Origin of the sequence: Chroococcidiopsis sp. CCALA 051, assembly GCF_003015105.1 — a bacterium.
Lineage (GTDB): Bacteria > Cyanobacteriota > Cyanobacteriia > Cyanobacteriales > Chroococcidiopsidaceae > Chroococcidiopsis > Chroococcidiopsis thermalis.
The window spans coordinates 1-54,823 of the sequence record NZ_PYCI01000032.1 but is presented as its reverse complement, the minus strand read 5'-3'; the positions used below and the strand labels follow the sequence as shown (position 1 = coordinate 54,823).

Annotated in this window: 56 protein-coding genes and 1 pseudogene; 37 read left to right on the top strand and 20 right to left on the bottom strand. The window is 45.1% G+C overall.

Going from position 1 to position 54,823, the window contains the following annotated elements:
- Both C7Y66_RS10335 and C7Y66_RS32875 read right to left on the bottom strand, forming a co-directional pair.
- Positions 1 to 297, bottom strand: a pseudogene (locus C7Y66_RS10335) (WD40 repeat domain-containing protein); the annotation flags it as partial.
- Positions 298 to 391: 94 nt separating this feature from the next.
- A complete protein-coding gene (locus tag C7Y66_RS32875; RefSeq protein ID WP_255409958.1) occupies positions 392 to 514 on the bottom strand; it encodes a hypothetical protein in 123 nt (40 codons plus the stop codon).
- 507 nt (positions 515 to 1,021) lie between these two features.
- On the opposite strand from C7Y66_RS32875, the gene C7Y66_RS10330 reads away from it, so the two are divergent.
- On the top strand, positions 1,022 to 3,145 hold the full coding sequence (locus tag C7Y66_RS10330) for a serine/threonine-protein kinase (protein ID WP_106545510.1): 2,124 nt from the start codon (positions 1,022 to 1,024) through the stop codon (positions 3,143 to 3,145).
- 40 nt (positions 3,146 to 3,185) lie between these two features.
- On the opposite strand, the gene yidD is transcribed toward C7Y66_RS10330, so the two are convergent.
- On the bottom strand, positions 3,186 to 3,431 hold the full coding sequence (gene yidD / locus C7Y66_RS10325) for a membrane protein insertion efficiency factor YidD (protein WP_106545513.1): 246 nt from the start codon (positions 3,429 to 3,431) through the stop codon (positions 3,186 to 3,188).
- Positions 3,432 to 3,617: 186 nt separating this feature from the next.
- On the opposite strand from yidD, the gene C7Y66_RS10320 reads away from it, so the two are divergent.
- On the top strand, positions 3,618 to 4,349 hold the full coding sequence (locus C7Y66_RS10320) for a diacylglycerol/polyprenol kinase family protein (RefSeq protein ID WP_199197353.1): 732 nt from the start codon (positions 3,618 to 3,620) through the stop codon (positions 4,347 to 4,349).
- Here C7Y66_RS10320 and C7Y66_RS10315 read toward each other — a convergent pair.
- Positions 4,339 to 5,535, bottom strand: a complete 1,197-nt coding sequence (locus tag C7Y66_RS10315) for an NAD(P)/FAD-dependent oxidoreductase (RefSeq protein WP_106545509.1) — start codon at positions 5,533 to 5,535, stop codon at positions 4,339 to 4,341. The two genes, C7Y66_RS10320 and C7Y66_RS10315, sit on opposite strands and share 11 nt — an antisense overlap.
- 181 nt (positions 5,536 to 5,716) lie before the next feature.
- Between C7Y66_RS10315 and C7Y66_RS10310 the strand changes: the two genes are divergently transcribed.
- The 5 genes from C7Y66_RS10310 (at position 5,717) to C7Y66_RS10290 (ending at position 9,389) form a co-directional block, all read left to right on the top strand.
- Entirely contained in the window at positions 5,717 to 6,292 is a 576-nt protein-coding gene (locus C7Y66_RS10310; RefSeq protein ID WP_106545508.1) for a helix-turn-helix domain-containing protein, read from the top strand.
- Between the two features lie 91 nt (positions 6,293 to 6,383).
- A complete protein-coding gene (locus C7Y66_RS10305) occupies positions 6,384 to 6,671 on the top strand; it encodes a lipopolysaccharide biosynthesis protein (protein ID WP_233222613.1) in 288 nt (95 codons plus the stop codon).
- Positions 6,672 to 6,879: 208 nt separating this feature from the next.
- Complete coding sequence (locus C7Y66_RS10300) at positions 6,880 to 7,671, top strand: SDR family NAD(P)-dependent oxidoreductase (protein ID WP_106545507.1); 792 nt, start codon at positions 6,880 to 6,882, stop codon at positions 7,669 to 7,671.
- On the top strand, positions 7,668 to 8,519 hold the full coding sequence (locus C7Y66_RS10295) for a DMT family transporter (protein WP_106545506.1): 852 nt from the start codon (positions 7,668 to 7,670) through the stop codon (positions 8,517 to 8,519). The genes C7Y66_RS10300 and C7Y66_RS10295 overlap by 4 nt, the downstream gene beginning before the upstream one ends.
- A 273-nt stretch (positions 8,520 to 8,792) precedes the next feature.
- The gene (locus C7Y66_RS10290) at positions 8,793 to 9,389 is read left to right on the top strand and encodes an FHA domain-containing protein (RefSeq protein ID WP_106545505.1); all 597 of its coding nucleotides are present in this window, start codon (positions 8,793 to 8,795) and stop codon (positions 9,387 to 9,389) included.
- A gap of 64 nt (positions 9,390 to 9,453) precedes the next feature.
- Here C7Y66_RS10290 and C7Y66_RS10285 read toward each other — a convergent pair whose 3' ends face one another.
- Positions 9,454 to 12,297 carry a polysaccharide biosynthesis protein gene (locus tag C7Y66_RS10285; RefSeq protein WP_106545504.1) on the bottom strand — a complete coding sequence of 948 codons (2,844 nt, stop codon included), beginning with the start codon at positions 12,295 to 12,297 and terminating at the stop codon, positions 9,454 to 9,456.
- A 1,128-nt stretch (positions 12,298 to 13,425) separates the two neighbouring features.
- On the opposite strand from C7Y66_RS10285, the gene C7Y66_RS10280 reads away from it, so the two are divergent.
- Positions 13,426 to 14,391 carry a ribonuclease Z gene (locus C7Y66_RS10280; protein WP_106545503.1) on the top strand — a complete coding sequence of 322 codons (966 nt, stop codon included), beginning with the start codon at positions 13,426 to 13,428 and terminating at the stop codon, positions 14,389 to 14,391.
- A gap of 31 nt (positions 14,392 to 14,422) precedes the next feature.
- Here the strand turns inward: C7Y66_RS10280 and C7Y66_RS10275 are convergent, their stop codons facing one another.
- Together C7Y66_RS10275 and cobU are read right to left on the bottom strand one after the other, a co-directional pair.
- Positions 14,423 to 14,848, bottom strand: a complete 426-nt coding sequence (locus C7Y66_RS10275; protein ID WP_106545502.1) for a hypothetical protein — start codon at positions 14,846 to 14,848, stop codon at positions 14,423 to 14,425.
- Positions 14,849 to 14,980: 132 nt separating this feature from the next.
- A complete protein-coding gene (cobU, locus tag C7Y66_RS10270) occupies positions 14,981 to 15,559 on the bottom strand; it encodes a bifunctional adenosylcobinamide kinase/adenosylcobinamide-phosphate guanylyltransferase (protein ID WP_106218812.1) in 579 nt (192 codons plus the stop codon).
- Between the two features lie 114 nt (positions 15,560 to 15,673).
- Here cobU and C7Y66_RS10265 point away from each other — a divergent pair, with 114 nt between their 5' ends.
- The 9 genes from C7Y66_RS10265 to C7Y66_RS10225 all read left to right on the top strand — a co-directional run bounded on the left by C7Y66_RS10265 (position 15,674) and on the right by C7Y66_RS10225 (position 21,047).
- Positions 15,674 to 16,297 carry a hypothetical protein gene (locus C7Y66_RS10265; protein WP_106545501.1) on the top strand — a complete coding sequence of 208 codons (624 nt, stop codon included), beginning with the start codon at positions 15,674 to 15,676 and terminating at the stop codon, positions 16,295 to 16,297.
- A gap of 34 nt (positions 16,298 to 16,331) precedes the next feature.
- Positions 16,332 to 16,973 (top strand): Uma2 family endonuclease, encoded by a 642-nt coding sequence (locus C7Y66_RS10260; RefSeq protein ID WP_106545500.1) that lies wholly within the window; start codon positions 16,332 to 16,334, stop codon positions 16,971 to 16,973.
- A 255-nt stretch (positions 16,974 to 17,228) separates the two neighbouring features.
- Complete coding sequence (locus C7Y66_RS10255; RefSeq protein WP_106545499.1) at positions 17,229 to 18,200, top strand: sodium-dependent bicarbonate transport family permease; 972 nt, start codon at positions 17,229 to 17,231, stop codon at positions 18,198 to 18,200.
- A 4-nt stretch (positions 18,201 to 18,204) separates the two neighbouring features.
- Positions 18,205 to 18,501, top strand: a complete 297-nt coding sequence (locus C7Y66_RS10250; RefSeq protein WP_015157004.1) for a nitrogen regulatory protein P-II family — start codon at positions 18,205 to 18,207, stop codon at positions 18,499 to 18,501.
- A 103-nt stretch (positions 18,502 to 18,604) separates the two neighbouring features.
- On the top strand, positions 18,605 to 19,348 hold the full coding sequence (locus C7Y66_RS10245; RefSeq protein WP_106545498.1) for a carbonic anhydrase: 744 nt from the start codon (positions 18,605 to 18,607) through the stop codon (positions 19,346 to 19,348).
- Positions 19,349 to 19,494: 146 nt separating this feature from the next.
- On the top strand, positions 19,495 to 19,785 hold the full coding sequence (locus C7Y66_RS10240) for a GNAT family N-acetyltransferase (RefSeq protein WP_199197352.1): 291 nt from the start codon (positions 19,495 to 19,497) through the stop codon (positions 19,783 to 19,785).
- A gap of 436 nt (positions 19,786 to 20,221) precedes the next feature.
- Positions 20,222 to 20,362, top strand: a complete 141-nt coding sequence (locus tag C7Y66_RS31745) for a hypothetical protein (protein ID WP_199197351.1) — start codon at positions 20,222 to 20,224, stop codon at positions 20,360 to 20,362.
- 171 nt (positions 20,363 to 20,533) lie between these two features.
- Entirely contained in the window at positions 20,534 to 20,809 is a 276-nt protein-coding gene (locus tag C7Y66_RS10230) for a BrnT family toxin (protein WP_106545497.1), read from the top strand.
- A complete protein-coding gene (locus tag C7Y66_RS10225; protein ID WP_106545496.1) occupies positions 20,772 to 21,047 on the top strand; it encodes a BrnA antitoxin family protein in 276 nt (91 codons plus the stop codon). Before C7Y66_RS10230 ends, C7Y66_RS10225 begins: the two co-directional genes overlap by 38 nt.
- Before the next feature lie 96 nt (positions 21,048 to 21,143).
- Here C7Y66_RS10225 and C7Y66_RS31740 read toward each other — a convergent pair whose 3' ends face one another.
- The 4 genes from C7Y66_RS31740 to C7Y66_RS10210 form a co-directional block, all read right to left on the bottom strand.
- Positions 21,144 to 21,320, bottom strand: a complete 177-nt coding sequence (locus tag C7Y66_RS31740; RefSeq protein WP_199197350.1) for a hypothetical protein — start codon at positions 21,318 to 21,320, stop codon at positions 21,144 to 21,146.
- 67 nt (positions 21,321 to 21,387) lie between these two features.
- Positions 21,388 to 22,518 carry a CO2 hydration protein gene (locus C7Y66_RS10220; protein ID WP_106545495.1) on the bottom strand — a complete coding sequence of 377 codons (1,131 nt, stop codon included), beginning with the start codon at positions 22,516 to 22,518 and terminating at the stop codon, positions 21,388 to 21,390.
- A gap of 169 nt (positions 22,519 to 22,687) precedes the next feature.
- On the bottom strand, positions 22,688 to 24,184 hold the full coding sequence (locus C7Y66_RS10215) for an NADH-quinone oxidoreductase subunit M (protein WP_106545494.1): 1,497 nt from the start codon (positions 24,182 to 24,184) through the stop codon (positions 22,688 to 22,690).
- Between the two features lie 145 nt (positions 24,185 to 24,329).
- A complete protein-coding gene (locus C7Y66_RS10210; protein ID WP_106545493.1) occupies positions 24,330 to 26,177 on the bottom strand; it encodes an NAD(P)H-quinone oxidoreductase subunit F in 1,848 nt (615 codons plus the stop codon).
- A 668-nt stretch (positions 26,178 to 26,845) separates the two neighbouring features.
- Between C7Y66_RS10210 and C7Y66_RS10205 the strand changes: the two genes are divergently transcribed.
- From C7Y66_RS10205 to C7Y66_RS10160, 10 genes are all read left to right on the top strand, one after another.
- Positions 26,846 to 27,154 (top strand): carbon dioxide-concentrating mechanism protein CcmK, encoded by a 309-nt coding sequence (locus tag C7Y66_RS10205; RefSeq protein WP_106545492.1) that lies wholly within the window; start codon positions 26,846 to 26,848, stop codon positions 27,152 to 27,154.
- Between the two features lie 74 nt (positions 27,155 to 27,228).
- Entirely contained in the window at positions 27,229 to 27,570 is a 342-nt protein-coding gene (locus C7Y66_RS10200) for a carbon dioxide-concentrating mechanism protein CcmK (protein WP_015153091.1), read from the top strand.
- 6 nt (positions 27,571 to 27,576) lie between these two features.
- Positions 27,577 to 27,891, top strand: coding sequence for a EutN/CcmL family microcompartment protein (locus tag C7Y66_RS10195; RefSeq protein WP_015153090.1), 315 nt, complete (start codon positions 27,577 to 27,579; stop codon positions 27,889 to 27,891).
- A gap of 55 nt (positions 27,892 to 27,946) precedes the next feature.
- Positions 27,947 to 29,647 carry a ribulose bisphosphate carboxylase small subunit gene (locus C7Y66_RS10190; protein ID WP_106545491.1) on the top strand — a complete coding sequence of 567 codons (1,701 nt, stop codon included), beginning with the start codon at positions 27,947 to 27,949 and terminating at the stop codon, positions 29,645 to 29,647.
- Between the two features lie 234 nt (positions 29,648 to 29,881).
- Positions 29,882 to 30,517: a transferase gene (locus tag C7Y66_RS10185; RefSeq protein WP_106545490.1), complete on the top strand. Its 636-nt coding sequence runs from the start codon at positions 29,882 to 29,884 to the stop codon at positions 30,515 to 30,517.
- 180 nt (positions 30,518 to 30,697) lie between these two features.
- Positions 30,698 to 31,486: a carbon dioxide-concentrating mechanism protein gene (locus C7Y66_RS33360; RefSeq protein ID WP_106545489.1), complete on the top strand. Its 789-nt coding sequence runs from the start codon at positions 30,698 to 30,700 to the stop codon at positions 31,484 to 31,486.
- A 279-nt stretch (positions 31,487 to 31,765) separates the two neighbouring features.
- Complete coding sequence (locus C7Y66_RS10175; RefSeq protein ID WP_015153086.1) at positions 31,766 to 32,686, top strand: LysR family transcriptional regulator; 921 nt, start codon at positions 31,766 to 31,768, stop codon at positions 32,684 to 32,686.
- A gap of 263 nt (positions 32,687 to 32,949) precedes the next feature.
- Positions 32,950 to 33,414 (top strand): NADAR family protein, encoded by a 465-nt coding sequence (locus tag C7Y66_RS10170; RefSeq protein WP_106545488.1) that lies wholly within the window; start codon positions 32,950 to 32,952, stop codon positions 33,412 to 33,414.
- 490 nt (positions 33,415 to 33,904) lie between these two features.
- Positions 33,905 to 34,672 carry a hypothetical protein gene (locus tag C7Y66_RS10165; RefSeq protein ID WP_106545487.1) on the top strand — a complete coding sequence of 256 codons (768 nt, stop codon included), beginning with the start codon at positions 33,905 to 33,907 and terminating at the stop codon, positions 34,670 to 34,672.
- 175 nt (positions 34,673 to 34,847) lie between these two features.
- Positions 34,848 to 35,075, top strand: a complete 228-nt coding sequence (locus tag C7Y66_RS10160; protein WP_015153083.1) for a photosystem II protein, Psb35-related — start codon at positions 34,848 to 34,850, stop codon at positions 35,073 to 35,075.
- 49 nt (positions 35,076 to 35,124) lie between these two features.
- Here the strand turns inward: C7Y66_RS10160 and C7Y66_RS10155 are convergent, their stop codons facing one another.
- Positions 35,125 to 36,714 (bottom strand): glycoside hydrolase family 57 protein, encoded by a 1,590-nt coding sequence (locus C7Y66_RS10155; protein WP_015153082.1) that lies wholly within the window; start codon positions 36,712 to 36,714, stop codon positions 35,125 to 35,127.
- A gap of 260 nt (positions 36,715 to 36,974) precedes the next feature.
- Between C7Y66_RS10155 and C7Y66_RS10150 the strand changes: the two genes are divergently transcribed.
- A complete protein-coding gene (locus C7Y66_RS10150) occupies positions 36,975 to 38,171 on the top strand; it encodes a hypothetical protein (RefSeq protein WP_106545486.1) in 1,197 nt (398 codons plus the stop codon).
- A gap of 139 nt (positions 38,172 to 38,310) precedes the next feature.
- Here C7Y66_RS10150 and C7Y66_RS10145 read toward each other — a convergent pair whose 3' ends face one another.
- Positions 38,311 to 39,219, bottom strand: coding sequence for a phytanoyl-CoA dioxygenase family protein (locus tag C7Y66_RS10145; RefSeq protein ID WP_106545485.1), 909 nt, complete (start codon positions 39,217 to 39,219; stop codon positions 38,311 to 38,313).
- A gap of 759 nt (positions 39,220 to 39,978) precedes the next feature.
- Between C7Y66_RS10145 and cynS the strand changes: the two genes are divergently transcribed.
- Positions 39,979 to 40,416, top strand: coding sequence for a cyanase (gene cynS / locus C7Y66_RS10140; protein ID WP_015153079.1), 438 nt, complete (start codon positions 39,979 to 39,981; stop codon positions 40,414 to 40,416).
- A gap of 27 nt (positions 40,417 to 40,443) precedes the next feature.
- Here cynS and C7Y66_RS10135 read toward each other — a convergent pair whose 3' ends face one another.
- The 3 genes from C7Y66_RS10135 to C7Y66_RS10125 all read right to left on the bottom strand — a co-directional run bounded on the left by C7Y66_RS10135 (position 40,444) and on the right by C7Y66_RS10125 (position 43,886).
- Positions 40,444 to 41,712, bottom strand: coding sequence for an FAD-dependent hydroxylase (locus C7Y66_RS10135; RefSeq protein ID WP_106545484.1), 1,269 nt, complete (start codon positions 41,710 to 41,712; stop codon positions 40,444 to 40,446).
- 149 nt (positions 41,713 to 41,861) lie between these two features.
- On the bottom strand, positions 41,862 to 42,707 hold the full coding sequence (locus C7Y66_RS10130; protein ID WP_015153077.1) for a hypothetical protein: 846 nt from the start codon (positions 42,705 to 42,707) through the stop codon (positions 41,862 to 41,864).
- 414 nt (positions 42,708 to 43,121) lie between these two features.
- Positions 43,122 to 43,886 (bottom strand): YebC/PmpR family DNA-binding transcriptional regulator, encoded by a 765-nt coding sequence (locus C7Y66_RS10125; RefSeq protein ID WP_106545483.1) that lies wholly within the window; start codon positions 43,884 to 43,886, stop codon positions 43,122 to 43,124.
- A gap of 547 nt (positions 43,887 to 44,433) precedes the next feature.
- Between C7Y66_RS10125 and C7Y66_RS10120 the strand changes: the two genes are divergently transcribed.
- On the top strand, positions 44,434 to 45,762 hold the full coding sequence (locus C7Y66_RS10120; RefSeq protein ID WP_106545482.1) for a lipopolysaccharide biosynthesis protein: 1,329 nt from the start codon (positions 44,434 to 44,436) through the stop codon (positions 45,760 to 45,762).
- Positions 45,763 to 45,783: 21 nt separating this feature from the next.
- Here the strand turns inward: C7Y66_RS10120 and C7Y66_RS10115 are convergent, their stop codons facing one another.
- The gene (locus C7Y66_RS10115; protein ID WP_106545481.1) at positions 45,784 to 47,607 is read right to left on the bottom strand and encodes an EAL domain-containing response regulator; all 1,824 of its coding nucleotides are present in this window, start codon (positions 47,605 to 47,607) and stop codon (positions 45,784 to 45,786) included.
- Between the two features lie 248 nt (positions 47,608 to 47,855).
- Here C7Y66_RS10115 and C7Y66_RS10110 point away from each other — a divergent pair, with 248 nt between their 5' ends.
- The 6 genes from C7Y66_RS10110 (at position 47,856) to C7Y66_RS10080 (ending at position 51,501) form a co-directional block, all read left to right on the top strand.
- The gene (locus C7Y66_RS10110; protein WP_015153073.1) at positions 47,856 to 48,233 is read left to right on the top strand and encodes a YggT family protein; all 378 of its coding nucleotides are present in this window, start codon (positions 47,856 to 47,858) and stop codon (positions 48,231 to 48,233) included.
- Between the two features lie 289 nt (positions 48,234 to 48,522).
- Positions 48,523 to 48,987, top strand: a complete 465-nt coding sequence (locus C7Y66_RS10100) for a CBS domain-containing protein (RefSeq protein WP_015153072.1) — start codon at positions 48,523 to 48,525, stop codon at positions 48,985 to 48,987.
- A gap of 231 nt (positions 48,988 to 49,218) precedes the next feature.
- Positions 49,219 to 49,878 carry a phycobilisome degradation protein NblB gene (gene nblB, locus C7Y66_RS10095; RefSeq protein WP_015153071.1) on the top strand — a complete coding sequence of 220 codons (660 nt, stop codon included), beginning with the start codon at positions 49,219 to 49,221 and terminating at the stop codon, positions 49,876 to 49,878.
- Positions 49,879 to 50,004: 126 nt separating this feature from the next.
- The gene (locus C7Y66_RS10090; RefSeq protein WP_041462359.1) at positions 50,005 to 50,427 is read left to right on the top strand and encodes a hypothetical protein; all 423 of its coding nucleotides are present in this window, start codon (positions 50,005 to 50,007) and stop codon (positions 50,425 to 50,427) included.
- 163 nt (positions 50,428 to 50,590) lie between these two features.
- Positions 50,591 to 50,956: a ferredoxin thioredoxin reductase catalytic beta subunit gene (locus tag C7Y66_RS10085; protein WP_015153070.1), complete on the top strand. Its 366-nt coding sequence runs from the start codon at positions 50,591 to 50,593 to the stop codon at positions 50,954 to 50,956.
- Positions 50,957 to 51,081: 125 nt separating this feature from the next.
- Entirely contained in the window at positions 51,082 to 51,501 is a 420-nt protein-coding gene (locus C7Y66_RS10080) for a DUF309 domain-containing protein (protein WP_106545480.1), read from the top strand.
- Positions 51,502 to 51,521: 20 nt separating this feature from the next.
- Here the strand turns inward: C7Y66_RS10080 and C7Y66_RS10075 are convergent, their stop codons facing one another.
- Both C7Y66_RS10075 and bchI read right to left on the bottom strand, forming a co-directional pair.
- A complete protein-coding gene (locus tag C7Y66_RS10075) occupies positions 51,522 to 51,818 on the bottom strand; it encodes a hypothetical protein (protein ID WP_015153068.1) in 297 nt (98 codons plus the stop codon).
- A gap of 139 nt (positions 51,819 to 51,957) precedes the next feature.
- Entirely contained in the window at positions 51,958 to 53,082 is a 1,125-nt protein-coding gene (gene bchI, locus C7Y66_RS10070; protein WP_015153067.1) for a magnesium chelatase ATPase subunit I, read from the bottom strand.
- A gap of 702 nt (positions 53,083 to 53,784) precedes the next feature.
- On the opposite strand from bchI, the gene C7Y66_RS10065 reads away from it, so the two are divergent.
- The gene (locus C7Y66_RS10065; protein WP_106545479.1) at positions 53,785 to 53,958 is read left to right on the top strand and encodes a DUF4278 domain-containing protein; all 174 of its coding nucleotides are present in this window, start codon (positions 53,785 to 53,787) and stop codon (positions 53,956 to 53,958) included.
- 201 nt (positions 53,959 to 54,159) lie between these two features.
- Here the strand turns inward: C7Y66_RS10065 and pgeF are convergent.
- Positions 54,160 to 54,823 (bottom strand): peptidoglycan editing factor PgeF (pgeF, locus tag C7Y66_RS10060; protein WP_233222611.1); only part of this gene is annotated, 664 nt, incomplete at its 5' end.

Here is a 54,823-nt window from a genome sequence, read left to right as displayed (position 1 = left end):
ATCCCCGCCGCTAATTGTATCGACTTGAAATTTTCCCTGCCATAGACGAGTTAGGAGTAATGGTAGTTGGTAATTGGTAATTGGTAATGGGTAATGGGTAATGGGTAATGGGTAATTTGATAGTTGGTAGTTGACAGTTCTTGCTCCTCTGCCCCTCTGCCCCTCTGCTCCTCTGCTCTCTTTCCCCTGCTCCCAGCTCGTCCCTGCTCCCTCGCTGATAACTGATAACTGATAACTGATAACTGATAACTGACACGCGATCGCAATCGCAATTGAAACTAAAGACTGAGGTGGCATAGATGAGGCTGGAGTGATACTGGCTGTATTATTGCTAACCTAGAAATAGTTTTTGGACTAATGGCTCTCTTGTTTGAGTAAAAATCTCTAGAGGCTAGACAAAGTGGACGGACTGAACTACCTTTTTACTAGGAATAGAGTTACTAGGGATAAATTTACCAAGAATCGGCGCGATCGCTCGTACCTGCCAAGTTGAAATAAATTTGGTGGCGAGCAAATTTTGAATTCCTGGCGATCTTTGAATGAATTTTTCACATCATACAGTCAGGTCATTATTAACAGTTTTCTTGAGGATTTTGCTGTCAAAAAGCCAAGTACTAACTAGTGCAAGCAAGCAAGAGGGAGGAAAGCAGAACCTTTACAGGATAGAATGATGATGTTTTCTCCACTGCATATTCTGGTTTACTACACTGCGGTAGAAAAGCTGCTATTACCAATTTTGAGGGCGTTGTAGGAACTTTATTTTTGGAGTTGAGATTTTGAATTTTAGCTTTGTTTTCAGGAACTCACGTACTTGAAATAACATCTTTGTGAGAAAGCAGGAAATTTATTAAACTTTTAGTAATTAAATTTTGGCTACTGCTCGTTCTCAGCAAGCTCTGAGGACTTACACTATTTGAGATCGCTCAAAATTAATTTAAAAAATACGTAATTATTACTGTAGGAGTAAGTGGATAGTTTGTAAATATTGTAACATTATCTTAATTTTCTGGGAATTCAGGTGATGAGAGGCAAGTTGCTAGGCGGGCGTTACCAAGTTGTAGAAGTTTTAGCCAATGGTGGTTTTGGTCAAACATACGTAGCCCAAGACATGCATCGACCAGGAAATCCTCGATGTGTCGTTAAGCACCTCCAGCCTGCTAGCGTCAACTCTAAATTTTTGCACAATGCCAGGCGGTTGTTTCAAACAGAAGCAGAAATTTTAGAGCAACTCGGCAATCACGACCAGATTCCTCGGTTACTAGCTTATTTTGAAGAACATCAAGAGTTTTACCTCGTTCAAGAGTTCATTCAAGGACATACTCTTACCAAAGAATTACTTCCAGGCGATCGCTGGGACGAAAGTAAAGTCTACCAACTGCTACAAGAAGTCCTAGAAATATTGGTTTTCGTCCACGCTCACGCAGCAATTCATCGCGATATTAAACCTGACAATCTGATCCGGCGAATTGCAGATGGCAAGTTAGTCTTAGTAGATTTTGGTTCAGTCAAACAGGTTTGGACGCAGGTGTTTACGCGAACCGGGCAACAGGAAAATAGCCCGCCAGCCACGATCGCGATCGGGACTCCTGGTTACATGCCCACAGAACAAGGTCAAGGTAGACCTCAACCCAACAGCGATATTTATGCCCTCGGCACGATCGCCATTCAAGCTCTGACAGGGATGAATCCTTCCCAGTTAGCAGAACAGTCAGACACTGGCGAAATTGAGTGGCGACAACATGCCAAAGTCAGCGAGGGACTGGGGGCAGTCATTGCCAAAATGGTGCGCTACAACAGCAAAAATCGCTATCAAACAGCGGTAGCTGCTTTGGTTGCCCTGCGCCAACTCGCCAATTTTCCCACATTACTGCAACCAGTTATAGGAATTCAACCGCCACCTGCATCTCGCTTCAACCAGTCGAACGTCGAGAAATATCTGACTCTGGTTGGCACACCTAAAGGCATAGAGCGTGAGGTGAAAACCGATCTCCCTGAAAATCATGCCGAGACTCATACTGTGACGATGGCAGGACTCGACACGACCCCAACTACCGAGGTTGCCACCCAAGCACTACCAATTCTAGAACGGATACCCGACCCACCCGCTGTAGCATTAGTAAACCCCGATCGGTCAACTCCTGCTAAAGCCTCCAGATCGAGACAGCGCTATCCCCTCCGCGTGGGAGCAGCACTCACAGCTGTCTTAGCAAGCGTAGCAGCGATATACGTAACGAATTGGCATCCAGTCGCAGATCCAGAGCAAACTCTGGAGCAGATGAACGCGCTCAAAACTGCGAGAAAATACCAAGAGTGCATCGATCTAGCATCGACTCACAGTAGTACCAACGCCAAACTTCAAGCCGGACTTCAACAGTGTCGCCTCGCCCAGGCACAGCAGCTAGCTGCCACCGATCTATCGGCTGCGATCGCCCTAAGCAGTCAAATTCCCAGCACCGATCCGCTTTATCCCTTAGCTAAGCCTTCGATCGCGCAGTGGACGAACCGTTTATTAGAAAAAGCGAAAACCGATTACGAAGCAGGAAACTTACCACAGGCGATCGCCTTAGTTAAAGCAATTCCCATCACTAACCCCGTCTATCAAACAGCCCAAACTGCAATTGCCCAATGGCAGCGAGACTGGCAAAACAACCGCGCCGCTTGGGAGGCAGCAAAAAGCGCCGCCGCTGTGGGTAAGTGGCAAGATGTCCTCCAAGCTACCAGAAAAGTTACTATTCATCCCTACTGGCAACAGCAGATCGCTCCTCTTGCCCAACAAGCAGCCATTAAAATTGCTTTAGCGTCCAATACCGCTATCCCACCGCAACAGTCTAGAGCGGCAACAAAACCGCCCCAATCGCGAACGCAGCCCGTTGTAACTCCATCTAGACCCAAAACTGTTACCGATCGCCCCCGCAGCCGCCCCAACCGCTCTAGAACCGCGATCGCCGCTCCTACCTCCCGTCCTCAATCGAGGATAAGACAAACGACTGTGAGACGAACGACTCTAAGGCGATCGCAACCCATCTCTAGACGAGTCAAACCCGCGATCGCCAGACGCACCAACCGCCCAATCCGCAGACGCGCCCGCTTTCCAGTCGGAAACACCAGAAGTTTATACAACTGGCAAACAAAAACCGTGCCTTAATCAAGTCGTAAGTCGTAAGTGACTGATAATTGGTCACTGGTCACTGGTCACTGGTCACTGATAACTGCTCCCTCCTTTCTGGTACAGGATCGTAGCCGCCTGGATGCCAGGGATGACAGCGTAAGATGCGTCGCACTGCCAATAGTCCACCCCGCCAAGCGCCAAAACGTTCGATCGCTTCTAGGGCGTAAGTAGAACAGGTAGGATGAAACCGACACGATGGCAGCAATAAAGGAGAAATTAACATTCGATAGCCCCGAATTAACCAAATTAATCCGATCTTCAACATCGATAATTTCCTCCAATGTTATTGGTCATTGGTCATTTGTAACCAGCAAGCAGTTATCAGCGATCGGTGACCAGTGACCAGCGATCGGTCAATTGCGACTTCTGACTTCTGACTTCTGACTTTTGACTTCTGACTTCTCCTTGTGTATCCCAAATCTACTACATTTGATATGTAGTAGCTTTTATGACTGTTTTGATTGAGTCGTTGATGGCTGATTTTCCGGTACTAGCTCGAATTCCTACTCTCTGGCTACAGATAGCGGTGGTAGGAGTTTGGCTGGGAATTGTCCTGGCGATCGCAGGTGTAGTTAGCCGTTTTACAAATAGCGATCCCGAAATTGTGCGGAAAATCGTTCACATTGGGACTGGCAATGTCATTTTATTCGCTTGGTTATTAAATATTCCCGCCTGGATAGGGATTGGAGCATCAGTTTTGGCAGGTGCAACTACTTTACTTTCCTATCGTCTGCCAATTCTACCCGGGATTAACAGCATCGGACGCAAAAGCTTAGGAACGTTCTTTTACGCCGTGAGTATTGGCATTCTAGTTGCTTGGTTTTGGGCAGTACAAAAACCTTACTTTGCTGCCTTGGGTATCCTAATCATGACTTGGGGTGATGGACTTGCAGCTATAATCGGACAGCGTTACGGCAAGCATATCTACACGGTTGGGGGTGTGAAAAAAAGCTGGGAAGGCTCCCTAACTATGGCTGTAGTTAGCTGCATTGTCAGTAGCGCGATCCTCATAGCCGTACAAGGTAATACTTGGTCAGCTTGGCTCGTGGCTTTTGTAGTTGCTTTGGTAGCTACAGGTCTAGAAGCCTTTTCTTGGTACGGCATTGATAACTTATCTGTACCCATAGCTAGCGCCGGATTGGGATTTCTTTTAACTCAGTTGTTGTTCCCTATTCCCTAGCCTCTAGTCCCTGCAAAAATGGACGGGTAATCCAATTGATGCCTACCTTAATTTGATGATCTAGAGTTGGCAGTCGATATAAATAAGCAAGACGACGGGCGATCGCGGCGAGAGGACCCTCTAGCTTAATTCCCAAACCCGTAAGCGTGGCACTGTCAATCCCTAGAGTCATCATTTCCCCTAAATTCTGATAGCGGAAGGGAAGTAAAGGACGGTGGGTCAAGGAAGCCCAAATATTCCAAGCAGCGTAGTCTGCTTGTTGTACGGCAGCTTGGGCAGTACCGGGAACTTGTTGCTCTGCGGCATCGCGACATTCAGCTAAGTCACCTAAAGCAAAAATTTCGGGACGATCTATGACTTGCAATGTCGATGTCGCCGTGAGTTGTCCGCGTTGGTTTTGTTTGAGGGGCAGCGATCGCACGATTGGCGCAACTCGCGTGCCTATCGTCCAAACGACAAGATCTACGGGAATAATATCGACTTGATTTTTATATTCCAGGGCGATCGCATTTGGTTCGATTGACTCGACTTTGGTTTCGAGATCGAGCCAAATCCCTCTTTTTTCCAATGCTTTTGTGGCTGCTTCGCGGTTGAATTCTGGGGAGGTTCTGAGAATTTGGTCGCTCAGTTCTACTAATCGGAAGCGTCCTCTTTCGCCAAGGCGATCTGCCAGCTTACACACCAATTCTACTCCGCTATAGCCTGCCCCTACAATTGCCACGCGGATTTTATCTGCTGTAGATGCTTCAAGTAACCGCAGCCTTTCTTCCATGCGGTAGGCATCGGCAAGGGTACGGAAGGGGAAAGCATAGGAGGATGCCCCAGGAACCATATCTAGAGGCGTTTCACCACCTAAAGCTAGTACTAGGCGATCGTAAGAAATTTCGATTCCATCTTGCAGCCGAACTCGCTGTTCGTAAATATCAATTTCTGCTCCTTCACCCTGACAGAAGCGAATCCCAGTTGAGGCGAGGAGTTCGACAAATGGTGGGGCAATTTCCCAAGTTTGCAATTCACCCGTGAGCAATTCGTACAACAGGGGCGAAAATAAGAAGCGATCGCTGCGATCGATTAGGACAATTTCTGGTTTTTCCGATTCCCAAGGTAGCTGGCTTAGGCGCAGTGCCGTATATAAACCGCCAAAGCCGCCACCGAGAATACAAATACGTGCGGGTTGTTGAGACATAATTCTGAGGGGCGATCGGATTGCGAGTAGGGCTACTCTCTTCACTCTAGCAAAGCAATTATAAATTCCTGCTCTTGCTACGGGATTGAATTTTAGTTGTTTAATTTATCGCAGCTTTAGTGTTGGCGAATTGCTACCGCAATCTCCTAGAGTAAAAAATACAATCGTACTGCTACTGTAGATGACCCGCCAGCCTTCCCCGCCAGCAATCGGGGCGATCGTTAAATCTATCCGCAAACGCCGTAATTTGACTCTGGAACAACTCGCTCAACGCTCTCACGTCTCTAAGTCGATGCTGTCGCAGATCGAACGAGAGTTAACAAATCCGACGATCGCCACTTTATGGAGTCTCGCCCATGCCTTAGATGTCAGTATTACCGAGTTAGTCAGTCAAGCTTCTGTGGAAAACGCGATCGCGCCTACGAAAATTGAGGTGATGCGATCGCACCATACCCCCACAATCGCTAACCAAGATGGTAAGTGTAAGCTGCGAATTTTAAGCCCGATCTCATCTGCTGGTGCTACTGAGTGGTACGAACTGGTGATGCAACCCAATGCCTGTTTGGAGAGCGAACCACACGCCTCCGGTAGTTACGAGCATTTAACTGTTTTGCGCGGAAATTTGCTAGTTAAAAGCAGTACATGCGAGCAAACTCTAAACGCAGGCGATACAGCGAGATATCCTGCGGATCTTCATCACCAGATTCAAAATATTGGCGAGGAGGAAGCGCGGGCATTACTTGTGTATGTATTGTGATTCCAAAAAATCATAAAATTCAATATATTGAATTTTGGGCAAGACGTGGACGTAGTATAATTGTAGTATTTAAAGTTTAAGAACTCAATTGATGCCTAAGTTGCCCAAACTTGAATCTTGGCTACAACACCAGCAATCCGATCTACTAAACACATTGATACGAGGTGCAGGTGCGGCGTTGAGCGTCCAAATTTTCAGTGCTGGGACGATCTATGTCTCCCAAATCTTGCTTGCTCGGTGGCTGGGAGTCACGGAGTATGGAATTTACGATTATGCGATCGCCCTCAGTCTTTCTCTAGCTTTTCTCGCCGGATTGGGTTTGCCGACTGCGGTTTTACGATTTATCCCCAAATACCAGTTCGAGCAAGATTGGCAGTAGAAGAAAATGATGACATTGCCTGGTTCTGGATTGGAACCCATGCAGAATATGACCGATTATTGCAAGGTGGTTAATACCAGCTAACACTTAATAAGAATTAAGCTCGATTGAGAGTGGAGTTCCATATATTAAATTTTCAATATATTGAACTCAAGTTAGATTTGAGATATGTTGAGATGATGAGAATCTACTCGGTCTCCAACAACTCATGGCAGATATATTCAGCGTTGCGGGTAAAGTTGTTTGCATTACTGGTTCTAGTAGAGGATTGGGCAAAGCTATTGCGCGTGGTTTTGCCGATCGCGGTGCAAAAGTAGTTATCTCCTCTTGGAATTTAGAGGAACTAGAAGCAACTCAACGCGAGTTTCAGTCACAAGGCTTAGAAGTCTATGCTGTTGAAGTTGATGTCAGTAAACGCGATCGTTGCCAGCAACTCATAGACCGAACAGTAGAGCATTATGGCGCGATCGATATCTTAATTTGCAATGCTGGCATCGATATTATCAGACCTGCCGAGCAATACGAAGCGGAAGAATGGGACAAAATTATCGATATTAACTTGCGGGGATACTACTTCTGCGCCCAGTTCGCCGCCCAACAAATGCTCGATGGTCGCGAAGCGAACCGCCTTCGGCATCGCGGCGCTGGTAGTATCATTATGACTTCTTCTATTGCTGGCGCTGTAGGAATACCAGGGTTAGTCCCTTATGCCGCTTCTAAGGGCGGGATTAATCAAATGGTGCGGACAATGGCTGTGGAATGGGCGCAAAAAGGAGTGAGAGTTAACGCTGTCGCGCCTGGATACATTGACAACATGATGGCAGGCGTTGAGTACGACGAAAACGATCCGTATCAGCAACGGGTAACGAGATTTACGCCAATGGGAAGGCGAGGAAAAGTAGAAGAATTTCTTGGTGCATATATTTTCCTTGCCAGCGATGCAGCTTCATACATCACAGGTGAGGTGCTGTATGTAGACGGGGGCTATCATGCAGCGTGAATAAAAAACTATTTGCTCTGTTGGTAACTCTCATCCTCTGGGGTTCTGGCTTTGCTGGCGTGCGGGCAGGTTTACGCGGCTACAGCCCCGAACATTTAGTTGCCTTGCGCTTTGCGATCGCCTCGATCGCACTAGCTATTTATGCTGCTTTCACTCGAATGCGTTTGCCGCAACTTAAAGACTTACCCGCGATCGCCCTTGGCGGATTTTTAGGTATTAGCACTTACCATTTATGTTTAGCATTTGGACAACAAACTGTCACCGCAGGCGCAGCGAGTCTTCTGAATGCTTCTAGTCCAATTTTTACTGCTTTATTAGCCACAGCCTTTTTGGGTGAAAAATTGACAGCACGGGGATGGCTGGGAATTGTCATTAGTTTTACTGGTGCTGCTTTAATTTCACTGGGAGAAATACGAGGATTTCACTTCAACTTCGGCGCGGTGCTAATTTTGTTAGCTGCCATTTCTCAGGGATTTTATTTCATTTTACAAAAACCGCTGTTTAAAAAGTACGGTGCGTTTGAGTTAGCTACTTATACAATTTGGAGTGGCACGATCGCGTTACTAAGATTTTTACCAGATACAGCAACAGTGCGGCTAGCTTCCTTAGAATCAACTTTAGCGATCGCCTATTTAGGCATTTTTCCCGCTGCGATCGCTTATATGACTTGGACTTACACCCTATCGCAAATTTCTGCCGCGAAAGCCGCTAGCTATCTTTATTTCGTGCCATTTCTCGCAATTGCGATCGCCTGGATCTGGCTGCAAGAATTACCCAGTTTTTTATCTATAGTCGGTGGAATAATTACACTTACGGGTGTCTTCTTGGTCAATCTCCAAGAAACGTAAATTAGCTCGCAAAACAGCTTGATATAGCAATCCTAGCTCGGTTGTGAAGAACGGGTAATTTCATTGTCAGGTGGGCAATGCCTACCCTACGTTTAAAAAAATTAACAAAGCAAATCAAAAACTTAGTTAACATACCTTTCAATTTGGGTATTTTATCAAGAGAGAGTAGAGAGTATGGCTACTGTCATTTATGGCAGAGATTAGGGTAGGAGAGAGCTGAGAAAGCTGAGGAAGAAAAACTACTTTTGACTTCTGACTTTTGAATTTTGATTTATGCAAATTAAAATTTTTAATTCTCGCAAGCTAAATGAAACGCAAGAAGTTAATCTCTTCCTAGCAACAAACAATTTCCAAAAAGAGTGTTCGATCGGTCGCTCTTCTTCTGCAAGTTTAGTTTTAGATAGTGCTGATGTTAGCCGTTCGCATGGAAAAATTTTGCAGCAAAGTGGCGATTTTTATTTTATTGATATTGGAAGTAGAAATGGCTCGATAATTAATGGCAAATTAGCTGATGTTAATCAAAAATATCTCCTGAAACCTGGAGATATATTACGGATTGGAGAATTCGTACTGATTTTGGAAGAAGTAGATGTAATTCGGCAAGACTTAGCCGAGACAGTTTTTAGTCACGCTCATGATGTAGCAATCTCCGATCGCCAAAACCTACAAGAGCAATTTTTGATTGACGAAATTCAACTTGATGAGAATGGCAGTAATGCAGGAGAAGCAACTGTAATTCAACTACCGTCTATTTTCCCTGAAGCCACAGAAATTCCTCTGAGCGATCGCCCGACTCATATCAAATTAGATGAAGTCGAGCCAATTCTGGAATTAGATCCGTGGCAGGAGCTTGAATCAGAGTTTTACTAGCCACTAATCTCCAGTAAGTAGAGACGTTACATGTAACGTCTCTTGACTGACAACTGACAACTGATTACAAGGGTTGCAATTGCGAATTAATCAGCGTACTGGCAGCATCTTTGTTAATGGGTTTGGCGAAAAAGTAGCCTTGTCCGTATTGGCATTCCAAAGCGTTGAGTTGTGCTAGCTGAGCCGCAGTTTCTACGCCAGTTACCGTTGTCTCTACACCCAAGTTGCGGGAGATCGCCACAATTGTCCGTAAAATCTCCAAGCTCTCTTCATCAGTATCAATCTGATTGACGAGGGAGCGATCGACGCTGAGGCGATCGAATTTTTCATAGCACATGCGATTGGGGAGCCTTTGCAGTAAGCTCAAAAATGAATAGCCAATACCCAAATTATCAATTTGTAATTCTACATTTAATGCTTTGAGTTCTATTACCCTTTGGTTCGCAAATTCAATATCCGATAAGATCGCGCTTTCAGGAATTTCCAGACGCAAATTTCGAGGATTCAATCCAGTTTGTTCCAGAACGAGTCCCAACTGTGCCACGAGACTTGGATGGGCGAACTGGGTACTGGAAAGATTCACGCTTACAGTCAAAGGAATGTTGGGATAGCACTCTTGCCACAGGCGTAGCTGTTGACAAGCTTGCCGCAACGACCACCAGCCGATAGTTGAAATCGCGTCTGTTGCTTCTAGAGCAGAAATAAAGTCCGTAGGTGAAACTATACCTTGCGTGGGGTGCTGCCAGCGTAAGAGTGCTTCAAACCCAACAATTCTATTGGTTTGTAACACAACAATCGGTTGGTAGTGAATCTCAAACTCACCCTGCTCGAATGCTTGCTCAATTTCCTGTAGCTGAATTTTGGACTGGCGATCGAGTGCAGCAATAGGCGTATCTAGAATATGCTGCCGCTTCGATCTTGGAACGATAAGTTCATCCAGCATTTCTTGACTTGCAGGTAATTGTTTGGGAATTGGAGAGTTTTGTGGCTTATATTCAGGTACGAGCTGTTGTAATAAGAAGGCGATCGCCGGAGCATCATTTTGCCGTGCGGCATCACACAGTGCTTCTACCAAAGAATTTAAAGTTTTTGGCGTAAAGTTACTGGCATTTTTGACAATCAGAATTTTTTCGTGTTCTGTTTTTTCATACTGTTCGCCAGGGATGAACAGTTCTTCAAATAGCTTTTCTCCTGGTCGCAACCCCGTAAACTGAATTTTAATATCCTTATCTACCTGCAATCCAGACAGCCGAATCAAATCTTTCGCTAGATCCACAATCTTCACTGGCTGTCCCATGTCTAGCATTAATATGGCTCCGCCACAGCCAACAACCGCCGCTTGCAATACTAATTGCACGGCTTCGGGAATTGTCATGAAATAGCGTCGAATATCGGGATGGGTAACGGTAATCGGTCCCCCTTTAGCAATTTGTTGCTTGAAGGTAGGCACGACACTACCTCTGCTCCCCAGCACGTTACCAAACCGGACGACGACATAAGGTTTGCCGCTCTTTTGCGCTGCTTGCAGAACGAGCATTTCGGCAGTCCGCTTGCTGGCTCCCATAATATTAGTTGGGTTAACTGCCTTATCCGTAGAAATCATGACGAATTGGTTGACATCGTATCGCAGTGCAAGATCGAGCAGGTTTTTCGTCCCCAAGACGTTGTTGGTAATCGCTTCTGGTGAGTTCACCTCCATCAGGGGTACGTGCTTGTGCGCGGCAGCATGGAAAACGATATCTGGGCGAAATTGGTCAAAAGCATACTCTAAACGCGATGGAAAGCGAATATCGGCGATAAAAGCGCGCAGGCGTGGCATATATCCCTGCATCGCGCCGTCTTGCCGCAGCACTTCCATGACTCGTTCCAATTCTTGTTGGATGTAAAAGACCGAATTTTCGCCGTGTCCTACCAGCATGATTTCTGCGGGACGACAGCGAAAGACTTGACGGCAGAGTTCGCTACCAATCGAACCACCTGCGCCAGTGATGAGTACTTTTTTACCTGTTAATAACTGCGAGACTTTTTGCCCGTCTGTTTGAATTGGTTCCCGACGCAATAAGTCTTCAATTTTGATTTCGCGAATGCTTTCGATCGCCACGCGACCGTTGAAACCGTTGACGATCTCGCTGACGCTAGGTAAAGTGCTGGTACGCACGCCGCTCGATTGGCAGATATCTAAGATCTCGCGAATGACTTCGCCAGGGGCGCTCGGCATGGCGATCGCGACGCGATCGACGCGCAAGGATCGGACAATTTTTGGGATCTGATGGCGATCGCCAACTACAGGTAAACTGCGAATTCTTAATTGAAATTTTGCCGGATCGTCGTCGATAAAAGCGATGGGGTAAAGATTGAAGTGTGGGTTCTGCTGCATCTGTTGGGCAATTGTCACGCCTGCATTACCTGCACCAACAATTAGCAAGCGTTCGCTACTTTTAGGTTGAGCCTGCCTGTAGTTTGCTCTTTCGACCACTCGAATGCTCAAGCGAAGTCCACCTACGAAGATTAGGCTGAGCATTCCATCTAGCAGCGCTAGCGATCGCGGCAAGACAGCGGAAAAATTAGACCAGTTATTAAAGGTATAGACAATTATTGTTTCGAGGACAATCGCTGCTAACGTCAGCATGACAATTTGCGTCAGCTCGTCAATACTAGCGTAGCGCCAACACCGTCGATAAAAACCAAAACTATATAAGATGCTTAGTTTTACGATGATAAATACGGTAGAGACGATCGCTAATTGCAGCCCATAGGTGTTAAGGGTTTCAATAATATTGAGTTCGTCCAAGCGCAGACTCAGTGCTAGGATTGGTGCGATCGAAAATACGATTGTGTCGAGAATAATAAAATGTCGATTTCTGATTTCCAATAAAGCTTTGGATACTTGTTCTACTATGATTTTCATTTTTTTGACAGGTGCTTCGGAAATTGAAGAGTTTAAGCTTCATTTACTTAAGATTTTGCAGCAGATACTAAATGCAATTTTTGCACGAATACTTATCTCTGCTTTCGATCGCTACAGTCTGCAATTGGAGTAAATAGCCGAACAATCCAGGCGTTTTATGCCCAATTTCAGGATACCGCGATATTTTTGAAATCTGAAAAAACATGAGAAACCTAGTGCTTAGATATCTTTAGCACTAATGACAAAATGCTCGCCTAATTAGACCGAGCTGCTCGTCCATTTTTTCAGGAAAAGCTAATACGCTCTATTTTAATTGAATGGATTTTAACGTTGTAGATAAATCAATAATATGATGCCAGCATTTCCATCAGCATCTTTAAACTTTGCTAGTTCGATCGCAAAAAATTGAGTTATGAATCATTACTTTTTTTTGTATTCCTCCTCTCCTATATATCAACGCTCGCTAAGAGTTTACCACAACTTTCACACCCCTTGAAAGAATTTTTACCGCAGATTCATAAACTTTTGAGTTTTACTGAGACTGAATATCAGTAAAATTACAGTTGACGAAGCATTTTTAGATACATATAGATTTGGTGAAAGAAAAACTTTAACTTCACCCAAACTAGCTCGAATTCGACACGGCTTTAGGGCAATACTGCAAATTTCGACACAGGTTTTGCCGCTGTAGCTGCACCACGGGAAATGAGATTGGAGATAGGGAGGTATTACAACCTTCTGAGCTTACAGCTACCATACCAATAAAAACAGTTATTAATAATTAAAATAGCAGTAATTATCAACTAGAAAAACTAGCAAAAACAGGTAATATTTAGATTTATCTTAATAAAAAGCGTTTTTGTAATTAAAATCGCCCTAAAAAACCTAAAAATAAGAACACAACTGTAGTATGTCAAAAACTCGACCAACCTGAATCTACCAAATACTAAAGCTAAAACTAATCGTACTGGGTCTTGATTCGACTAGGTTGAGGAGAGGCAAAAGGGAAGTCTCCAAGTCAGAAGTCAAAATACATCCCATACCCCGATTTGCGGATTACGATCGCCGATCGCGTGGCAGTATAGATAAAGAATACGTCAGCCATGTCGTAGATCGACAGCAGCCGCAGTGCAGATTACATTTTTAGGAACGAGTTCCGGCGTACCGACGCGATCGCGTAATGTTTCTAGTGTTGCCCTTCGCCTACCGCAACGAGCAGAAGTCTGGCTATTTGACTGTGGGGAAGGAACTCAGCATCAGATTATGCGGAGTGACTTAAAAATTAGCCAAATTAACCGCATTTTCGTCACTCACATGCACGGCGATCATGTTTTTGGCTTAATGGGATTGCTAGCCACCTGTGGTTTAGCGGGTAGTCCGCACCGAATTGATATTTACGGTCCACCAAAGTTAGAAGAGTATCTCCGCGCCTGCGGTCGCTATTCTCAAACTCATCTATCTTACCCGCTGCACGTCCATACAGTACAGCCTGGGATGGTTTACGAGGATGAAGAATTTACAGTGAGTTGCGATCTCTTAGAGCATCGCGTCCCCGCTTTTGGCTATCGGATTGCTGAAAAAGATCGTCCTGGACGGTTCGATGTCGAAAAAGCCAAGGCGTTAAATATCCCTCCTGGGAGAGTATACGGTCAACTGAAGCGGGGAGAAACCGTAACTCTCAATGATGGACGGGTAATTCGGGGAGTCGATCTATGCGGTGACACAGAAGCAGGGCGTAAGTTAGCTTACTGCACCGATACAATTTTCTGCGATGGGGCGGTTTCCCTTGCCCAAGGTGCAGACGTATTGATTCATGAAGCGACATTTTCTCATATCGATGCAGAACTCGCTTTTCAACGTTTGCATTCCACATCAACGATGGCAGCACAAACAGCATTAGCTGCCCAAGTGAGGCTGTTAATTATGACACATTTTAGCCCTCGCTATGCTCCTGGTAATGACATTCAATTGCAACACCTTCTAGAAGAAGCGCGGGCGATCTTTCCCAAAACTGAAATGGCACACGACTTTTTAACTTATGAAATTCCCCGTCGTCGCCAACCAGAGGGAGAAAAGCAAGCGGCAAAGGTCTAGTTGAGCTGCGTGCCTAATTTATTTAAGCTATCTAACCGCGATCGCGCATTGACATCAGCCGTTGTTGTATATCTTTGAGCTTTACTTGGGAGTTGACTGGCGATCGCGGCGGGGGAACGTCAAGGTTGGGCCAACTCAGTAAGTCATTGCAAGGACAGCAAGCCGGAGGCATTCCCACATTACGCACGGGTACGGGCATAGCACAACGGGCGCAAGGAAACACATCCCACTCTGGCGTGAGTAAATCGGCTACTGATTCCTCTGTTGCCTCCAAGTAGCAGTCGCCTGCATTAGGTGCGTTAATGCGTTGCCAGCACTCTTCAAAAGCTTGGCTGTAGCGATCGCTTTCTATCACTGGTTGTGGTAGCAAGCGTTCTTGTCCGTCGCGGATGACGACATGCTTACCTAACTGAAACCAGTATGCGAGATATCTTCTAACGTCTTGTGTGGATGCCATTTTAAGAAGGGAGTAGGGAGTAGGGAGTAGGGAGTTGCTAGTGGCTAGTGGCTAGTGGCTAGTAGTAGAATTCTTCATCTAGTCACTAGTCACCAGCCACTAGTCACTCTCTTGCTGACAACTGACTCTATGCTATCGTTTCTCGTTTAAAGGGGTAGGTAGTGGGGAACCCAGCAGGCTGAGGTTAAGGACGTGTCCGCCGACGATGAGGTAAACGGGGTTGGCAATAGCTCCTAAGCGACGGACTAATTGACCTAAGCGATCGCGAAACAACCTGCCGCTTGAATAAGCTGGCACTACGCCCCAGGTAGCTTCTTCTGCTACAACAATTACATCTTTATTGTCTAAGCGCTCTAAACTTAAGATTAAATTTTGCTCCGTTGCTGCCCAAGTAATGCTATCCTGCTCCAGCAAATTCGCTACCCACGTTCCTAGCGAATCGACTAGCAAGCAGCAACAGGAGGGAGCTGTGGCGATTGTTTCGGTTAAGTTTTCTGGAGCTTCTACGGTTAACCAGTCAGCAGGACGGCGATCGCGGTGTTGAGAGATCCGCTGTTGCCACTCAGCATCGTCAGCATTGGTTTGAGCCGTCGCAATGTAAATCACCGATTTTCTAGATTGCATTGCTAGAGTTTCTGCCCATTCGCTTTTACCAGATTTAGTTGGTCCAGTAACGAGTACAATTCGACTCGAAGGAGAAGTTGGCATCATTGCTGTAAGTCGTAAGTCGCAATTAACACACGCACCACTCACTACACCCTACACCCTATTGATTACTAACTACTAGCCACTAGCCACTAACCACTAGCCACTAAATATAAACACATGAAACAGGCACTACAACGCATTCACGCAACTTTAGACCAACTAGAGACGCTTAAGCAGTCTACTACTGAACCGTCTACTGTTACCGATCGCCCGATCTCATTTCAGATTTTGCCAGTAGCGCCAAAAGTCGATTTACCTTCACCGTCAGCAATCGAGAGCGAACGTCCCCAATCGCCTCAGTTACCCGAACTATCTTCTGCTAGTAGTGTCAATCCATCTTTAGCAACCAAAACTCCAGTAGAAAAACCACGATCTGCACCAGTTGCCACTCTAGAACAGATAGCACAGAAAATTCAAGCGCTTTACTACGAAGGTCCAATTGTCAATGGTTGGATCGATGCCGATCCGATTGCTTCAGAATCGGACGACGAGATCGAAGAAATTGTGTTTGAACGTCCAGATTTATCCAGCGATCGCTCGTTATCTCCAACTAGCTATCGCGTGTGCGGTCTCGATGCCTCCGGTGAGCAATGGTCTTATCCTTGTCCTATGGATCAATTGTTGGAGCTGAGTGTAGCGATCGCGCGCTATCGTAAAATCCAAGAACTTTTAGCCCAAAAACGACAACTGGAAGCTCAAATCAAACCAAGTGCGATCGCAGAAGACAACGATAAGTTTTGAAAGGTTAATTCATCAGTTTGTGCTGAGGTGATTTATGAATATCCCGCAGATCGAGCTACCAACAGATACCTGGGTGAAAGCTAGTTGGGATGAGTACATTCAGATAATTGAAAATCCGCAATTAGAGAAAGCCAAGGGTTACTATTTCAACGAGAGGATGAGAATTGAAATGCCACCAGTGGGAAACGATCGTGCCAGCGACCATTCAATAGTTAATCATGTCGTTCACCTCTGGGCGGGAATAAAAGGCATAGATTTAAATGGTAAAGATAACTGTACCTACCGCAAGACAGGTATTCGGGAAGCACAACCCGATGGGTCTTACTATATTAGTGGCAATGCTGAAGCAATTCCTTGGGGAACGACAATTATTAATCTCGATCTCTATCCACCACCGACTTTAGCAATCGAGGTGGCTAATACTTTGCTATCAGATGATAAAGGTGAAAAGCGTCTGCTTTACGAACAGTTAGGAGTCGCAGAATATTGGATTGTCGATGTAAAAAATATTGAAATTTTTGCCTTTTCTGTAGCAAATGGTGGTAACCGAAGAATTACACAATCCCAAGTTTTACTAGGTTTAGAAATTGCTTTGTTAGAAGAAGCTTTGCGGCGAACTCGCCAAGTGAATCATGGTAGAGTTAGCGCGTGGTTGCTATCTCAGTTTCAACAATAGTTAGATTTGCAACTTAGATTTGCAGTGCCGCTTCTCTTTACAAATGAGTGCTGGCAAATGTAGAAATAGTTGCATCTTCTGATAAACTATGCTTCATGCTGTTCTTTTATGGTAGAAATTGCCAAATTAGAATAGTCAAATCACCTTGGTTGCTAGATTATTGTCCGGCGATCGCATTTAACATAAAATATTAAGTTTTGTGATGTTAAAAACTGTTTTGAGCGTCTGTTCCCGCAGATTCAAGGAGAGGTGGGAATGGATGTAAGCTTGATTGCGTCTAACGTTCTTAGTCCGCCAGTGCTGTTCTTTTTTCTGGGGATGTTAGCTGTTTTTGTCAAATCGGATTTAGAGATTCCTCAACCATTACCTAAACTTTTTTCGCTTTATCTCCTATTTGCCATTGGGTTTAAGGGAGGCAACGAACTTGTCAAAAGCGGAGCCAGTCAAGAAGTCATACTCACCCTTTTGGCAGCGGTAATGATGGCTTGTATCGTGCCGATTTATACATTTTTTATTCTCAAAATCAAGCTCGACTTGTATAACGCAGCTGCGATCGCGGCTACCTATGGTTCTATCAGTGCTGTCACTTTCATTACTGCTGGTTCTTTTCTCACCGAACTAGGGATTGATTTTAGCGGTTACATGGTAGCGGCTTTAGCTTTGATGGAATCCCCAGCAATTATTGTCGGACTGCTTTTAGTAAAAATATTTGCGATCGACAAGCAAGATGACGATTTTTCTTGGTCAGAAGTTTTGCAAGAAGCTTTCTTGAATAGTTCGGTCTTTCTTTTAGTTGGTAGCCTAATAATAGGTGCAGTGTCAGGAGAGAAAGGCTGGAAGGTAGAAGAACCATTTACTCAAGGCATATTTTACGGAGTCTTGACCTTCTTTTTGCTAGATATGGGATTAGTTGCTGCGGGAAGAATCAAAGATCTAGGTAAAACTGGTACGTTTTTGATTTCTTTCTCTATATTGATACCAATAGTTAATGCAGCAATCGGCATACTTTTAGCAAAAGCGATCGGGATGCCGCAGGGAAATGCCCTTTTATTTTCGGTATTGTGTGCAAGTGCCTCTTATATAGCGGTTCCAGCTGCTATGAGGATGACGCTACCAGAAGCCAATCCCAGCCTTTATGTGACTGCCGCTCTAGCACTGACATTTCCCTTCAATATCATTGTGGGAATTCCTTTGTATTTGTACGGCATCAATCTGCTTTGGGGGTAAAATTATGCACGCAGTCAAGAGAATAGAAGTCCTTGCGGATTCGGTAGAACTGACAAAAATTTTAGCAGGCTTGGATAAAGCAGGTATCATCGCACACACTGTGATCCGCAACGTGGTTGGTAGAAGTCCTGGTGCAGACGCAACGCAATTAGATAATGTCTATATCATTGCTTTTTGTATGCCAGAGCAAGTGAAGCCAGTCATAGAAAATATTCGACCAGTTTTGAATAAATTCGGTGGCGCTTGTTATATCTCCGATGCGATGGAGATTCGTTCGGTTAGATGTATTGCCTCGCTTTAGAGACGTTACATGTAACGTCTGTACAAACGTTATCAGTTATTAGTGACTAGTGGCTGGTGGCTAGCGTGCCGCTGTCTAGTTACTTGCTTTGTTAGGAAGGATTATGAGTCGTCAGAATAAATTTATCGATCGCCGTCAGTTTTTAAAGATAGCGGGTGTTGGTTTTAGCGTTGCTGCAAGTAGCCTACTTGGTTACGCGCGATCGGCGCAAGCCGCAGTTATAGAGGATATCGAACCCGATAGTCCTAATACAGCATTGCAAAGATTGCTAGCGGGAAATCAGCGTTTCGTGCAGCAAAAGCTGAGACATCCGCATCAGTCGCAGACACGCTTGCATGAAGTGGCTACCGCACAGCATCCATTTGCCACTCTCTTGAGTTGCGCCGATTCTCGCGTTCCGGCAGAAATCCTATTCGATTTGGGAATTGGAGATTTATTTGACGTGCGGATTGCTGGAAATATCGTGACTGCTGAAGCACTCGGTAGCATAGAGTATGCCGCAGCAATGTTAGGAACTCCCCTAATTATGGTACTAGGTCATGAACGATGTGGTGCAGTTACGGCAGCAGTACAAGGCAAGCCACTTCCAGGTCAAATTAGTAGTTTTGCTAAAGCGATCGAACCCGCGATAACTACGTTAAGCTCCGCTAACGCGCAACTTAATCATAAATCAAATGATAAATCGGAAAAAGATTTAATTGAAAATGCAGTTGTGGCAAACGTGCAATATCAAGTGAAAAAATTAGAGCGATCGGATCTTTTAATGCAACTAGTAGGAGAAGGTAAATTGAAAATTGTTGGCGGACGATACGATTTAGACACGGGAGAAGTTGCGATCGTGACTTGAGATTTAAAAATTTCAACTTGCAAAAGTCAGGCGATCGCTACGATGAAAATGCTTGTAACCCTTTCTCTGGCTGTATCGCTCAGCATGATATACGGAAACTTTCCGTATAATCAATAGTTATGTTTCAGATCGGAGAGAGACTAAAAATGATTATCCGAGAAGCAAAAGAAAGTGACTTTGATGAAATCTGGCTAATCTTTCATGAAATTGCTTCTGTAGGTGAAACATATGCTTATCCGAGAGACATAACACGAGAAGAAGCCATGAGAGTTTGGCTAAAATTGCCTCGAAAGACTTATGTGGTGGAAGAAGACACAAAAATATGTGGAACTTACTACATAAAGTCAAATCAGTTAGGCGGTGGTAGCCATGTATGCAACTGTGGCTATATGGTTTCTTCAATCATCCTGAGAAAGGCTATGTTGACGCTTTGGTGATGTACAAATGGCTCGAAACATAAAAACCCGGTTGGAACGGACTATCGAGAGATTTTGGTGATGATACAGAAGTTACTTGCAGCTGCTCAACCAGAGCGTTATTTGTATTTAAAGATTTAATACAAGACTAGATCTCCTCTTGCTATGCAGTAGAGAATACCAACTCATTAAAGCAAAGGTTGTTCACGGCAACTTAATGCATAGCCGTCGCGATCGCGCCTTCTCTTCACAAAACAGCGCGATCTCCTCTCAGCATAAAAGTGTGAATTTCTATCATACTGTGAATTGTGACTCACACTAAATACCATCAAATGCACTGACGCAACAAATATTTTTTAGGGCGATCGCCATGCCAACATCTGCTATCAACTTATACTTAGAACCAGGTCAAAAAGCTACTTTGCAACCCGTGACTTGGTAAGGATTTGAGGGAATTTTGGCTGAGTTGGGAGAACGACGTTCGGCGCGAATTGCCTATGGTAATGGAATTCTGGAAATTATGGCTCCACTAGCAGAACACAAAAGAGCCAAAGTTGTATTGGCAGATTTAGTCAAAATTATTCTTAAAGCGCAGTGAACAAGGAAAGCTAAAAATTAATCTATTGCAAGCGGGTAAGTATGTAGAATCTGAGATTAGTCTCACGAGCGATGAAACAGGGAGTTTTATTTTCCCTATCAGAATTACTTTGAGGAGTGGCTGTAACGACAATTTGTAACTACAATTAATCATTGTAGCTGTCGTTCAGTTATGGAATATGAATCGGATGAAATAAAACGTCTTGCTAATCTTCGTAAACACGGCATCGATTTTGTCGATGTTCTAGCCGTATTTGACGGCGATATCTTAACAGTTGAGGACGATCGTTACAGTTATGGAGAGCAGCGTTTTGTCACATTCGGTTTGTTGCAAGGGCGAGTGATTGCCGTTGTCCATACAGAACGTGAGGATTGCACTCGTATTATTTCTGCAAGAAAAGCGACGAAATATGAACAACGAACCTACTTCAAACAACTCTCAGACTGATTGGCAACGACTGGATGCAATGAGTGATGAGGATATTGATTTGTCAGACTGTCCAGAGATTACACCAGAAATGTTTGCTAAGGCAGTAGTGCGACGAGGTTTACCTGCTACAAAAGCCAAGGCTCAAGTTACACTCCGCATTGACAGCGATGTATTGGAGTGGTTTAAGTCTCAAGGGCGAGGCTATCAGACACAGATCAATCAATTGCTACGAGCGTATATGGAGGCACATCAATAACAGGCAGGTTGAGATTGCTGATTGGAACATCGCACCCCTCCAGTCTAAAACAGCGCGATCGCTTTGCAAACCGCATAAGCACATCGCGTCACCCCTCTAATCTCTTCGATCTACTGCTATCTGTTGCATTTGAGATAGGCGTTGTTGGTATTTTTGGGCGATCGCTGTAGCAAATTCACTCATTTCTCTGGTTTTTTGTTCTGCTATTTTAGCAAGTTCAGCAATTTCAGCTAGTTCTGCTAATTGTTCTTCAGATAAAGATTCTTGTGTCATCCTCAGAAATAAAATAAATTGCGATCGCACCCCTCCAGTCTAAAACAGCGCGATCGCCCTCCACCTTCTACTTATTCACATCCAACAACCGCGAAGTCATAAACCGATCCATCCAATTTTCTAGGTAAGTGATATTTGCCTGCTGTTCTGACGGATCTTCCGTATTTGCCGGATAAGGCATTAGTCCTAAAATTGCGGCTGTGGTGACGCAGAACATTGACTTTTGGAAAGTCATACAAATTTGTACCCGCAAGTCATCTTCACCGCGCTTGGTACGACGATAAACTTCATGCAGATATTCGGGTAAATAGTGCCGCATATCCTGCATTAACAGCGTCGGAGGAATGCCAGCACCACCAATTGGTAACGGATCTGCATATAACGCACCGTAGGCAAATCGCGCTTGATCTGGGGAAATTTGATGTGCTTGAGCGTTGTAAGATACTGTACCTTGGAACGGCGTCCCTCGGAAAAAAACCGCCTCTACGTAAGGTACGGCTGTATCCATAAGGAAAGTTAACCCGGCACTTTTGGGAATAATTTCGTACTCTTTACCCTTAATTTTTACCGTGTAAGTAATTGGTGTATTGGCATCAGCGACCAAACCATTCAAGATATGCTCGACGACTTGAGGAATAGTTTTGATTTCACCGCGATCGTAGCGATCGCTCAGCTTCAAAAACATATCGCTCATGATGTGCCAAAATTGACCCAAGCCGCTGTAATAAGCTTGCTGGCGCACCAATTCTGGTAGAAAGTCGGGAAAAAGCTGGTTCAATCCCAAAACTAAAGGATTATTTTTAAACTTTGCCTGAATCGCTGCTGCTGCTCGTTCTTTAAATTCCAACGTATCTAAATAAGCATCCAAACCGCCGCCACCATGCCAAAACATAGCTTTCATGCAATACTCGGCATATTCAAAATTGATGCGATCGTGCCACCAATGACGGAGTAATTTCCTAATAGAAAATTCACCGTTAAAATACTTGAAGAAGGGGAAAAAGACTAAAAACTGATTTTCTGATATATATGTTAAATTCCGCCAGTAGGCATCTAAAACCACACCGTAGCTTTTGAGAATTCCTACAACTTCTAAAACATTTTCAGGAGTATCTGCAAGTAGAGCTTCTCCTGTTTGCAACCTTTGAATGTATTCTGCTAAAGGATGGCTGGTAGGCTTGTTAGTGATGCTGACCATATCAGTTATCAGTTATCAGTTATGAAATGCAACGTCTGTACAAAGAGCTTGGTAAGTGTTTTTTTGATAAAACAAGACTTTGTTTTTTATTGTTTCACACATTGGTTAGCAAAATCTGCCCCTACAGGTATGAATCTCAATAGTAGGGACAGATTTTATTCAAACCAATTTACAATTGCGGATTCTTGACTGCGAGATGAGCGATCGCCTCTACATTATCTACCATAGCTGTAGTTGTCCGTTCGCTCCACCTTGCCATCCAACTCGGTTGAATTCCCAACACGACAATCAGTATTGCTAACGCGATCGCGGGGATGCGATCTGACCAGTAAACTTTAGGTAAATTCTCAACCTGGGGTGATAGCCGTCCGAAAAAGGCACGGTTTACCAAGAGTAAGAAATACACCGCAGTCAAACCAGTCCCCACCATACTGAGGAGAGTTTGGGTAGGGAAGACGGGAAAACTGCCGCGAAAAACGAGAAACTCTGCCACAAACCCCACCATACCAGGAATTCCAGCACTTGCCATTACGCCTAAAATCATCAAGCTGCCAATGACAGGTAAACCTCGTTCGGGGTTGAGTAGTCCTCTTAACACCTGAGTATCGCGACTACCCGCTTTTTCGTAAACTACACCCACCAGCAGAAATAACAGTGCTGAAATTAAACCGTGACTGAGCATTTGCAACACTGTTGCCAAAATACTCAAAGGTGTCGCCGCCGCTGCTGCCAGTAACACGTATCCCATGTGACCGATAGAGCTATAGGCTACCATCTTTTTCATATCTGTTTGGGCGATCGCGCAGGAAGCCCCATACAACACGCTGACGACTGCCCAAGTTGCTAGCCAAGGGGCAAAAGTCGCCCACGCCTCTGGTAATAAGTCCATACCAAAGCGCAACAGACCATAAGTTCCCAACTTCAACAACACTCCTGCCAGCAGCACGGAAACGGGTGTAGAAGCCTCGACGTGAGCATCTGGTAGCCAAGTATGGAAAGGAACCAAAGGAATTTTAATCCCGAAGCCGACAACAATTGCCCCTAGTAAAATCAATTGTGCTGTCAACGGTAAACCCAGCGCCGCCGTACGTAAAGGTTCGTAAGCAAAAGAACCCGTACCACTTAATAAAACCAGACCCAAAAAGGCAGCTAAAATCAGAATGCCCGAAATTGCCGTATAAATGAGAAACTTCGTCGCTGCATAGCCGCGCCTTGCGCCACCCCAAATCGCAATTAACAAATATAGGGGAATTAGTTCCAGTTCGTAGAACAGAAAGAATAGCAAGAGATCCTGAGATAGGAAAGCTCCAGCAACACCCGTATTAAGTAGCAGAATGAGAGAATAGTAGAATCGCGATCGCGCCACTTGGTTATTGGTGCTGTAAAGTGCAACGCAAGTGAGTAAGCCATTCAACACCAATAATGGGAAAGATAATCCATCCACGCCTAAGCGATAGCTCAAACCCAAAGCATCTATCCAAGGTAGTGCCTCTTGAAACTGAAAAGCACCATCTGCCGGATCGAATCGAAACCCGAGAACAATACTCCAAATAAATGTAGCAGCAGTAACTGCTAGAGCAATATAGCGAGATCGGGTCTCACCTGGAGGCAAAACCCAGATTAGCACCGCACCTAAGACTGGTAAGCAAATGAAAGCACTGAGCATTGGAATTGGGTAATGGGTAATGGGTAATGGGTAATGGGTAATGGGTAATGAGTAAGAGTTGATAGTTAACGGTTAATAGTTGATAGCAAGACGCGATTGACAATACACAATTGCCAACCACCAATTACCAATTACCGATTACCATCTATTGAAAAATGTATCCTAAAGACCAGCTGATAATTAAGCCGAGCAGACCGACTCCGAGGAGAATGGTTAGCATATAGGCTTGCGATTGACCGGAGATAGTGTACTTCAAGCTTTGACCGCTAAAGATGGTGACAATGCCAACTAGATTTACTAAGCCATCTAAGATGTAGCGATCGATCCAGGCGGAAATTTTGGAGATCGAATTCACTGCCAAAACAACGGTGACTTTGTAAACTTCATCTACATAGAAATCGTAGCCCAACAAGTCTTGCAAAAATCGCCACTGCAATTGCACGGGTCGCGACCAAGCTTTATGCAGGTATATTGTCGAGCCGATTGCCAGCCCTAATCCACTTGATGCCATTAAGAGAGTGACTGCTTGCCAGTTGATGTTTTCCCAACTCGGTAACAATCCCCACTGCTGTAACATCAACGGAACTAGCAGAGTTAATATTGTCAGCGACACCATAGGTAAAGCCATATGCCACATGACCTCTGGAGCGCGACGAGTTTTTGGCTGCGGGTCGCCCCAGAAGACGAGTCGGAAGACGCGAGTGAGATTGAGTGTCGTTAAACCATTAACGACGAGCAATACGCCGACAACCCAAGGGCTAACTATCCAAAAGCCGTTTGCCCATTGCACCATTGCCCAGAAGCTACCCAAAGGGATGAGCGTCACCAGTCCGGCTGCACCGACGACAAAAGCCGTTGTCGTCGCAGGCATCCGCGACCACAAACCTCCCATTTCCGTTAAATCTTGGGTGTGCGTGGTGGCAATAATTGAGCCTGCACTCATAAATAGTAATGCCTTGGCGATCGCGTGGGTAAATAGCAACATCAGCGCTACGCCACCCTGTTGCAAGCCTACCGATAAAAAGACCAGTCCCATGTACGCGCTAGTGGAATGGGACAGCGCCCGCTTAATATCAATTTGGGCGATCGAAACTAACGATGCTCCTACTGCCGTTACCGTGCCGAGAATGACCAAAGCTTGAGATGCCACAGGTGACAGCGCTAATATGGGCTGCAATTTATACAAAACATACGCACCACCCGACACTACCATCGAGTTTCGCAGCACGGAAGCGGGGTTAGGACCTTCCATTGCTTCGTCTAACCACAAATGCAAAGGAAATTGAGCGCACTTCCCTGCTGGGGCGGCAATTAAAGCTATGCCTAGTAGTGTTGATGTTAAAGGCGATAGTTGAGCTGTCTGCGCCCACTCGTATAAATCGGAGAAGTTGAGGCTGCCTGCAAAGGAGGCAAGGGTAACAACACCCATTAGCAGTAGTATGTCCCCTACTCTTTTGGTTAAGAAGGCATCCCTTGCTGCCGTCACTACCAATGGCTGAGCATACCAAAAGCCTACCAGTAAGTAGGTAGAAAGCGTCAGCATTTCCAATAGAGCGTAGCTGAGGATCAATGAATCGCTCAAGGCTAAGCCCGATAGCGCTGCCTCAAAAAATCCGAACAAAGCAAAAAACCGCGCTATGGCATAATCTTTCTCCATGTACCCCAAGGCATAAACTTGTGCTAGCAGACTCAAACCAGTAATTAAAACTGCTGCACCAAGGGTGACTGGCGACACGTCCAACGCAAAAGATAAATCTAAGTCGGCAGCTTTGAACCAGGTAAAGAGAAAGCTCTGTGGCTCTTGATTCCACATATCCCTCAAGAGGATAACGCTGTGGATAAAAGCTACCACCGTCATTAATAAGTTTAGATAAGCGGCAGGTCTTGGTCCAGTGCGACGCACTATCCCCATTGCCCAAGGTAAGGTGAGGACTGCACCAATCAAGCCGTAGAAGGGAACCCACCAACTATTTATGAATAAAAACTGCGTCATTTGCAATTTTCCTACTTATTTGCAACTAAAAAAAATTTTATTTGGGAGCAATTCTAGTTTTCTCAGTAGAGACGTTTGAAGTTTTTTAATTTCTGTTTGTCAATCTCGTTCGGACTATTTTTGTTCTCTGAATGTTTTTGTTATTAATAGTTTTTCCTTACAAAATGCAGCCGGGTAAGTATTTTCTCAAATGATTTGCACTCTTGCCAAATTTCACTCTTTGTATTACTCGTGCAAAACTGATTTAGCTTGAGTGTAGGCAATTATAGCACCCAAGCAGGCGAGATTTCGTCGGTCAGTGGCGATCGGTCAGTAAAAACTCCTAAACCCATCAGACGCGACCTTCGGCAATCGCTCTAGAGGCTGAAGTTGCCGAGTTATAAGTTTGCTTTATCTAAATGTAATTAAAAAATTATAAAACAAAAGTAGAATAGCGATAAACAGGGGCGGTTTAGATGTCAGATCGAGCGGAAAATACACCGTTAAGTTTTTTTAAACATTCTCATTCAAAATTATCATAATGATTTATATTGTCAGGGGAGCAAAGCTTCCCTATGCTTATTTCAGGAAGACTTTTTTCTAATTAAGAATGGGTATTCTCGTCAAAAATTTACTGTCAAACTAAATCCACTAGGTTTACTTACGCGCCATCAAGGAGAAGAGTAAAAATGCCGATCGCGATTGGAATGATTGAGACTAAGGGCTTTCCCGCAGTTGTTGAAGCAGCAGATGCGATGGTAAAAGCTGCCCGTGTCACTCTAGTGGGTTACGAGAAAATTGGTAGCGCTCGCGTCACGGTGATCGTGCGGGGCGATGTTTCAGAAGTACAAGCTTCGGTTTCCGCTGGCATTGAAGCAGCTAAACGAGTCAATGGTGGTGAAGTTCTCTCCACCCACATCATTGCCCGTCCCCACGAAAACCTCGAATACGTACTGCCAATTCGCTATACCGAGGCTGTAGAACAGTTCCGCACTTAGCCGCGATAAATCCTCAGCTTTCAGTTTTTCAGTTTGATAACCTTACGCTACTTTCAGTTACGGAGTAAAACAAAATGGCAATCGCAGTAGGAATGATTGAAACGTTGGGCTTCCCCGCAGTTGTGGAAGCAGCAGACGCGATGGTAAAAGCAGCTCGCGTCACTCTGGTGGGCTATGAAAAGATCGGTAGCGGTCGAGTCACGGTGATCGTACGAGGCGATGTTTCGGAAGTGCAAGCTTCGGTATCCGCTGGTATAGATTCCGTCAAGCGCGTGAATGGCGGACAGGTCTTGTCTACCCACATCATCGCTCGTCCTCACGAAAACCTAGAATACGTGCTGCCGATTCGTTATACAGAAGCTGTAGAACAGTTCCGCGAGAGCGTCAGCGGTATCCGTCCTTACAACAGACCGTAACCCTGAATGCAAATCGCTCAAGTTCGGGGTACGGTTGTCAGTACCCACAAAGAACCAAGTTTGCGAGGAGCCAAGCTACTGTTGTTGCAATTTATCGATGCTGACGGTCGCCTGCTACCTAAATATGAGGTAGCAGCCGATTGGATAGGTGCTGGTGTAGATGAGTGGGTTTTAGTTAGTCGCGGCAGTGCTGCCCGTCAGATCGACGGCAATCAATCGCGTCCCCTAGATGCATTGGTAGTAGGAATTATCGATACTGTCAGCGTAGACAATCGCAACCTGTACAGCAAAAGAGAGCAAGACCGATCGAGCTTTCCTTAGGCGATCGCGGCAAAGTCAATTCATAGCAACAGGATATTTCAGAGGATTTTAACGTATGGTAGCCCGCAGCTATGCTGCCCCGCCTACCCCCTGGTCGAAAAATTTGGCAGAGCCACAGATTGACGAAACTGCATACGTACATTCCTTTTCCAACGTGATTGGGAACGTCCATATCAGTTCTAACGTCCTAATCGCGCCAGGAACTTCAATTCGCGCCGATGAAGGCACTCCTTTTCATATCGGTGCAGGCACGAACGTGCAGGATGGGGTAGTGATTCACGGACTGGAACAAGGTCGCGTGATCGGGGACGATGGCAAACAATATTCGGTATGGGTCGGGAAAAATACTTCCATTACTCATATGGCGTTGATTCACGGACCGGCATACGTAGGAGACGATTGCTTCATCGGCTTTCGTTCCACCGTATTCAACGCCAGAATTGGTAATGGTTGCATTGTCATGATGCACGTTCTGATCCAAGATGTAGAAATCCCGGCTGGGAAGTACGTACCTTCGGGAGCGACGATTACCAACCAACAGCAAGCCGATCGCTTACCCGACGTGCAACAAGTAGATCGAGAGTTTGCGCGTCACGTCATTGGGGTCAATAACGCGCTGCGATCGGGTTATCTTTGTGCTGACGATAAGGCTTGCATCACCCCCATTCGCGTCGAGTTGTCACAACCTCAAGCGGATGGGGATAAAGGCGTTAATGGGAGTGCTAGTGGAATCATGGGTAGAAGATTGAATACAGAAGCAGTGGAGCAAGTGCGACACCTATTGTCGCAAGGATACAAAATCGGGACAGAACACGTAGACCAGCGCCGTTTCCGCACTGGGACGTGGAAGAGTTGCACGCCACTCGAACCTCGCTCGGAGTCAGAGGCGATCGCAGCTTTAGAATCTTGTTTGGCAGAACATGAAGGCGAATACGTCCGGTTGTTTGGGATTGACCCCAGACGCAGGCAACGAGTATTAGAAACAATTATTCAAAGACCTAACGGACAAGCCTTAATCCAAAGTAACGGCGCGGCGAGAGTTACCGTACCACCAGCTAGTAGCAGCTACCGCAGTAGTGCGGCTAGCAGTGGCAGCTATGGCGGAGGCTCGACAGGCAGCTCCAAACTCGATTCCGAGACCGTAGAGCAAATTCGTGGTTTGCTGGCACAAGGCTATCAAGTTGGGACAGAACACGTAGACCAACGCCGCTTCCGTACCGGTTCTTGGGCTAGCTGCGGCACAATTAACTCTAACCAGGTATCTCAGGTTATTTCAGCCGTGGAAGCCAGCCTCGCTGAGTTTTCAGGGGAGTACGTGCGCTTGATCGGCGTTGACCCCAGACGGAGACAGCGGGTACTAGAAACCATTATTCAGCGTCCCGACGGACCAGTGATTTCTCAGTCAGCAGGTCATTCAGCAGGTCATTCTAACTACGCCTCTGCTCCTTCATATGGTAATGGCAGTAGTTCCAATTCGGGTAGGGTAACGAGTTCTAAGCTGGGGGGCGATATTGTAGACCAAGTACGCCACCTATTGGCAGCTGGGCATACAATTGGCTCGGAACACGTAGACCAACGCCGTTTCCGCACTGGTTCTTGGCAGAGTTGTAGTCCGATTACTACCAGAAATGAGTCAGAGGTAGTGAACGCGCTGGAAACTTGTCTGGCGAACCACCCTGGTGAATACGTCCGGTTGGTCGGGATTGACTCTAAACAAAAACGACGGGTGCTGGAAACGATTATCCAACGTCCATAAGATGAGGGAGTAGGGAGTAGGGAGTAGGGAAAAAGAAGGGGGGCTAGGGGCTAAGGAAGGGCAAGAGGACAAGAGGACAAGGGGAAATAACAACATAACTCATTCCCTCACTATCTCCATCACCTTGTCTTCCTCCTCTTCTCCGACTCCCGACTACGCGGTTCCGATGGCGAGGAAACCTCGCCCTCCACCCGCTTCCCGATTCCCGACTCCCGTTCAAAGGATTTAATCTAGATGTCTTTATCGCCACTACACCCAATTGGTAACTTTAATTCGCATATCAGTGGCGAGGTGATAATCGATCGCACGGCAGCGATCGCTCCTGGGGTAGTTTTCCATGCCGACCCAAACAGTAAAATTATTATTGCAGCGGGAGTATGTATTGGCATGGGAGTCGTGCTGCACGCCCATGACGGAAATGTAGAGATCGAGACGGGAGTTAATCTCGGAGCTGGGGTTTTAGTGGTAGGTAAAGCTACAATCGGAGCAAATGCTTGCGTCGGTGCGGCAACGACAGTTTTTAATTGTTCTGTCGCTCCCAAACAAGTGATTCCTCCAGGTTCTTTGCTAGGAGATACCAGCCGTCACTTAACGGTAGATTCTACTGTTGAGGTTGAAGCAGCACCGACACCGCCAACTGATGCAACTCAGCCATCGCCACCAACATCGGCAACACTTGGAGCAACACCTGAGTCTAACGGTCAGATGGCTGGATCGGCATCACAAAGTCAACTAGAACCAACTCAACCGAGTGGCGATCGCATTGTTTATGGTAAAGCTTCCATCACGCGGTTGATGGCAACGTTGTTTCCCCATAGTCAATCATTGAACCAACCACCACCAGATACTCCTCCATCTCAAGGAACCTAAGTCAAGGCAATTTTAGATTTGGAATTTGGATGGGATTAACTTTATCTGTAAATAGGATGAAGCCGGAAAATGCCCAGACTGACGATTTTAGAATTATTCTGACTTGCGTTGTCGCGGTACGCACCGACAAATCCTCATTTAAAATCTAAAATCTAGAATCTAAAATCGGTTAGATCTACCATGCAGACACAGAATCAAGGGTTCGCCACTTCTGGGCAAGAACATCGGGTACAAAACTTTCAGGAAATGGCTTTAGGCTTGGTATCTACCCGCAGCTTTCCCGCGATTGTTGGGACGGCAGACATGATGCTCAAGACTGCTGAAGTCACCCTAGTAGGATACGAGAAGATTGGCGGCGGGCACTGTACGGCAATCGTGCGCGGTCGTACTGCCGATGTTCGCCTCGCCGTGAGGGAAGGTGCGGCAACGGCTGAAAGCTTTGGCGAATTGGTTTCCTCATTAGTCATACCTCGTCCCTTGCCGAATCTAGAAGCTGTATTACCAATTGGTCTGCGCTTGCAACAATTGACAGCCGGAGGTTACAGCCGCCTCAGCCATCAAGCTGTCGGACTGCTAGAAACACGGGGATTTCCTGCAATGGTAGGTGCAGCCGATGCCATGCTCAAAGCTGCCGACGTGCAACTTGCTTCCTACGAACGCATTGGGGCTGGGTTGTGTACCGTCATCATTCGCGGTAGCGTATCTAATGTTGCCGTCGCTGTAGAAGCAGGAATGTACGAGGCAGAACGGATTGGCGAACTCAACGCCGTGATGGTGATTCCTAGACCCTTGGACGATTTAGAACAGACCTTACCACTGGCAAGCTGCTGGATCGAGCAACAGCAACCTTTACAACTACCACTCGCCATCAAGGAGAAGGAAAAGGAAAAAGAACTCGTACAATTACCAGATTTAGCTAATTTGCCCGTGCCACTTAAAGAAGAAGAAATCATCCCTCGCGATCTGTAATTGCTGCTATTAGACAGCTCGTCATAAGAACTAAGGAAAAGCATCGCACGCGCTGATGAAATGTCGGTGAAATTCTGCGGCTGGTGGGCTAGACCATTCACAGGAGAAGAGTAAATCAATTCCCTACACCCCATAGCGACGTGCAACGCTGCTTGGAAGTCATCTTACGCTCTTTCAGTTGTAAAGAATGGTAACTCATATTCACTATAAATAAAAGCCATTGTTTTTAATAGGTATTATAGGTACATATCTATAATTCAATCTGCTAGGAGAATAGCAGTGAAGCAAGCAACGCTTCACCAATTAAAGGTGTTTGAAGCTGCGGCGCGCAATGGTAGCTTTACCCGTGCCGCAGAAGAGTTATTTTTAACCCAACCGACTGTTTCCATGCAGGTGAAGCAGCTAACCAAGGCGGTGGGTCTACCTCTATTCGAGCAAGTGGGTAAGCGCCTCTACCTCACGGAGGCAGGACGAGAACTATTTGCTACCTGTCGGGAAATTTTTGAGAAACTCGCTCAATTTGAGATGACGGTAGCAGATTTGAAAGGTTTGAAGCAGGGGAGATTGCGACTTGCAGTCATTACCACTGCCAAATATTTCGTACCGCGCCTGTTGGGACCATTTTGCCAGCTTTACCCAGGGATTGATATCGCCTTACAGGTAACGAATCATTCAGGGATTGTCGATCGCCTGAAGGAGAATCTGGACGACTTGTATATCATGAGTCAGCTACCAGAACATCTCGATATCGGTTTCCAGCCATTTTTAGAAAACCCCTTAGTCGTGCTTGCGCCAGCCAATCATCCGCTGGCAGGGGAAAAAAATATTTCCTTGCAACAACTAAGCGAAGAACCGTTTATCCTGCGCGAACCAGGATCGGGAACGCGCACGGCGGTACAGAAGCTCTTTGACGAGCAGGGGATTAAGCTGAAAGTTAAGCTCGAATTAGGCAGTAACGAGGCAATCAAGCAGGCGATCGCAGGGGGTTTGGGTCTTTCCGTCCTCTCGCGCCACACCATCATCCCAGAATCGGCTAATCCAGAATTAACCGTGCTGGATGTGGAATATTTCCCCATCGAACGCAACTGGTATATGGTCTATCCTGCTGGCAAGCAAATGTCTGTCGTCGCCCGTACTTATTTTGAGTATTTGTTAAATGCTGCCCAGCAAATTGTAGAACAAACAAAAGGAACGCTGTAGAGACGCTGGCGATCGCATCTCTCATTTCCTTTTTATTGGTATTGGTGTCCATCACGCCGATCTCAAAGCAGTTTTTGATTGCAGATCGGTAGGGCGCACAGCTGTGCGCCCCTACTACAAATATTGCGCCCCTACAAACGTATCGCATTTCAATGGGAACGCTATATCCGCCCTCTGAAATGGGCTGAATAGATTTGGTGTCTGCAAAGAAACTGTAATAATCGATTAAAGAAAGTATTTAAAAATAAAAACGATTTAATCGAATGGCAATCTACTTTTACAAGGTATGCGAACCTTACGGGTGTTTTTCTAACTTTTCACCCCACTCGATCGACATCCAGGGTACTTACTGGTCAACAGTAGAGCATTATTATCAAGCACAAAAATTTGTCGGTAGTGCTAATGAAGCCATTATTCCTATCATTCATGCTGCGGCAACACCAGAGCAAGCTGCCGCACTAGGACGCGATCGCACTCTTCAAGTTCGTTCCGATTGGGAACAAGTCAAAACCCAGGTCATGCACGTCGCCGTGCGCCAGAAGTTTCTTACCTATCCCGATATTCAATCGATTTTGATTGCAACTGGAGACGAATTACTGGTAGAAAACTCGCCGACTGATTACTATTGGGGCTGCGGTTGCGATCGCACGGGTCAGAACTATCTGGGGAAGATCTTGATGAGCGTGCGTCAGGAAATTCGAGAAATAGCCAAAATCAGTTATCAGTGAACAGTTATCAGTTATCAGAGAGTAGGGGACAGGTGAGCTTTGTGTGCAGGTGGGCAGGTGGGCTTCAGGTGCAACTACCAACTACCCATTACCCATTACCCATTACCCATTACTCAATTAACTTTTACCGAAAAGGTAAAGATTATTTTCTAACATATTACCTTTAAAATTCATAGTGATAATTTAGTACTTGAAGCAAAAGAGCTTCAATTGGCAGATTGAAAAGCTAACTTCTATTGAGTTAAGAGGTAAACAAGAACTGCTGATTTCTCTTCTGTCCGATCGAATAAAAATAACACCCAACTCACAGGTTGATATTTCCTCAAATACGCGCAAATAGGGGGCAATATATCCGAGCTTGCTATACTAGTATTAATTTACTAGTATTAGTAAGGTAGAGTTCAGAATATCCCTACCTAAGCTTGAAAGACAGAGGAAATTCCTCAGCTAGTGCTAGCTTGGGTGTTATTGTTTTACGGTTAAATCGAGAATGGCAATCATTGCGCTCAAAGCTTGGTTTCTAGAAAAATACGAGCCAGTTAAAGAATTAGAAAAACGCACTCACGATTTGCGATTGAGTAAGAATAGTCTGTTGAAATCGGGATTGAGAGCTGATTTTTTAAACGACAGCGAGGAAGTTAAAAAATCGGCATGGTTTCAGCGCTATTTAGAAGGAGAGGCTGTCGAGTTTTATATTGAGGGTAGCGGTGGTTACGTTATCTCGAATATTGACTTAATTAGTCACGAAATTTACTTTACTAAGCAAGCAGTATCTGCTCTACAAGACCCGACAATTTTTTTATCTTACCAAATAGAATATAGCGCAGCTAGCGAAGTTTTGCGAGAAGGATTGCAACAAGCCCTAGAAACATTAAATAAGCGATCGCGCTTACCTATATCCTTAGTAGAATCTTATCGTTCTAAAGAGAATCCGCTCCGGCTCAATCGCCAAATGCTGCTCAACATTCGTAAAAGTTTACTATTTATTGCCGATAGTACGCCAATTACGAGTATTTCTCAAGAGGACAGCAATCAGTTAATTCCTAGCCCTAATGTTTGCGTAGAAATTGGCTATGCGATTCAAACAAAACGTTCCGAGCAAATTTTACTCGCACACATGCAGCGAGATTTAGAAGGACAATTACCCTTCGATTTACCATCTTTACAAACTCTACAATTTAAAGATAGTAAAGAATTAAATAAAATTTTGCCCAAAACAATTGAAACCCAATTACAGAGATATAGTTTGTTTTCCTAATTTGTTTCTCTACACGAAATTGCGATTCGGATATGAGGGGCGTACAGATGTACGCCCCTCTGTCATAGGGAGGAATTCTCTACTTGATGTTCGGTTTTCACATATTGAGGATTTTGGCAAGTAACTGTTACTTTTATTTACATAAAGTTACACCACTTAAAACGAGGTAACAGGGATGACTATTCTAATTGCACTATTGGTAATCGGTTGGGTAGCAGCTTCTGTCATCGGAACCCAAGCATATTTTTTAGGAGAGCAAAGAAAACCGATCCACGATCGCAACTGGCGTAGTAAGTCTTTTGAAAAGTTAGCCAAATCTATCACTGGTACTGATATAGATTACAGCGATCGCACTCCGGCATACCGGATGGATGCTTATACGAGCAATAATTTACCTGGTTAAAAATGTAGAGACGTTCCATGGAACGTCTCTACATTTTTATAAAGGATGGTTACAAAGGACGATAAACGCGGTAGTTGATTTCGGGGAAGATATTATCCATTTGTTCTACCTTCTCCAACCAGCCGCTGTCGATTTTGCCGATTTTGACATCCTCGTAGAGCTTATTAAAGCGCATCAAGTGCGATCGCGTCCTTCTCACCGCATAAGGAACCATCGTTCCCGTTCGCATGATAAACGCCCAGTCGGAAGACTGCGCTAGTAACAACTCTCGCGCTGCCTGATTCAACGCCTTCCATTCCAACTCATCAACGGGTTCGCGGTAGGCAATTTCAATCATCCGTTCGGCGGCTTTGTGGAGATGCGGATAAATCCAAGCATTAGTCTCGTTCAACCAATATTCGTGAAATCCTTTGTAACCCCAACTCGACTGCGAAGGACGACACACTTGCTGAGTCGGGTTTTCCTGTAAATAATCCGCTAAGTGCGTCATTTGATAAGTCTGCTGGTCATACCAAGACTTACGAAATAGGTAATCGATAAACCAAGGACCTTCATACCACCAATGCCCGAATAACTCCGCATCATAGGGCGAGACAATAATCGGCGGACGGTGCATAATGCCGTGTAAATGTCGAGCCTGCTGTTCGCGGTTGTACATGAAGTTGCCAGCGTGTTCTGCTGCCTTTTCCCGCGCCCAGTAGGGGTCATAGAGTGCTTTATCGCTCAACCCCAGACCGCGACCAGTGATTTTATGATATTTAATCCCCGTATTTTTCCGCTGTCCGTTGGGCATGATATAGGGCTTGATGTACTCATACTCGGCTTCCCAACCTAAATCTTTGTAAAATTCGCGATATTCAGATGCGCCAGGATAACCGACTTCTGAAGACCAAACCTGCTGAGATGATTCGTGGTCGCGACCGAAAGCAGCTACCCCAGTCTCGGTAAATATGGGCGCGTAAGAACCAAAGCGAGGACGAGGGCGGGCGTAAAGAATTCCATGCCCATCGGTGAGGAAGTAGCGCAAGCCAGCATCGGCTAACATTCGCTCTAAACCCTCATAGTATGCACATTCAGGTAACCAAATTCCTCTAGGAGGTCGTCCGAAAGTTTGCTCGTAGTGTTCGCAGGCGACTTGAATCTGCGCCCAGACTGCCTGGGGATACATCTTCATCAACGGTAAGTAGCCGTGAGTAGCGCCACAAGTGATGATTTCTAAGTTGTTGCTGTCTTGAAACTGCTTAAATGCCGTGACTAAATCGCCGTTGAAGCGTTCCCAGTATTGGCGAATTTGATTGAACTCACTGACGTAATGTTCGGCAAGGTAGCGAATGTGACCGTTGTGAGCGTTACGTTCTGCCTCTAGCTCCACTAACTCTTCCAGCTTAGCTAAATGAGCGTCAAACCGTTCTTGGAGTAGAGGATCGCGCAGCATTGACACCAAAGGGGGTGTCATGCTCATCGTAATCTTAAAGTCGATTCCGTCTCGTTTTAATCCTTCAAATACCAGCAGTAAAGGGACGTAGGTTTCCGCGATCGCTTCATAAAGCCATTCTTCCTCCAGAACGTAGTCACTTTCTGGGTGGCGCACGAAGGGTAGGTGAGCGTGGAGGACAAGAGCGACATAGCCAATAGCCATAATCAGATTTAGAAATGTAAAGTGAACGGGTATCGCAATGAAGGAACCAGGGAAAGTCAAGTCGTTTTAACAAATTTTATGCCGAAAGCGGGATCGGAAGCGTAGCAAAAGTGCGAGATGATAAGAAAATCTAAAATTTCTAGGTAAAGATCGATCCCCTAGCAGAGTCCATAGAATCTTACACCTTGGGGGGGATAGCAAGCCAATCGCTTTTTCGTTAAAACCACAACAGGTAAAGTTCGTCTCAACAGTGGTGAACAATGGACGATAATTCGCGACAGTCAGCTCGATCGCCAGCCTCAGTTGAAGAAGTTAAAGTGCAAGTCACGCCTTCTCAAAACAATCAGGCAATGGAGGTGCAGCCAGTCTCAGCTTCCAGAGAAAAAGCGGCTGGTGAATTGTCGTCCTTTTCTAAGACATTAGGTCAAGCAGTAGGAGCGATCGCCCAACTGCCAGAAGCAGCTTTACAACAAGTCCACAATTGGCTCTCTCCAGCGACGACAAAAGCTGGAGAAGCGATCGAGTGGGTAGGGAATAACTGGTTCGTGCGACGGATTAGTCGCTTCCTCAACCTCAATTGGTTGATTGGGGCAACCGACAGTGTAGATTTAGCCAAAGCAGAAGCAGCCGTCAAAAAACTACAGCAAGAGCATCCCGAAGAGTCTCCCGAACAAATCGCTCACCGAATTATGGTGGAAAAAGCTACCCGTGCTGGGGGTATAGGACTTGCTACCAGTTTCTTGCCAGGGGTAGCACTGGCACTTTTAGCAGTCGATTTAGCTGCAACCACCCAACTGCAAGCGGAAATGGTGCATCAAATTGCTGCTGCCTACGGACTCAGTTTAAAAGACCCTAGCCGCAAAGGAGAGGTATTAACAATTTTTGGCTTGGGACTGGGAGGCGGTCGGTTACTAAGGCTAGCGGGTTTAGGGGTATTACGTAACGTCCCTTTTGCTGGAGCGTTTATTGGCGCGAGTTCTAACGCTGCCATGCTTTACTCGTTAGGATACGCTGCGTGTCGCTTCTATGAAGCCAAATTGAAGTCGCCAGAAACCCTTAACTCCAAAACAGGAATTGCTCAACTCGAACAGCAAAGCAAAAAGTATCTGGAAACGGCGATCGCCCAAGAAGCGGTAATGGATCGAATCTTAGTCCACATGATTCTCGCCAGTCACCCAGAAAAAACTTGGTCGGAAATCCAACCACAGTTAAAGCAGTTAAATCTCAGTCCTTCTTCCTTAGAGGCAATCTCCAGAAATATTCAGTCACCCCAACCTTTAGAGGTGCTTTTAGAGCAGCTCAACCGCGACTTTGCGATTCCCTTATTGGCTCAGTGCTGCCGCATCGCTCGCTTGGACGGACGCAAAACACCTGAAGAAGACCGGATAATTCAGGCGATCGCGACTAAATTTGACCTGAACTTAGAGCAGATTGAGTCAAAGCTTGAGACTCCCTAAAGAGGGTAGGCAATGCCTACCCTACTGTGACACAATTATGCCGGAGCGATTGAAAAATCTGGTGGGCAATGCCCACCCTACTGTGACACAATTATGCCGGAGCGATTGAAAAATCTGGTGGGCAATGCCCACCCTACGGTTACAAAATTATGCCGTAGTTATTGAGAGTAAATTTAAACTCCAGAATCAGGCGATCGCTCTTTTGAGGCAGAATTCCTTTGTGAAAGCAGGAGGGGTCTTCGGCAAAACCAACCCCAGCGCGATCGCAAATTGTCACGATATTTTTGTCACCGTAATATTCTTTAATTTCACTATCTTCTCTTTCTCTCAGTAGCGAAAACTGGTGACTTAGCTTTTTATTTCTATGACTGCCTTTCACACAAACGTGGGGACCACCCAATAGATCGACATCTGTGAGATAGAACATGAATTTCACACAGGTGTAATCTTCCAGATCGTAGTGAAACTGATAAAAACCTTGAGCGCGACCCTCAGCGGGTGCATCGTTCACAAAAGTCCACCATAGCTGGGTGCAGGCAAGCATTGGTTGACTGCCAAAATATTTTGCCGCAATTTCCCACAGCTTCCGATCTCCTGCTAATTTCCTAATTGCCATACATTGAGATGTAGGCTCAAAATTGTAGCCGATCCTAAAACTTTTGCCAGATTTCATTTCTTGCACTCTTCGATTCGCCAGCGAGAACGGAAATTGTAAGTCTCCATTTCCGTAGTATGTCGCTGTTCTGGCAAAATCTAGAATCTCTTTGAGTATATGTGGTGGGATCGTAATCCCCAAATGCAAACCATCGCTGTTTAAAGCTTTAACCGCCCGATCTGGATCGAGCTCTGTAAAAACAGAATTTTCTTTAAGAAAATCAATTTTTATAGGTTTTTTAGTTAAGTGCAACACCAAAAAACGAATAATCTGAATGCGGCTAAATGCAAACATCAGCAACCACTGCGGCTGCTTGAGCGAGATTGCCGAGTATTGTAAAAACCTCCGTTGCAACTTCAGCCATAGTTTTTGAGAATTAATTAGTGAAATCATTTATTTTCGTGAATTCCCTACGATCTTCTAATAACTGCATGGCAAGAGAATACGATTGCCTGTTGCTACTACTTCTGAGCGGTACGATCTAGCTTAGAGGTGACGCAACATAACACAATGAAATTGAACTAAAATGAGGTTGTTGTGCCAACCCAGACATTCGTGAATTGCTTTGAAATATTAGCTTGATGGAGATTCGGAGTCAGGTGTTAATTTATGGCTACACAACCCGCCGCTGAAATTTCGTCCTACTCAATGAGAATCGGGGTTAAATGAGCAATAAGTAATGTTAAACGACTAACACTGTAAGTATAAAAGACTACTAAAAAATAATAATAGCTATACCGATAACTTTACGATCTTTTTAAATAAATCCAATGCTCCGGATACAAATCATAAGATATTGTAAAGACAATAGTTCAATCTATCCGGTAATTTACGGTAATTATGGCGTGTAAATTCTAGCTGTACTTTTCACTATCATTCAAGGCAATAGAAATCGCAATTGAAGTGCAAAACCATAAATTAAGCAGTGCGGCAGCTAGAAAATCGAATCGCGATCGAGATAACTTCAGAAATCAATTTAGGAAGATTTAGAGGGGCGATTACCTTGTAGTCGAGAGCAAAACTATCAAAACTCTGTTCTTTTCTTTTTGACTTTTGCTTCACAATCCCTGTATTTTTCAGTAAAATTCATCACAAAAACCAAATAGAACAATCGATACAATTACATCAAACGAGCAATTAAGAGGTAAAAAAATGCTGCCTGAAATTACGCAAAAACTCTTAGCAGCAAAACAAGAAAAAGGAATGTCCTTTGTCGATTTAGAAAAAGCAGTCGGTAGGGATGAAGTTTGGATTGCCGCAGTCTTTTACCGTCAAGCTAGTGCTTCTCAGGCAGAGGCAGAAAAGATTTTATCGGCGATTGGGCTACCGACGACATTAGCACCAGAACTAACAGAATGCCCGCTCAAAGGTTTAGGTCCAGTCGTACCGACAGATCCGCTCATATATCGCTTTTATGAAATCATGCAAGTGTATGGAATGCCACTCAAAAGCGTGATTCATGAAAAATTTGGCGATGGCATTATGAGCGCAATTGACTTTACTTTAGATGTAGAGAAAGAAGAAGACCCCAAAGGCGATCGCGTCAAAGTGATCATGTCGGGAAAATTTTTACCATATAAAAAGTGGTAAAAATTCAGTTATCTAATTGATAACTGTTCACTGGTCACTGATAACTGTTACTTGAGGCAAACGTCCTCCTAAACCAGTCATGAGTTGTAAGGCAGATCGCTTGACAATAGGTACGCGCCGCAAAACCCACAAGCCGAATTGACGAGCGATCGCCACGGGTAAATAATTATTCGAAAACGTCCGATCTAATAAATCGGTAAAACCCAAAACCATTGAATTTTCTCGCTTGCGCCAGCGTTCGTAGCGTTTGAGTACCTGCAAGCTGCCGAGATCTTCTCCTTGACGAGTGGCTGTTTGTAGCACTTCAGCTAAAGCCGCAGCATCGCGAATTCCTAAATTCAAGCCTTGTCCGCCCACGGGATGACAGCAGTGAGCGGCATCGCCCACCAGTGCCAGACGCGGCAACACATAGCGATCGCTTTGCATCAACTGCACCGGAAACATAAAGCGATCGCCTTCTAGTTGTAGTTCTCCCATTTGAGTACCGTACCTACGGGTGAGTTCGGCGAGGAACTGCGCGTCATCCAATTCCAATAAAGCTTTTGCTTCGGCATGAGGAGCAGTCCAAACAATGCGACAGCGATTTCCTGGTAGGGGTAAAATAGCGAAAGGTCCGCTCGACCAGAATTTTTCATAAGCCGTGTTGTTGTGGGGTTTTTCTGGCTTGACAAAAGCGACAATACAAGACTGCCAGTACTGCCAGCCCCAAGTTTTAATTCCCGCATTTTGACGAATCCGCGATCGCGCGCCATCCGCCGCCACCAACAACCGCGTGCAAATTTGCCGTGACTTACCCGAGACATTGAGTGTCAACTCGACTCCGTGCGATTGAAACTCAGTTCGTACCAACTCTACCGGACATAAATAGTCAACGTTGGAGCATTCGTGCAAAAATTCCTGTAAAGGCGTTAATAAAGCTTGGTGTTCGGCAACGTAACCGATCGCCTCCTTCCCCAAATCTTTTGGGTGAAACTCTACCACATTGGGGCGATCGGCATCGGAAAGTTTGACATGGTGGAACGTTTCAATTCCAGGCAGAATTTTATCCCAGACACCGATTGCCGATAAAATTAGTCGCGAAGACATGTGAACGGCGTATGCTTGCCCCTTCATCGCTGCTACGGAGTATGGCTTTGCTTCAATGAGTGCCACCCTCAACCCCGAATTTTTCAAGGCACAGGCAAGGGTTAAGCCCACAATTCCACCACCGACGATCGCCAAGTCGTAGTCAAAACCGTTATTGGGTGCGATCGCTTGCGGAGGTGAAACTGATTGCGAAAGTTGCTCGAACGCCATGTCTAACAAAGTATATCGAGTTGATTAAGAATATTTACTTATCTTCATTTTGCCGCGAATCCGCAGGGTAAGCAAGTCATGATGCAGTTAGAAGTCAGCAGTTAGCTGCGATCGGAGGACGCAAGCTTGATAGTGTTAAACTTCGGGGCTTACTGCTGTTTTAGGTTTTGAGAGTTGCGCGATAAATTCAGTCTGGGATGGGAGTGATGGCTATACCGACGGCAAAGATCTGGACGTTTTGGGTTTCGAGCCGTATAAACAAAAAACAGAGCCGAGCGCTCTGCTGTACGTAGGCTACCATGATGAAAAACGCTGTGAGTATCGACCAGTATCACTGTACCCGCAGCTCCAACACATGATTTCCATGCAGATCTAGGGACGAATTGCTCCATCTTTTCATTTTTCAGACCGGAAAAACCCGTGCGGAAAATCTGATAATCGATCCGAAATCTTAGCCAAGCAGCGGCAGTGACGGATTTAGGAATGTATTCAAAAGGTCCATGCTCTCGGTCAACATCACTCAAATATATGATGACTTTGATACTGCGGCGATCGTCTCCATCCTTATGCCATAGCATCGCGCCAAACTGCTGTGGGTGACTGAATTCTCGTCGCAACTGGATACCTTGAAATTTAATTGGTAGACCGATATAGTTTTGAACGATGTCAAGCAGTCGCCGTTCGTTTCCCCATAAAGAGAAATCTGTTAATTCTGATAGGGTGTAGATTTGAAGCGGAGATTTTGCCGCACTCCGATCGCGTTCGGGTTCGGTACAAGACAGAACTTCGCTGCAAGCATCAACCATCTGTGGAGTGGAAGCAAATCCCAACTTTTCTAAAGAAGTCACGTAAACTCCCTCTTGCTGCAACCGATCGACAATTTGTCGATCGGCTAGAGAAAGTGCGGGCAGTGACTTGGCATATCTTTTTAACGCTAGTCTGTAAATGAATTCAGTTTTTAATTGCCAAACCTTATATCCAATCTCCTTGAGCATTAGGCGTACGATTAAAATGGAAAGAAATAAACTTGCGTATAAAATAATACTATAATCTTTGGATCTGTCAAAGTAGCGAAAATATTTTAGATCCAAATAGATCTCGTCTCTATTGATAGAGCGATCGCCAATATTATGATCTGAAAAAGGCTTTTATGATTTACGACTTCTCACTAAAATCGCTCAAAGCGGCACTTGACTAATTAATCATTACCGTATAGGTGCAGAAAGATTGATAGACTCTTTTAGCTAAATGAGATACACGTGAAATACATACTTAATCGGAACGCGCAGCCGTGCGTCCCGATTAATTTTCTTTATAAGCAAGTCTCTGGACTGCAAGTCGCGCTCGTGGTGTAACTTTTTCATCTGCTCAGAAGCTCAGCTCTCTGCTCGTACGCTCCCTGCTATAGACTAAGCAAAGCTCATTGCCATTAACCGATCGCTCATGTCAAAGTTAGCGGTAGCGTTCTGCACGTCATCCAAAGATTCTAAAGCATCGATTAACTTCAAAAGCGATCGCGCCTGTTCTGGATCGGTAAGTTCTATTGTATTACTGGGAATCCAACGCAATTCTACTTCGTCTACAACAAAACTTTTTTCTTTCAGCTTCTGAGTTAGAGCTTCCAAATTGCCGATCTCTGTCATCACATCAGCCGAGCGCCCATGCTCATCCTCGTTAATTTCATAGGATTGCGCGCCACCTTCTAGAGATGCTTCTAAAAGTTCGTCTTCATCTATTTTGCCAGAAACCAGCGCGACTCCTTTGCGCTCGAACATCCAACTAACGCAGCCTGTTTCACCTAAATTTCCCCCATTTTTACTAAAGGCAGCTCTCAAGTCGGCAGCAGTACGGTTGCGGTTGTCAGTCAAAGCCTCAATCAAAATCGCCACGCCACCAGGACCGTAACCTTCATAGCGAATTTCTTCTAAATTGGCAGAGTCTTCATACGTACCCGCGCCTTTAGCGATCGCTCGCTCGATATTTTCATTTGGAATGCCTGCTGCTTTGGCTTTCTCTATCGCTGTTCGCAACTGAAAATTTCCTGCCGGATCGGGTACGCCATTTCTCGCCGCCACAATAATTGCCCGCGACAATTGCGTAAATGTTTTCCCCTTGACGGCATCAACCCTTGCTTTTTGACGTTTAATGTTCGCCCATTTACTGTGTCCTGCCATAATTGCTTCTATTGTCACACTCTGTCTGAAGTTGGAAAACTTGTGACTATTATCACTCTCGATCGTTGTTTCCATACTTCAATCTCACTGCCCACAAGAGACTCGGGCATTGTATGTAATACCTCTACATAATGTTAGCGAGTGAAGTAGCAATAGAGACTATTTTTTTAACAGTAACAGATGCTAATGGAATAGCTTAGCGATCGAGGCATGTATAAATTAACCCATGAGAATCAGTGCTGACCAAACTGTGAAGAAACTATTTTCCTCATTTACATTTCTTTGCATCTATCTATGGTTAAATTTACAATGTTCCCTTACTCCATTAGCGTTAACAAATGCCGTTGTCGAGGCAAGACCCTTTGAAAATATGTTTTGAAGTAGCCATCAATGGACAAACAGAAACCATTAATAGCTATTTTTCGCTGAATGGAGAATTAGTCTTGACGTAGCACAAATCAGACATTTTTTAACTATTTATTCCCGATATTGAGAGGAATTAATAGAAAAACAGAATTCGAGCTTTGATGAGACTGGAGTTGAATGGATGAAAACTGTAGGTGCTAGTGTTCGTTGGGTACTAGCGGGACGTGGCGCGACTGCTGCTACCTTGCAAACACTGCTGACGAAGATATTGATTTTAGCTGCTAATACATGTACGGGTGCGATTACAGCACGTATTTTGGGACCTGATGGGCGAGGCGAACAAGCAGCGATCGCTCTGTGGCCCCAATTTTTAGCCTTTACTATGACTTTGGGGCTGCCAATTGCTTTACGCTATTATCTCAAACGCAATCCAGAGCAGGAATCAGAGATTTTTTCTGCTACCCTCGTCCTGGGTACGATATTAGGTATAGTGGCAGCGATCGCAGGGATACTTTTCATCCCGCAGTGGTTAACTCAGTATTCGCCAGAAGTCATCCGCTACGCTCAATGGTTTATGGTGCTGTCGCCCATAATCATGCTGACAACTATTTATACCGCAGCACTGGAAGCAGATTACAATTTCAAAACTGCCAATCAAGCACAATATCTGCAACCGTTAACAACATTAGTTATCTTGACCGGACTAGCAGTTTCAGACAACCTCACTCCTTTTACTGCTGTCATTGCTTATGCATTTCCCAGTCTCCCGATATTTTTTTGGCTATCGCGTTGCGTATGGCAGCGCTTTCGTCCCCGTTTAAGCGGGTTGAGAAAATCTTACCAACGTCTGGTGAGTTATGGTTTGAGGGCATACGGTATCGATCTAATCGGTACGCTATCAGTACAAGTGGATCAAGCGCTAGTGATCAATTTGTTAGCACCCGAAGCTATGGGAAAATATGTGATTTCCCTGAGCTTATCCCGGATGCTGAATCTGTTTCAGCATTCGATTGTCACAGTGCTGTTACCTAAAACAGCAGCTCGTCCCATAGCAGAAGTTGTTGCTGTAACTGGGATGGCAGCGCGTATCAGCACAGCTCTAACTACTATGGCAGCTGCGATTTTATTTATAGTAGGACCGATGCTGCTCAACTTGCTTTACGGTGCTGAGTTTATGGGAGCTGTCCCTGTATTTCGCATTCTGGTAGTGATGACTGTGGTTGACGGTAGCGTCTGGATACTGGCACAAGCATTTATGGCATTAGGAAGACCTGGAACGGTGACACTTCTGCAAACAATTGGCTTGGGGCTGAGCGTTCCCTTCCTGTTATTACTCGTGCCTCGGTTGGGATTGCAAGGTGCGGGTTGGGCTTTACTCTGTTCAACCGTAGTCCGACTCGTATTTGTCTTGGCTTGCTATCCGCTCGTGTTAAAAGTTCGACCCCCAAGCTTGCTAGCAAAGCGATCGGATTTTTACATACTCAAGCAAAAAATGGTGCATCGGACGTGAAGCGATCGCAACTCTGTTAACTCACCACTGAGGATTGGTCAAAATTAAAGACTCTGCGGCTGCTAAATCTAGGGGTTTAGAAAATAAATATCCCTGTGCTTCTTCACAATCTAATGCATGTAAGTGTTGTAAATGAGTTGGAGTTTCCACGCCTTCAGCGATCGCTTTAATTCCTAACTGGTGAGCTAGGGAAATAATTGTGGCTGCAATCTGACGAGATTTGCCACCAGTTCCAATTCCACTGATAAAAGCTCGGTCTACTTTTAAATAATCAATTGGAAAACGATGTAAATAGCTGAGAGAAGAATAACCCGTACCGAAGTCGTCAATACTCAGGCGAATATTTCTCGCCCGCAGTTGTCCGAGAACGAAGATCAGTTCTTCCACGTTGTCCATGAGCATACTTTCGGTCAGTTCTAGGTTGAGACTCTCGCCGGCAATTTCCGTTTCGGTTAATATGCGATCTATCTTCTCCAGAAAATCGGGTTCTCGCAATTGTTTCAGCGAGAGGTTAACGCTGATTTTGGCGGGTGGATGAGAAAATTTAGTTTGCCATTGTTTCATTTGACTGCAAGCTGTGAAAAGCACCCATTCACCAATCGGAACAACTAATCCAGTTTCTTCAGCAATCGGGATAAACTGGGACGGAGAAATCAAACCCCGTTCGGGATGCAGCCAGCGTAGTAGCGCTTCAAAACCGATAATTTTACCTGTATCTAAAGAGACGATTGGCTGGTAATTGAGGTGAAACTCTTGTCCGACTGCTGCTTGACGCAGATCGTTTTCGATTTGCAGCTTTTGGATTGCTTCAGCATACATAGCTCGGTCAAAAATTTCATACCGCGCTTTACCTTGCTCTTTAGCACGGTACATGGCTATATCTGCATCTCTCAGCAGCTCTGAGCCTTGTTGATAGTGAGTTGCACTCGCAGCGATACCGATACTAGCACCGATAAATATTTCTCTGCTTGCGAGTTGCAGTGGCGATCGCAATTGGGTGTGAATTCGCTCGGCAACTCGAATCGCATCATTAATATCTTGAATGGGGTCGAGGAGAATGATAAATTCATCTCCGCCTAAGCGAGCCACTGTATCTGTGGAGCGGACGAGTTGTTGTAGCTGATGGGCGATCGCCAATAGCAATCGATCGCCTACCTGATGCCCTAAACTGTCGTTGATCGTTTTGAAACGGTCTAAGTCGATAAATAAAACGGCAAATAAATGGTCTGGATATCGTTTTACCCGTTGTAACGCCATTTCCAAGCGTTCCATCAACAAGGTACGGTTGGGGAGATGGGTTAAGGCATCGTGCAAAGCACTGTAGACTAATTGCTCTTGTACTTGATGGCGATCGCTAATTTCTTGTTGCAACTGTCGGTTGACTGCCTCTAGTTGCAGCGTTCGCTGGCGAACTCTTGCTTCTAGTTCTTGGTTAAGCCGTTCGATTTCTATTTTGGCTGCACGTAATGCCAATTGATGTCTGACTCGCGCTAACACTTCCTCGGCTGCAAAGGGCTTGGTAATGTAATCAACTCCGCCAACTGCAAAGCATTCGGCTTTATTGGTTGCTTCATCTAAAGCACTAATAAAAATCACTGGAATATCTTGAGTTGCTGGATCGGCTTTGAGATGACGACAAGTTTCAAAGCCATTCATTCCTACCATTACTACGTCTAATAAAATTAGATCTGGTAATGTATTTTTGATTTCCAATAAAGCATTTTCACCGCTGTTTGCAACAGAAACTATAAACCCAGAGTGGTGTAAGATTTTAAACAAACCTTTAACATTGAGCGGGCTGTCGTCAACAATTAAAATAGAAGATCTCTGATTTATATCGACCATTGCAGGAAATAGCTATGATTAGCTAGCTATTAGCAGTTAACTTTGAGGATAGAAAAAATAACTAAATTTTTGACAGTCGTGCTTTTATCGTGACTTAAGCAAGAGTAATTTAGGTATGCGTACAATGAAGAATTCGATGAAGATTTGAAAAATATGGATTTGTTTCACCCTTGAGACTTGGATAATTTTTTTTAAATTAAAATTAACTAACAGAGAAAATCGCGATCGCAAGGTACAGGTAGGAGCAAATGAGGGATGACGACCGACAGCGGCATGAAGAAATTCGGCTACGTGAAGCAGAACGGCGAGTGACGCTGGCTAGCCGTAATGCTACTGTCAGCAAGCTGGTACAAATTATTTACTTCCTCGCCGGAGCGCTGGGGATGCTGCTGTTGTTACGAATGATTTTGCGGCTGTTTGGGGCGAATCCAGATAATACATTTGCTCAATTTATCTATAATCTCTCCGAGCCTTTTTACGCTCCAGTTGCTAACCTATTCGGTACGCCAAAGTTTGGTAATTCCCAGGTGTTTGAAATTAACGCGATCGTGGCAATTGCAGCTTACGCGATTCTTGGTTGGTTGGTAGGAAGATTAGTTTGGTTAATTGGCAGTAGGACAGAATAATTTGGGAGTCGGGAGTCGTAAGTCGGAGGCAAAATTCACGCATTCGCGCATTCAAAATTGGGACAAGGGAGACAAGGAGGACAAGGGGGACTTGGGCGCAGGAGAGAAGAGAGCAGAGGAGCTGAGGAAGCAAGGCAAGTCACAAGTCATAATTCACAAGTGTTTCACGCCTGAGCGCACCACGCCTGAGCGCACCACGCGCCACACACCACTCACTACACCCTGCGCAGAGCGCACCTCACCCTTTAAAATAAATTTAGAGGATATTGCAAAAGAGAGCTGTCTGTAAATGCCTAAGACTGTTGCCGATGTCATGACCCGCGACCCAATTGTGGTGCGTCCAGAAACCTCACTGCATGATGCAATCAAGCTTTTGGCAGAAAAGCGTATTAGTGGTTTACCCGTGGTAGACGATGCAGGCAAGTTAATCGGTACGATTTCAGAGACAGATCTGATGTGGCAAGAAACAGGAGTTACTCCCCCGGCTTACATCATGTTTCTTGATAGCGTGATTTTCCTGAAAAATCCGGCTCAATACGAACGAGACTTGCATAAAGCGTTGGGGCAGACGGTGGGAGAGGTAATGAGTCAAGATTTGATTACCGTTGCTCCTGATAAACCATTGCGAGATGCAGCACAACTGATGCACGATCGCAAGATCCCGCGTTTGCCAGTCGTCGATCCTAGCGGTAAGGTGATCGGAATTTTGACTCGTGGCGATATCGTACGCGACTTAGCAGCCAGCGACCAGTGATTCAGTTATCAGTTATCACTTATCAGCGTAGAGACGTTGCATGTAACGTTTCTACAAAGTAGTCAGTGAAGAAAGTCATTAGAGAGTAGGGCAGGGAGCAGGGAAAATTACTTCTCGTCTTCTAGATTTTAACTTTTGACTTTTAACTTCTGACTTCTGACTTCTGACTTCTTGCCCCTAAAAAATGGTAAGAGTAAATACAAATTACCAAATACAAATAACAAATTCAAAATGGCTGTTAGTCCAGAATCGGTAAAGCAATTACTCGATTCGCAGGATTTGGGCGATCGCTTGCGGGCGATGAATCAAGTTCGCGAATTGGAAGATAAAGGAGTTGCGCTGGAGTTGGCGCTCAAGGCAATTGATGACCCCAACGCCAGAGTTCGCTACTCGGCAGTAAGTCAGTTGGACACTTTGGGAGGACAAGATTTAGATACTAGTTTAAATGTATTGCGCGATCGCCTACTTAACGACCCCGAACCAGACGTACAAGCTGCTGCGGCTGACTGTCTGGGAGCGCTGAAGTTAACTGATGCGTTTGCAGATTTAGCGCAAGTCTATCACAGTACGCCCGAGTGGTTAGTGCGGTTTAGTATTATTGCAACTCTAGGCGAATTGGGCGATCCGCGCTCTTTTGACTTATTAAAAGAAGCATTGGAATCGGGTAGCGAGTTAGATAAAACTGCGGCAATTAGCTCTCTGGGAGATTTAGGCAATCCGCAAGCAATAGAATTACTAGTTCCTTTTGCTACCAACCCCGATTGGCAAATTCGCTATCGCGTCGTGCAAGCTTTAGCTAAATTGGGCGGCGAACAAGCTCGGACTCTGATCGAGCAGTTAGCAAAAGATGAAGTTGAAGCTGTATCTCAAGAAGCAAAAAATAGTTTGTAGTAAAATTTGTTTCTAGGAAGTTTGGCGAATAAAATTCGCAGCTATATAGACAAAATCTGCTTAAGCAGATTAAGAGATTGAATATGTTTCAGTCCGCGCAGGCGGACTTTGTTTGTGTAGTCGCGAATGATATTCGCTCAAACCACTATACGGCAACTGCGAGATAACGTACTACAAAAACTCCAGCAGAACAAACAGCTGCTCTTGCTGACACATATTGCCTTTTACGAGAAAAATATCGAGCGGGTGCTAGAATTATTTCCCCAGCTCAAAGAGTGGGAGCAGTCTAGATTTCGCCAAGCCCTAGCCAAGGCAATCGAAACTACCCATCCCCAAATGGCGATCGCGCTTTACAAACAATTAGCTACGCAGGCGATCGAGCAAAAAAATCGCTCTGCCTATCGAGAAGCCGTCCAACATTTACAACGAATCAAGGCTGTCTGTAAATCGTGCAACACTCAATCTGATTGGACGGGCATCACGCAACTGCGCTCTCAATACCCTACTTTACGGGCGTTACACGATGAGTTGTCCAAAGCAAAACTGTAATCAGCAGGTGAATAGTGACTGGTGGCTGGTGGCTGGTGACTAGCGGCTTCTTAACTTACGACTTACGACTTATATTCACTTTTGCAACATCTATGTTGTTAAAATGCTAGAAACAATGCTTCAGCTCTTGTAAACAAAACTTAAAGATTCGTCAAGAAAGGTTATGAACACAACAGAAAACAACGCTCTATCGACTGAGAAAAGCCTAGAGGCAATGTGGCAGTTCTCCCAGACTTACGCCAAGCGCACGGGAACATATTTTTGCGCCGATCCTTCCGTGACAGCTGTAGTAGTAGAAGGGCTTGCCAAACACAAAGACGATCTTGGTGCGCCTTTATGTCCCTGTCGCCATTATGAAGACAAGGAAGCAGAAGTTCACGCAACTTTCTGGAATTGCCCTTGTGTACCAATGCGCGAACGTAAAGAGTGTCACTGTATGCTGTTCTTAACTCCAGACAACGACTTTGCTGGAGAACAACAGGACATCGATTTAGAATACATCAAAACCGTGCGAGAAAGCATGGGATAGAGAATTCGGAATTCGGAATTCGGAATTCGGAATTGTAGGGGTGGGTTCACCAAAAATATCTACTTCCATTAGAAAAAGTAGACAAACCCGCCCCGATTTAACAATTGCGTGTGAGGTATAAAATCTTGAATCAAGAGGAACCAGAGGAGTTTTGGCAGGGTGTAGAACAGTTCAATCAAGGGCAGTTCTACGCCTGTCACGATACCTTAGAAGCCTTATGGATGGAAGCAACTGAACCGGAAAAAACTTTCTACCAGGGAGTTTTACAAGTTGCTGTAGGGCTTTATCATCTGGGTAATAAGAATTGGCACGGGGCAGTCATTTTGTTAGGAGAAGGCATTAAGCGGCTAGACAGGTATCCTAGTGCTTATAGCGGGATTGATGTTGATGAATTGATAATTTCAAGTGCCGATTTATTAAAAACACTGCAACAAGCGGGTGTAGAAAAGGTGAGAACTTGGCAATTGGGGAAAGATGCAATCGCCACAGGAACTTCTACCTTGCCCCTGCCGAAAATCGTACCAGCTGAGTCAGAGATTTTGTAGGCAGACTTGACTACTCACTTCTACAAATATTGAAACAAGTCAGCAAAACCGTAGAGGCTGAGGATAAATAACAGTACGGCAATAACTTGGGTAGGACGCGCTTGGTAGGTAGGGGCGATCGCCTCTCGTATCCACATGGAAGCCGATACCCCGATTAAGTAACTCCAGGCTAATGCTTGATAAGACCAATGGGGTGAAATTAGCCAAGTCCCCAATAACATCGTTGCCAACAATAACATCAGCATTTCGATCAGCTGGGGTGGATTGTGCTGACAAGAAAAAACTAGGGTGTTCCACCAAATAAGCCAAATTCTCATAGGCAAGTCAAAAGTCAAAAGTTAAAAGTCAAAACTTGTAGGGGCGGATTTTGACTAAAAATTACAGCTAAAGCTGTTAATCTATTTGATAAAGCCGCCCGTACACAAATTAAAATATTTGATCGTGGGGAATTTAAGGCTAGCGATAGCGTCCGCCTGCTTGTCCAATACCATTAGCTTGCGCTGTTTTCTCTGACATTTCATCCGTCGCTGGTTCAATGCCAAACACGCGGCTAAATGCCTTGTCTACTTTGTATCCAGAATCGATCGCCTCTAAGGGGTCTTTCCGCAGTCTGTGACGCAGGCATAGAGTAATGACACGACGAATATCATCTACTGTGACTTCAGTACGACCTTCAAACGCCGCGATCGCTTTAGCTGCGCGGTTGGTTACAATGTCACCCCGCAAGCCATCAACATCAAGTTCGGAGCAAACTTCAGAAATTTTTACCCGCAGATCGTAATCCATTTGTACTGAAGGTAACAACTCTTGAGCCTTAATCAGCTGTTGTTGTAAAGCTTGTTGCTGTGGCTGATATTTGTCAGAAAATTGCAGTGGGTTTTGGTCGAAATCCGACCTTTGTTCCACAATTTGTACCCGCAAGGCTGGTTCTTTTACAGTATGAATTTCTGCGTGCATTCCGAAGCGATCGAGTAGTTGAGGGCGCAATTCACCTTCTTCTGGGTTGCCAGAACCAACGAGAACGAAACGGGCGGGGTGACGGATTGAAATGCCTTCCCGTTCTACAGTATTCCAACCACTGGCGGCGGAGTCTAGCAATACGTCTACAAGGTGATCGTCAAGTAGGTTAACTTCATCGACGTAGAGGATACCGCGATTTGCCTTTGCCAGCAGTCCTGGTTCAAAAGCTTTGACACCTTCAGATAAGGCTTTCTCAATATCAATCGTGCCGCAAACTCGGTCTTCTGTCGCTCCCAATGGCAGATCGACCATAGTAATTTTTTTCTTAGCGATGGGAATTTCTGCACCTTGTTCTAACAGTTGCCGTGCTGCATCGCCCATCAAATCGGGATCGCTAGGATGGCTGTTAAATGGATCGTCCGCCACAACTTCAATCTCTGGCAATAGGTCAGCTAAAGCGCGGATCGTGGTAGATTTGCCAGTACCGCGATCGCCCATGATCATTACCCCGCCAATTTTCGGGTCAATAATGTTGAGTAAAAGGGCGAGTTTCATTTCGTCCTGACCCACAATAGCGGTGAAAGGAAACACGACACGACGAGCAGCGGTAGCAGTTGTCACGGGATTACCTATTAAAGTTTTTTCTTAACACCGTCTTTAATTTTGCCACATAATGCAGTGCCACCATTGACACGTAATGCAGTAATGCCAGTGACACGTTATGCAGTGCTAGAGCTTGCAGCAGGCAAATAGAATTCGCAGCTATTGACCAATGTAACGGCTTTGTGGAGCGTAATTCGTGACATTCCTCAGCAGATCTCTCGTGTCGGACTGCATGAAATACAGGCAGGCTATCTGCTGACAACCCCGAGGATAAACATCAAGCTGCGCGTAAGAGATAGAAATCGGTAACATAGTGTTTCTCATCTACCGCGCTCAAATTTGCGATTATACACCTGCTGCTATCCAACCCTACATCAAACCCCACGCTTTAAACTGGCGGTTTCATCCTCCTGGACAAAAAGTTTGAACCCACGCCGCGCCCTTTCCCGGAGTAGGTACAGCCACGAGCAATGAATTGGCGCTTTCAACTTGCAGCTAGTCACAAAAATTCATAATTTCAAATCCGAAATTATGAATTATGGGAGGTAGTTAAGAGTAAGACAACGGGAATTCTTATCACTGGAATTCTTGCAATTCTTCAGTATTTATATCGCGTTCAAAATCTTTCTGGAAATTAACTTTAGTAAGGAATCTACCACGTTCAAATTTATTTTATTTACACGTTCATCAAACACATATTACCTAAAGGAGAAACAACAAATGCAGCTTTCTTATCGTGGTTTAGTTTACACCAAATCTAATCGATCAGCTCCAGTAGTTACTAAGCAAGTAGCAGGAAAATATCGAGGTGTCAGCTTCGGTTCTCGTCCAGCCACACAAGCGATCGCCCCCCAACTTACTCAACAATTAAAATATCGTGGATTAGCTTATTAAAGTGAGTAGTGAATATAGCAATTCAAGTTGATTTGTAAACGTGTCCAGTGTAGAGACGTTACATGTAACGTCTCTACACGAGCAATTAATTTCACGATTCATCTAGGATTGCTATAGTAGCTAAGTCAACAACTAATACCCAACAATTAACACCCATTACCAATTACCCATTACCAATTACCAACTACCCATTACCAATGTTTATTGGCTAATAATTCCCGACCATTGAACTTTTTTCTGTTTGTCGCGACGATAGGAAAAGAAACGTTCTGGTTCTTGGTAGGTACAGTGAGGAGCGATCGCCACTTGTTCGGGACTAATACCCAATTGCTCTAATTGCAAGGTAATAACCCGCCGGATATCCAACCGGACTCTTTCTGGGTGAGAATCGGGAAATAGAGGAGAGTTGGGTATTTCAGCTAAACAGTTGAGAATTTCGGTTGTGGCATCAGTTGCAGTAATGCTAGCTCCAACTTCAGCTGCTACCTGTCGGGAAACCTGATAGACACTCCCCGCGATCGCAGGACCCAAAGCGACGCGCAAATCTTGAATTTTGCTACCTTGTGCTTGCAAACGCGCAATCGCTTGCGGCACAATTTTCATCGCCGTTCCCCGCCAGCCTGCATGAACGGCTGCAACTTGTCCGGTATGGCGATCGGCAATTAATACAGGCGTACAATCGGCACTCGCTACCCAAACTGCCTGTAGCGGCTGTTCTGTGAGCAATCCATCTGCCTCTGTGAGGGGAGTGGCTAGTGGCTGGTGGCTGGTGGCTGGTAAATAGGGTGTGGGGTGTAGGGAATTTTGAATTTTGAATTGCTTCCCCAACTCCCCCAGTTCTTTCCCCCCCAGCTCGTCCCTGCTC

Excerpts from the sequence above, each read along its gene's own strand:
- C7Y66_RS10330 (WP_106545510.1), top strand. The coding sequence starts at position 1,022 with ATGAGAGGCAAGTTGCTAGGCGGGCGTTACCAAGTTGTAGAAGTTTTA.
- C7Y66_RS10320 (WP_199197353.1), top strand. The coding sequence starts at position 3,618 with ATGACTGTTTTGATTGAGTCGTTGATGGCTGATTTTCCGGTACTAGCT.
- C7Y66_RS10315 (WP_106545509.1), bottom strand. The coding sequence starts at position 5,535 with ATGTCTCAACAACCCGCACGTATTTGTATTCTCGGTGGCGGCTTTGGC.
- C7Y66_RS10310 (WP_106545508.1), top strand. The coding sequence starts at position 5,717 with ATGACCCGCCAGCCTTCCCCGCCAGCAATCGGGGCGATCGTTAAATCT.
- C7Y66_RS10305 (WP_233222613.1), top strand. The coding sequence starts at position 6,384 with ATGCCTAAGTTGCCCAAACTTGAATCTTGGCTACAACACCAGCAATCC.
- C7Y66_RS10300 (WP_106545507.1), top strand. The coding sequence starts at position 6,880 with ATGGCAGATATATTCAGCGTTGCGGGTAAAGTTGTTTGCATTACTGGT.
- C7Y66_RS10290 (WP_106545505.1), top strand. The coding sequence starts at position 8,793 with ATGCAAATTAAAATTTTTAATTCTCGCAAGCTAAATGAAACGCAAGAA.
- C7Y66_RS10285 (WP_106545504.1), bottom strand. The coding sequence starts at position 12,297 with ATGAAAATCATAGTAGAACAAGTATCCAAAGCTTTATTGGAAATCAGA.
- C7Y66_RS10275 (WP_106545502.1), bottom strand. The coding sequence starts at position 14,848 with ATGGCATCCACACAAGACGTTAGAAGATATCTCGCATACTGGTTTCAG.
- cobU (WP_106218812.1), bottom strand. The coding sequence starts at position 15,559 with ATGATGCCAACTTCTCCTTCGAGTCGAATTGTACTCGTTACTGGACCA.
- C7Y66_RS10265 (WP_106545501.1), top strand. The coding sequence starts at position 15,674 with ATGAAACAGGCACTACAACGCATTCACGCAACTTTAGACCAACTAGAG.
- C7Y66_RS10260 (WP_106545500.1), top strand. The coding sequence starts at position 16,332 with ATGAATATCCCGCAGATCGAGCTACCAACAGATACCTGGGTGAAAGCT.
- C7Y66_RS10255 (WP_106545499.1), top strand. The coding sequence starts at position 17,229 with ATGGATGTAAGCTTGATTGCGTCTAACGTTCTTAGTCCGCCAGTGCTG.
- C7Y66_RS10250 (WP_015157004.1), top strand. The coding sequence starts at position 18,205 with ATGCACGCAGTCAAGAGAATAGAAGTCCTTGCGGATTCGGTAGAACTG.
- C7Y66_RS10245 (WP_106545498.1), top strand. The coding sequence starts at position 18,605 with ATGAGTCGTCAGAATAAATTTATCGATCGCCGTCAGTTTTTAAAGATA.
- C7Y66_RS10240 (WP_199197352.1), top strand. The coding sequence starts at position 19,495 with ATGATTATCCGAGAAGCAAAAGAAAGTGACTTTGATGAAATCTGGCTA.
- C7Y66_RS10230 (WP_106545497.1), top strand. The coding sequence starts at position 20,534 with ATGGAATATGAATCGGATGAAATAAAACGTCTTGCTAATCTTCGTAAA.
- C7Y66_RS10225 (WP_106545496.1), top strand. The coding sequence starts at position 20,772 with ATGAACAACGAACCTACTTCAAACAACTCTCAGACTGATTGGCAACGA.
- C7Y66_RS31740 (WP_199197350.1), bottom strand. The coding sequence starts at position 21,320 with ATGACACAAGAATCTTTATCTGAAGAACAATTAGCAGAACTAGCTGAA.
- C7Y66_RS10220 (WP_106545495.1), bottom strand. The coding sequence starts at position 22,518 with ATGGTCAGCATCACTAACAAGCCTACCAGCCATCCTTTAGCAGAATAC.
- C7Y66_RS10215 (WP_106545494.1), bottom strand. The coding sequence starts at position 24,184 with ATGCTCAGTGCTTTCATTTGCTTACCAGTCTTAGGTGCGGTGCTAATC.
- C7Y66_RS10210 (WP_106545493.1), bottom strand. The coding sequence starts at position 26,177 with ATGACGCAGTTTTTATTCATAAATAGTTGGTGGGTTCCCTTCTACGGC.
- C7Y66_RS10205 (WP_106545492.1), top strand. The coding sequence starts at position 26,846 with ATGCCGATCGCGATTGGAATGATTGAGACTAAGGGCTTTCCCGCAGTT.
- C7Y66_RS10200 (WP_015153091.1), top strand. The coding sequence starts at position 27,229 with ATGGCAATCGCAGTAGGAATGATTGAAACGTTGGGCTTCCCCGCAGTT.
- C7Y66_RS10195 (WP_015153090.1), top strand. The coding sequence starts at position 27,577 with ATGCAAATCGCTCAAGTTCGGGGTACGGTTGTCAGTACCCACAAAGAA.
- C7Y66_RS10190 (WP_106545491.1), top strand. The coding sequence starts at position 27,947 with ATGGTAGCCCGCAGCTATGCTGCCCCGCCTACCCCCTGGTCGAAAAAT.
- C7Y66_RS10185 (WP_106545490.1), top strand. The coding sequence starts at position 29,882 with ATGTCTTTATCGCCACTACACCCAATTGGTAACTTTAATTCGCATATC.
- C7Y66_RS33360 (WP_106545489.1), top strand. The coding sequence starts at position 30,698 with ATGCAGACACAGAATCAAGGGTTCGCCACTTCTGGGCAAGAACATCGG.
- C7Y66_RS10170 (WP_106545488.1), top strand. The coding sequence starts at position 32,950 with ATGGCAATCTACTTTTACAAGGTATGCGAACCTTACGGGTGTTTTTCT.
- C7Y66_RS10165 (WP_106545487.1), top strand. The coding sequence starts at position 33,905 with ATGGCAATCATTGCGCTCAAAGCTTGGTTTCTAGAAAAATACGAGCCA.
- C7Y66_RS10160 (WP_015153083.1), top strand. The coding sequence starts at position 34,848 with ATGACTATTCTAATTGCACTATTGGTAATCGGTTGGGTAGCAGCTTCT.
- C7Y66_RS10155 (WP_015153082.1), bottom strand. The coding sequence starts at position 36,714 with ATGGCTATTGGCTATGTCGCTCTTGTCCTCCACGCTCACCTACCCTTC.
- C7Y66_RS10150 (WP_106545486.1), top strand. The coding sequence starts at position 36,975 with ATGGACGATAATTCGCGACAGTCAGCTCGATCGCCAGCCTCAGTTGAA.
- C7Y66_RS10145 (WP_106545485.1), bottom strand. The coding sequence starts at position 39,219 with ATGATTTCACTAATTAATTCTCAAAAACTATGGCTGAAGTTGCAACGG.
- cynS (WP_015153079.1), top strand. The coding sequence starts at position 39,979 with ATGCTGCCTGAAATTACGCAAAAACTCTTAGCAGCAAAACAAGAAAAA.
- C7Y66_RS10135 (WP_106545484.1), bottom strand. The coding sequence starts at position 41,712 with ATGGCGTTCGAGCAACTTTCGCAATCAGTTTCACCTCCGCAAGCGATC.
- C7Y66_RS10130 (WP_015153077.1), bottom strand. The coding sequence starts at position 42,707 with ATGCTCAAGGAGATTGGATATAAGGTTTGGCAATTAAAAACTGAATTC.
- C7Y66_RS10125 (WP_106545483.1), bottom strand. The coding sequence starts at position 43,886 with ATGGCAGGACACAGTAAATGGGCGAACATTAAACGTCAAAAAGCAAGG.
- C7Y66_RS10120 (WP_106545482.1), top strand. The coding sequence starts at position 44,434 with ATGAAAACTGTAGGTGCTAGTGTTCGTTGGGTACTAGCGGGACGTGGC.
- C7Y66_RS10115 (WP_106545481.1), bottom strand. The coding sequence starts at position 47,607 with ATGGTCGATATAAATCAGAGATCTTCTATTTTAATTGTTGACGACAGC.
- C7Y66_RS10110 (WP_015153073.1), top strand. The coding sequence starts at position 47,856 with ATGAGGGATGACGACCGACAGCGGCATGAAGAAATTCGGCTACGTGAA.
- C7Y66_RS10100 (WP_015153072.1), top strand. The coding sequence starts at position 48,523 with ATGCCTAAGACTGTTGCCGATGTCATGACCCGCGACCCAATTGTGGTG.
- nblB (WP_015153071.1), top strand. The coding sequence starts at position 49,219 with ATGGCTGTTAGTCCAGAATCGGTAAAGCAATTACTCGATTCGCAGGAT.
- C7Y66_RS10090 (WP_041462359.1), top strand. The coding sequence starts at position 50,005 with ATGATATTCGCTCAAACCACTATACGGCAACTGCGAGATAACGTACTA.
- C7Y66_RS10085 (WP_015153070.1), top strand. The coding sequence starts at position 50,591 with ATGAACACAACAGAAAACAACGCTCTATCGACTGAGAAAAGCCTAGAG.
- C7Y66_RS10075 (WP_015153068.1), bottom strand. The coding sequence starts at position 51,818 with ATGAGAATTTGGCTTATTTGGTGGAACACCCTAGTTTTTTCTTGTCAG.
- C7Y66_RS10065 (WP_106545479.1), top strand. The coding sequence starts at position 53,785 with ATGCAGCTTTCTTATCGTGGTTTAGTTTACACCAAATCTAATCGATCA.